We start from the raw sequence: 56,520 nt of genomic DNA on the forward strand, positions 1-56,520 counted from the left end.
CGCACCAGGTGCGCCGTATCGTCGGTGAGGGCGGCCCGGGCGCGGTCGGCAGCAAGCTGGGACTTGCTCACACCGCCCGTCCCGACCGGAGTGCCACCTGAAGGCGCCACGGAGGTGAGCACGCGGCTGCGCAGTTCCTCCGGCACCGTCTCATACATCACGGTGGCCATGATGGGGTTGAGCACACCGCAGGCGAGCCCCTCAACCGCCATCATCACCGCCAGCGGCGCGAAAGAGCCGTCAGGCCGACCTGGACGCGGCGTCCTCGGGGAATGCAGCGCTCGCGCCCTCGCCGGGGCTGGCGGACCTCGAACGGCTGGCGGCGGCGACGGCGGACGCGGGGGTACGCGTCGACGTGCTCCGCAGCGGGGAGCAGCGTCCCTTGCCTACCGACATCGACCTGTCCGCCTACCGGATCGTGCAGGAGGCACTGACCAACGTGGTCCGCCACGCGGATACCGGGCGTTGCCGGGTGGCCATCAGCCACGGGGACGAGGAACTGTCCGTGGAGGTCGTCGACGACGGGCGCGGCGCCACCGCGAACGGCTCGGCCCACGGCTTCGGCCTCGTGGGCATGCGGGAGCGGGTCGGCCGACTGCACGGCCACCTCAGCGCCGGGCCACGTCCCGAGGGCGGCTTCCGGATGGCGGCGCGGCTGCCGCTGCCCAAACTTGCCGTGATGACCGATACGCAGGGGGCGCCGGACTGGTATCGGGGCTTTCGGCGATGGGAACCCAGGAAACCCGGCAAGGACGTCATCTCCATGCGCGCGTTGCTGGCAGAGATGATCGGCGCTGGCGTCGTCGTCGCAGATTCCGACGAGGCCGAGTGGATGGGAGGCGGAGGGCATCCGGCGTGGGACGTCCGGGGCGACGAGACGCTGGTTGACGTCAAGTACGCCTGGCGTCACAAGGACGGCGTGCTCGGGATCCCGCCGCCCCGAAGAAGAAGACAGGGAAGTACGAGTACGAGCCGAGCAAAGTGCACGAGATCGCCCTGGTGGTGCTCGCCGACGTCCTCACCGAGCACGAGTACCTGCCTGATGGGACCGTTGCCTTGACACTGAGAGCTCGACCGAGCGCGGTCTATCGGGTGCCTGTCGTGACGATGAACGCGGTGATGCACCGCGATGGCCTCTCCCGCGGCCGATGTCTGGTCGACATCTCTGACATCGCCGACTTTCTTGTGCGGCAGGCGTGAATCACCGAGTCTGCAGGGTCGTCCTGTGGAGTCAGCTTGTTCCTTAACGTCGTTCGTCACGTTCGGTGATGCTCGGAGCAATGCTCAGATCCTGTGGATCGGCTCGGGAGGGGCGTACCTTCCCGAGCAGGGGCGTTGCGGTGACCTCGGCGACGATTGCCCGGAACCGGTCGACGACGGCCCGCAGAATCGAGCGGTGCGTCGAGGTGACCACGTCGACCGTTTCGTGTGCGAGCCGGTCGACGGCCTGCCCGTTCGGGGTGACGTCGTCGACCAGGGCGCGGGCGTCGTAGGACAGGGCGCCCAACTTGGCGACCGCGGCGCGGTGTCCCTCGTTGTACGCCTCGGCGACGACGTCGAACACTTCCAGCGTCACGGCCTTGCCGAGTTCGTCGACGACGGCCTGTGAGGCGCGGCGTAGCTGCTGGACGGCGGCGAGCTTCCGCACACCCCTCCCTGTGCTGCGGGCCCGAGCGGAACGGGCGACAGCGCCGTTCCGCCTGGGTCCGTGGCACACCCATGACGCCTCTCCCACGACGCCACCGCCGTCCCGGGACCCGTCCCGAGGAGGCGGGGCTAGGGTCTTCCGGTCTACGAAGCGAAGGCAGGCCAAGGAGTGCGGCGTGAATGTCGTGGTGATCGTCGGGCTGGTGGTCGGCCTGGCGCTGGTAGTGGGTTGCGTGTTGGTGGTGCGCAGCCGTCGTGCGGTGAGGTGGTCAGAGGGCGAGGCGTCGCCGCTGGGGGGCAGTGCGACGGACGGCATGCTGACCTGCCCGTCGTGCGCGCACCGGTTCAAGCGGCCCGCCATCATGATCGTTACCAAGGCCCAGGTGAAGAGATACGGCCGCGACCCCGTCCAGTGCCCGCGTTGTGATCTCATCTGGAACGCGGACGGTAGGCCCCACAGGATTCGCTGAGAAGCCAGGGTCCGTGGGCGCGTCGCCCGCCACCAGCCCTCGCTGACCTGGGATCTCGGTGAGACCCACGGCACGGTGGCGGTGCGCATGCCGTCCCACCCGGTGGCCCTCACCCTGCTGGCGGAGACCGGGCCCCTGGCGGTCTCCAGCGCCAACCTGACCGGCAAGCCGTCCCCCCAGGACTGCGATGCCGCCCAGCGCATGCTCGGCGACTCGGTCGGCGTCTACCTGGACGGCGGGCCCACCCCGGCGGCCGTCGCCTCCTCTCTCGTGGACCTCACCGGCCCGGTCCCGGTAGTGAAGCGTGCGGGTGCGATCAGCGCCGAGCGGCTGCGGCAGGTGGTGCCCGACCTGCAGGCTGCCCCGTGACCCCGCTGGCCCGCCACGGCCACGGGCGGCACGGCCAGCATGCGGAGCCACCCGTTCGGCGGACGTCATGACCGCGGCGGCGTCGTTGTGGACTGTGTGGCGGAACATGGTGATCAGCGTGCCGACAGCGGGGCGCCGGCCGCTGCGCCCATGGCCGGCGACGACGGGTCCTATCGGGCCGACCGGGTTCGGTACGCGCTGAGGCTCCAGCTGGAAACGGCCGTGGCTCGTCGTCTGGGCATGCCCGGCGACATGCCAACGCTCAGCCACGTGCCGCACCCGCGCCTGCTTGGGGGGACCCCCATACGGTCTGCAGCCGAATCTCGTCGTAGCCTGCGGCCATGACTGACGCCCCGACTCCGACTCCGTCCGAGGCCCTCGATCTGTTGCTGACCGGCAACCAGCGATTCATCGCCGGCGCGCCACAGCACCCGAACCAGGACGCCGCACGCCGCGCCCAGACCGCACCGGGCCAGCGCCCCTTCGCGGTGCTCTTCGGCTGCTCCGACTCCCGCCTGGCCGCCGAGATCATCTTCGACCGGGGCCTGGGCGACCTGTTCGTAGTCCGCACCGCGGGCCACGTGGCGGGACCGGAGGTACTGGGCAGCATCGAGTACGGCGTGAGCGTGCTGAACTGCCCGCTGGTCGTGGTGCTGGGCCACGACTCGTGCGGCGCGGTCGCCGCCACCCGCGCCGCCCTGACCGACGGCATGGCCACCACCGGCTACGTGCGCGACGTCATCGAACGCGTCACACCCAGCGTCCTGGCCGCCCACGCCGCCGGACTCACCCAGGACGACGACATCATCGCCGAACACATACGGCACACCGCCGACCTCCTCCTGGACCGCTCCCGGATCCTCGCCGACCAGGTCACCGGCGGACAGACCGCGGTGGTGGGCCTGTCCTACCGGCTGGCCGACGGCAGCGCCCGACTCGTCACCACCCGCGGTCTGCCGACGGAAGCGGCTGCCCTGGGCCCGGGCGCCTGAACGGCTCGAAAGCAGACGACAAACGCCGCAATCGGCGTGGATGGGATGACTACGGGGGCGAATGGGAGCGCGGGCTTGAGGCGCGCAAGCCCACTCGCCTCAAGGGAGTCGGCGATGGAAATCGACGATTGCAGCGCGCCATCAGAAACCCCTCCACGCATGCCTGCGGGGTCCACACACCAGCGCAGGAGAAGAGCGGCGTCGCGAAGTCGGCGGTGATCGGCGCGGGACGGTGGTTTCCGCCGGGGAGCCAAACGTGTGCCTCGGTGAGGTGACTCGTCACCGGTAGCGAAGCAGGAGCATGGCGGAGTCGTCCTGCAGAGGTCCGCTGACATGCTGGAGAAGGTCCTGCCGCAGGGTTTCCAGCGCGGCCTCCGGGTCGCGTTCCTTGAGCAGGTGGGCGCGTTCGGCGAGGGGTAGAAACGGCCTTCGGTATCCCGTGCCTAGGTGATCCCGTCCGTGTACAGCAGCAGTTGGTCGCCCGGAAGGAAGTCGGTGCGGAACGGCTCCGGTTCGGCCACGCCGTGGGCGGCGAGGCCGAGCGGCAGCGCGTACGGGGGCGGCTCGGGAAGCAGCACGGCACCGGCGGCGCGGACGAGCAGGGGCGGGGGATGGCCGAAGTTGAGGAAGGTGACCTCGTCGGCCCACACTTCGGCGAGGATCGCGGTCACGAACTTCTCGCCCTCCAGTTGCCGGTTGACGGCCCGCTCCAGCCCGCGTCCCGCCTCGGACAGGTCTGCCTCGTCCGGGGCCGCTTCCCGGAAGGCCCCCAGGACCACGGCCGCGGTCTCCACCGCTTCCAGTCCCTTGCCCTGCACGTCGCCCACGATCACCCGCACGCCGTGGGGCGAGGCGACCACCTCGTACAAATCGCCGCCGATGCGTGCCTCGGCCACAGCGGACATGTACGACACCGCTGCCCGCAGCTGCCCCGCCAGGCGCGGCACCGGCTTGAGCAGCACCCGCTGCGGCGCCTCGGCGGGGCCACCCCCATCTCGCCCTCCCTTAGGGCAAGATCCATCGTCGCAGACGGCCAGGAGCGTGCTCCCGGTCACGTCGCGACTGAAGCATCACCGTGGAGTGAAGGAACGGCTTGCGGCACCGGACGTCAACCGGTCAAGCCGTGCACCAACTGCCTGAACCGCCCCCTGAGATGGGAGCACAACGGGCCATCGGCCGGGAAGTCCGTGGACGTCTCCCGGGCCATTGCCGTGAAGAAGGCCCGGCCCTGCCGGGACTGCAGTGTGGTGCTCCACTGATGGCCGGGGTGGAGAGCAAGCAGCGAGTGCAGGGCCTCCCGGCCCAGTCCCTGCCGCTCGTCGTTGATCCAGACGTCGTGGATCCGCCCTGTACGGCATGCGGTGCACACGCGGAAACGCACCCGCCCGACCACATGCTCCCGGTGGTCGTGCAGCACGATCTCCATCGGCGGGTTCCGCGGGTTACGCTCCCGCGCACGCGCACGGCTCAACCGCACTGCCCACAAGCCCCGCGGGCCCACGCCCCACGACCAGGGCACCGCGGCCTGCCCACCCTCACCCGCCGTGACCGAGCCCCGGCAGGCACGCGCTGCTCTTCCGTACGGATGCATGGCAACATCCTGGCAGCGTCGGTCTTGTCGCATCCATAGACCTGCCTGTGGTGCACATAGGACAAGCCCTCGAACTGCAGGGACGCCAACTACGCGGCGGGGTCGGCCATGATTCTCGGCGACGGCTGAATTGATGACGGCCCGGCCGGGCATCTACCGCTTCAACATCTCAACCAGATGACGGGGGTGGGGGCTGACCTGCGGGTTCATTTCGAAGAAGCGCCGGAAGACAGGAAAGTACGCTCCGCCTGGAGGTGCCGATCGTACAACCGGCGTGGTCCTCGCTGTCGGTTGAGGACCACGCCGACTCGCGCGGAGGTGATCAGTCGTTCGCCGGTCGCGCAGTGACGCCAGCATTCGGTGATGGCGACCAGCGGGTCAGGCGTTGATCCGCGACCACCGTGCGTAGCCCGTAGCGACCGGTCACTGATCGTCCCGGGCAGACCCCGCCGCTCCGTCGTCGCGGCTGTCGGGGTGAACCGTCGCTTGCCTCCCCCCGTTGGAGGCACATCCATGACTGCCTGACGCGTCTACAGCCAGCCCTTGCCGCGGAAGGCCGGAAGAAGGTGTCGTCGTAGCGTTCCAGCTTGGGGCGCTGGTGCGCGTGTAGCGCGTCCTCGACGGCTGGGGGCACCGCCCATGCCCGTTCAGGGCTATGGGCGGAGTGCAGGGCGAAGGCGCGGGCCACGGTCTGGAGTTGGTCCTCGGTGGGGTCGTGCAGGCCGATCCAGATGAAGCTGCCGGGGGTGGTGTGGGTGGCGTGTTGACGAGAGTGCTTCCCTGCTCCTGACCAAGCCGGACACGGCTGGGACGCATCCGCAGTACCGCAGAGCGGGGAGGTATGAAGGAGGTATAAAGCCTGTATAAAGCCGGTCACCTTGTGGATCGCAACCCTGGTCTCCGCAATGCTGGCGGCCCCCGGCGCGGTCTGGGCCATGGGCCGGGGCGCCGCCCGACAGCAGGGCCGGCGCGGGTGGCTGCGGCTGCGCGGCCGGGCGTGCCTGGTGCTGCACCTGGCGGTCCTCGCGTACGTCGTCCCCCGCCTCGCGCACCTGCCCCAGGCGGCCGTCACCGGCGTCGAAGTCGCCGCGCCGGCTCCGCTGGGCCCGGCCACCGCAGTGCTGGCCGCCTCGGCCGTGCGGCAGCGCACGCACCCCTCCCAGCCGGAGGCTGCCGACCCGAACCGCAACGTCGCGCGGCAGCGCAACAGCACCTAACGGATTCCTGAAGAGGCTCGTTTACGCCGTCCCGTGCACGTCCCAGATCGCGAGCAGGCTCGTCATCGCCTCGGGCAAGAACAAGGCGAACGCCTCTCGGACGCCACCGTCTACCTGATCCTCGCCGAGACCGACGCGGCAGCCGGCACAGCCTGACCCGGGACGCACGAAAGCCGTCACGGCAGGCTGACTCCGGTGGTTCAAACGCCCAGGACGGCTTTCGCCGTCAGGAAGTAGAGGATCAGGCCGGTGGCGTCCACGAGAGTGGTGACCATCGGGGCGGAGACGACCGCCGGGTCGATCCGCAAGCGTTTGGCCAGCAGCGGCATGGTGCCGCCAATGGTCGCCGCCCACCCGCAGATGAGCACCAGAGTGATGCCGACCACCAGGGCGATCTTCGCGTCGACGAAGACCGTGCCCACCACCAGCCCAAGCAGCGCCAGCAGCGAGCCGAGGACCAGGCCGACCCGGCACTCGCGCCAGATCACCTTCATCAGGTCCGAGCCGCGGACCTCGCCCACCGCCAGAGCACGTACGCAGGCGGTGGCGGCCTGGGCACCGGCGTTGCCGCCCGCCCCAATAAGCATGGGAATGAACAGGGCGAGGGAGGCGACCTGTTCCAGAGTGGTCTCGAACGCCTGGGTCACACCCACCGTGAGGGTCGCCGCGACCAGCAGCAGGCTCAGCCACAGGGCCCGGTAGCGGGCGAGCTGCCAGACGGAGGCGGCCATGTAGTGGCCGGCCCACGGGGCGGCACCGGCCTGGCGGGCGACATCCTCGGTGTCGGCGGCCTCGATGACCTCCACAGCGTCGTCGATGGTGAACAGCCCGACGAGCCGGTCCTCGCTGTCGACGACGGGCAGGTTCAGGTCGTTGGTCTCCCGCATCAGCCGGGCGGCGCCCTCGGCGGAGTCGGTGGCGTACGCGGAGGCCGGCTCGGTGACGACCAGCTTGGAGATCATCGTGTCCGGCGGGTTGAGCACCAGCTCGCGCAGCTCCACGATGCCGGTCAGCCGCTTCCCGGAGTCCACCACGGGCAGCGTGTACACCGTCTCCGCGTCCGCCCCCTTCTCCCGTACCGTCCGCAGCGCCTGCTGGACGGTCAGATCCTGCGGCAGCGCCACGACCTCGGGGGTCATGTAGCGGCCGACCGAGCCCTCCGGGTAGCCCAGCAGCGCGGAAGTCATCCGCCGCTCGTTCGGGCTCAGCCCGGCCAGCACCCGCTTGGCGACCTTGGCCGGGGCCTCCTTCAGCATCCGGGCCCGGTCGTCGGGGTCCATGCCCTCGATCAGGTCCAGGAAGGAGCGGTCCCGCAGCCCTTCCAGGATCTGCTGCTGGTCGACCGGCTCCAGCTCCTCGAACACCGCCAGCGCCCGGTCCTTGTCCAGCAGCCGGAACGCCACCCCGGCATCGACGGCGTCCATCCGCGCCAGCTCATCGGCGATCACATGCGGCGGGTGGGTCTCCAGCCACTCCAGAGCAGCTTCCAGCCGGTGGTCCCTGACGAGGTCCTGCAGCGATTCGGCAAGTTCTGTGTCCGGCGCGGAGGGCAGGTGCGACTGCGGCATGGCAGATCCTCGAAGGCGGTGGAGATCAGGCAACGGGGTACGAAGGGCACCGCGAGCACCGCTCACTGCTCCGCTCTCACAGCAGCGGAAGGCGGTCCTACGCGGTGGTGCTATGCGGACTGGGAGGCTCGCTGCGCATCACAGCACCACCCCCGCTCTCGGATCCACTGCCGGTACCGCGCCACACACTGAAGGGACGCGACCGCAGGATACCGTGCGCCATCCATCGGGAACGGCAGTCCCCCACACGGCGACCAGGGCCTGTTCAACAGTGGCCCGGCACCTCCTCACCGCTCCTTCGCCTCACTCATCCTGGCAGGCTGTCGACTTCCCGACGACACCATCACCCTGTCCGAACGCGTCGACGGCTTCCGCCAGATGCTCGGCGACCTCCTCACCGTCAATGCCACCTCGTCTTCCAGCCCCAGAACGAGGAGATGAAGGCGCAGGCCGAGGTCGGCCAACCCAAAGTTCAGCCGCCGTCGACACAGGGCGGATCCGCCGTCCGGTCCAACGGTCCTCACTCTCCCGGGGAGATGCGCCGTCATCGCCGACGGCGCATCCATGTCGATTACCCGATGATCTCCGGACGGCTGCCACACTCGCTGCCCGAACTCTCAGAAGCGGCCGGAGAAGGGGAAGACGCTGGTGGGGAGCCGAGTGCACATCGTTGCGACAGCCCTGTCAGGGATACTGGCCGCCCAAGGATTACTGGTGCCGACTGCCCACGGCCACGGCGGTTCAGCAGGCCCAGGTCCCACCGGGACGCGGAGTACGGTGCGGATCATGCCGGATCAGTACGGCGTCGTCTTGGCAAGGACGATCGGCACCAGCCCTTTCAGCATGCTGGGGATCACTTGGGGCGACCCCTCCGCTCGACTCGCCGCCCCTGTGGAGATCCGAACAAAGGCCGTTGCGACGGGGCAGTGGTCCGCCTGGCTGAGGCTGGACGGTGACGACAGCCGGGGAGAAGAAACAGCCCGGCGGGGCGGCACGGACCCCGTCTGGGTGGGACCCTCCGACGGCGCCGAAGTACGCATCGTCGCGGACGCCGCCGCGGTCTCCGCCCTGCCCGAGGGGCTGAGACTGGACCTGATCGATCCCGGTCCGGGCGAACCCGACACCCCAGCAACCACGTGGCTTCCGCCCACCGCCGCCCATGGAGTACCGGTCGGCGGGACCGCAGCACGCCCGCCCATCACCTCGCGTGCCGGGTGGGGCGCGGACGAATCGATCAGTCCGGAGCCACCCGGCTACCTACCGGGCCAGAGGGTCAAAGCGGTAGTGGTACACCACACCGCCGAGAGCAACGACTACACCTGCGCCGACGCCCCGGCCGTCGTACGGGCGATCTACACGTACCACGTCAGACAGTTGGGCTGGAAGGACATCGGCTACAACTTCCTCGTCGACAGGTGCGGCACGGTCTACGAGGGCCGCAAGGGCGGCGTCGACCAGCCGGTCATGGGTGCCCACGCCTACGGTTTCAACACGGAGACCACCGGCATCGCGGTGCTGGGCGACTACACGAGCGTCGCGCCGAGCCAGGCAGCTCTGGCAGCGGTGTCTGAGCTCGCGGGGTGGAAACTCAGCCTGCACGGCGTGAAACCGAACGGCATCACCACCCTCACCGCGGGCGACGCAGGCCGCAACTACTTCGGCAAGACCTGGTCCAAAGGTGCCCAGTTGAGCTTCCCGACCATCCACGGCCACCGCGACGGCTACAACACCCAATGCCCCGGTGACCAGTTGTACGCCCAGCTGCCCACCATCCGTGCGCTGGCCGCCGGCGCTGCAAGGCTGTCAGAAGAGCGTGAGGAGGGGTGGCGATCTCTGCTCCGCCACCAGGCCACTGCCGTCTCCGGCCGCTGGGGCACCGTAACCATCGTCAGCGCCATCGCACTCATGGCCGGAGCCGCACTGACCGGGCGATCGGCGGCTATGTCTGAGTGAGGGGGGATCCTGTAGGCGGTTGTCGCGATCGCGTCGGAGAGGGCGTCGAGCGCTTCGCTCACTTGGGCAGCAAGGCTCGTACGGCCGCCCTTGCCGCGACCGGCGGAGGTGCTGCGAGGAGGCGGTGCGCCCGGGCGGTTTGCTGTACATCGGAGTAGTACGGCGAAGGGGCCACACCCGCGGATGGCAGGTGCGGCCCCTTCGGGCTGAGACGACGGTCAGGCGGCGATGCCGGTGCTGCCGGTCTTGCGGCGGCGGACCAGGAAGACGGCGCCGGTGCCGACGGCGACCGCGGCGCCGCCCGCGAGGGCGATGGTCGGGAGCATCGAGCCGGCGCCGGTGTTGGCGAGGTTGCCCTGCGGGTCGATCTGAGTGTTGCCGACGGGCTTGGTCGGCAGGGGCTTGCTGCCGCCCTGGGGCTTGGAGTCGTCGACATCGCCGGGGGTGGAGCCGGCCTTGAGGATGTCGAACTCGTAGTAGCTGTCGTCGCCGGAGTAGACGCAGTTGCCCTCGTCGTCGGCGTACATGCCGATGCTGATGGCGAAGCCGAGGCCGGCCGGGGCCTTCTTGTCCACAGCCAGGCGCAGGTCGATGGAGAAGGACTCCTTGGCCTTGACGTCGGTGTAGCCGAGGTAGCCGGCGCCCTCGTCGTTCTCGTCCAGGGAGATGTCGGTCCACTTCCCCGTGGCCGGGTCCTTGTACTGCAGGGTGAGGTAGCTGGTGTCGATGAAGAAGTCGTCTTCGTCGATCTGGGCGGCGAAGACTCCGAGGTCGACGCGCTGGTAGCTGTGGCTGCCGGTGTTCTTGACGTCGAGCTTGAAGCCGTGGAAGCCGCTGCCCGCGACGATCTTCGAGGGCAGGCCGGAGAGGCCGGTGTGCAGTTCGTCGTCGAACTTCATGTCCTCGCCGTCCTCGCACTCCACGGGACCCGGCGCGGGCGCCGTCGTCGCGGAGGCGGAGGGAGAGGCCGACACGGTGGCCGAGGCGCTGGGCGACGTGGAGTCGGAAGCGGCCGGGCTGGTCTCCTCCTCGGGCGGGGTCGACTCGTCCTCGGTCGGGGACGACTCGTCGGTGGTCGGCGTGGTGTCGTCCTCCGCGGGCGTGGACTCCTGCTCGGTCGGGGCCGTCTCACTGGCCGTCGGCGACGGGCTGTCGTCCGTGGCGTACGCGACCGGGGCCGCCAGAAGGACGGCCGGGGTGATGGCGGCCGTCGCGGCGGCGAGAGCCAGGGAACGGCGAATCTTCATGCAAACCTCAGAGGCAGGAGTGACCGATGTGTCCGCAGACATGACCGGCAGCGAACACAAAGGGTTGCCCAAAACCTCACAACTCCCTTACATGACGTGTGTCACAGGGTGGGTGGGGGCTGTGGCGCCGTAGCGTGTCCGTCGACGCTCCTCGTGGGCGGGCCGGGGCGTTGTGGTCCGGTGCGGGGGATGGGAGCATTCCACACTCACTGCCGCGAAACGTGGTGCCGAAAGATGAATGCTGTGGGTCCTGTGGATCCCCGGCGCAGGAGGGGCGGGGGGGCTGTGGCGGAATCTTCCTCGCGTGCGGAACTAGTCGCATATCTGGACGAGTTGGCCGTCTATGGTCGCGCGGTGGAGCGGGGCGTCATCCCGCTCTCCTACGCCGTGGATGCGCTGCTGAGGCGGCCGTTTCCCGCGCGGCTGCGGTCTCGCTCGCCGCACTGCACGGTGGCTGAGCAGGTCGCGGGTGATCTGCGGCAGTGGGAAGAGCGCATCGTCGAGTGGGGCTTTTCCGCAGAGCGTATTGACCAGGAGCGCTGGGGACGTCCTGCCGACGCATGGCTCAGGGAACACCTGCAGGGAGCATGCCGGGGCCGTGGCATGCGGGTCGATGACGACACCGACACCGGCGGGCTCCTGCGCGAGTACGTACGGCACCTGTTGGAGGGCGGTGGCCGACCGCCGACACCATGAGCGGCTTGCGAAACGGGGCATTACCGACAGCACGCCGCCTCCCGCCGGCGGCGGGGCTGGTGCGGCGACGAGACAGTGGCGGTCGCGGGTCGCTGCGGCTCGTGCCTTCCGGTCAGTCGCATCCGCCACTTTTCCTGGGGTGGCCAGTCCCGGCGTGCGCTCCAAGGAGGTTTTCGCAGATCCGTGGCTCGACTCGGAAACGTACTGATTGCAACACGTGTGGTGCAAGCCGACTCATCGGCCGGCCGGTCCGTGGATGTCGCGTCTAGGTCGGCGCGGTTTCGGCCAGGCCGCTTGAGGTAGCCGGCAGCTCATCGAGCGGTGAACCAGGTGGTGGGGTACTACGTCGTATCTATATACGCGAGTTTCAGGGAGGCGCGTGAAGAGCTGGTGTGTCGTGCAGTGGCTGGCTGGAGTGGGCGCCATGGGCGTGGTGATGGTCGGGTGCGGTGCTGCCTCCAGTGGCACGTCAGGAAGTGACTCGGGGTCGGCAGGATCGTCGGCGCCGCCCTCCGTGGTGAGCAACGATCCCATCCTCTCAGCAGCAGCGGACGAGGTGGATGCGATCGTCCGTCCCCGTTATGAGGACTGGTACGCGAGTACCGTCCTCGATCACCGTGGCGGCGTGATGACCGTCTACCGGAAGCCGGGAAGCGACCTGGACAAGGCCGTACGCTCCCGGGTGTCCGGAGTGAAGCTGGTGTTCGAGGACGCGGCCATGTCCGAGAAGACCATGCTGGCTCTGACCCAGGAGATCCTGGCCGATACCGAGTACTGGCGGGAACGGGACATCGTCATCACCGGCGGCGGACCGTTGAGCGATGGCTCGGGGGTCGGAATCACGACGCAGGCGGGAAGGGCCACGGAAGCGACGCGGCTGTCGCAGCACTACGACAGCCCCGTCGTGGTGGAGCGCGGGACGGCTGTCGGGGGCCCCGCGGAAGAGTTCACACCATCAGCGCAGAGCCCGCAGTAGGCGGGTTGCGGTTGGACATGTCAGAAGTGGACGCCGAGATTGTTGGCGGCCACAGTGACGTCCGGATACCACCAGCGCCAGGAGCAGTTGCGTCCGTTGCCGTTGGGGACGCCGGGGCAGTCAATGATCTGTGAGCCGTCGTAGGCGCTGATGATGCCGCGGGCCACGCCGGCGCCGGAGCTGGAGATGGTGTAGACGGGGCCGCCGCTGTCCCCGTTGCCGATTCCGGAGGCCCTGTTGGCGGCTTCGACCCGGACCATGTTGGTGACGGTGCCGAAGCCGCCGATGGTGATGGTCTGGTTGACTGCGGCGACCGTGTAGCCGCAGATGCTGCCGGAGTACGCGCCGCCCTGGCAGATCGAGTCGCCGACACGGCTGCTGGAGCCGCTGGTGACGGGGCGGCCGGAGTTCGTGTCGCCGTCCGCGATGGACGGACCCTCGTAGACGGCGTTGCCGATGTTCCCGAGGACGAGTTCGGCGTCGCGGCCGGGGTCCTTCCCGGACAGCACTGTGCCGATGGTGTTGCCGGTGCCCGTGCGCCACGTGGTGCCGCCGCAGTGCGCGGCCGTGAGGATGTAGCGGGCCGCGCCGTTGTTGCCCGCGACGCCGAACCCGGTAGTGCACGCTCCTGTGGCGGTCCCGGAACTGTTGTGCTGCGTGGCATAGGCGCCACCCCAGTAGGGCGGTGTGTCGGCGAGCCGACTGGCCTGGCGGGGGGCCACGCCCTGCGTGATGTCCAGGTCCACATTCTCGGTGAGGGCGGCATCGAGGCTGGCCCGGGAGCGGCTGGTCGGTTCGCCGTCGGTCTCGACGGCGACCTCGACGCCGTTGCCGTCGGGGCGGGGCCCGACGGAGGTGATCGTCGCGCCGTTGACGGAGCCCACGGCGGCTAATCGGTCGGTCTCCTGGAGGAGTTGATCGAGGGTGTACTTCGCCTCTCGTACCTCTACGGTGATTCCGGACCGCCCGATTTGCTTGACGGCCTTGGAGACCTGCTGCGGAAGGGCTCCATGCCAGTAGAGGGTGACAGTGTTGGCGGCGGTGTCTATTCGGTCACCGGCGAAGCCGGAGCCGCCGAGCGCCTCAGTGGCCGCCTGGATCCGGTCGGCCGCCTCGTTCAACCGCTCCTGGACGGCGAATCACGCCTCCTGATCGGCGGGCGTGCCTCCGATGATTTCCGCGTTGGGCGTGGCGTCGAGCAGCCTCTTTGACGCGGGGACGCCCGGATCCGTGGGCTCCGCCGCCGCGGGTACTGCCGAGGCGAGTAACGCCAGTGCCGCGCAGCTGATGGCCCAGCCGCAGAGTCTTAAACGATGTCTTGTCGAGGTGAGTGGTACGTTCGTCCTCCCGTTGGTACGGCGAGATGTAACGTTTCATCAATCGACTTGCCTGCCTCGCGCGCATCAGCATCGTTGGGGGTAACAGAAGCGTCAACAGAGCCGCACGGCCACAGCACTGCCGGTGTGCGCTTCGCGCCACTTTCTCCGCCCGGGTTTGCCTCAGGGCCGGAATCATTCCGCTTCGTCTGCCAACGGCCACTCAATTACCCCCGGACGTATTGATTCCGCCTCTTCCGATACGGTGTCAGAGCCGGGTTACCCCTCTGTGGAGCCCCCTCGGCCGGTGCCCGCAGAACAGGTTCCTGTTCAACTGCTCGCGCCACCGGTCGCGATAGGTTCGAGCCCCTTCTCCGCCGGCCAGCGCCGTGCAAAAGCCTCGGATGTCGTCGCCGAGGACGTCGTGAACCCTCTGCCCGTCCGCCGCTGCCTCTTCGAGCAGCCCCAGGGCGGCGTGGTGAAGGCCGTGTGACTGAGAGTCAGGAAGGGTTGGTAGCACGGTGTGCGTGCCGGCGCCGGCGTAGCCAGTCTCCGATCTCCCCTACCGTGACCATCAGCGCTGCGGAGGCGGCGCAGCGTAGGAGGTCCGTGGGTTGACTGGTGGTGCGGCCCAGCAGCCAGAGTATGAGTGTGAGCGTGGTCCACCAGAGGCTGACTGATCTCATCTCGCGCCGCCGGCACCGTGCCCTCGTCATGACGCGGCGCTTGCTGTGCGGTCCGAGGCGGTGGCCGCGACCGCACATCCGGTTGTGGCGACGATGCCTGCGGTGGCGGTAGCGGCCAAGGTGATCGCCGGTGAGACGCCGGCCAGACGGGGGATCGCGTTGAGAGGCGCGGCGGCGTACAGCGCGAGGATGGCCCAGCCGCGCGGTGGCGCCGGGGCGAGCCGGGGGCGCAGCCGCTTCGGCTCGTGGCCCGTGACCATCGCCAGCCCGGCTGGAAGCAGGGTGACTGAGAAGAGGGCCAGGCCGATCCAGTGCCAGGTCATGAGGGCGGAGGTCTCCTGGAGGTGAGGGGGCGGGTCAGCTGCGACGGGTGGCGGCGATCATGACGAGTCCTGTGATGAGCGCGGCGAGGCCGATGGCAAGGACGGGAAGGCCGGGTCCGGGCAGGACGTACATCGCTGCCCCGGCCAGGGTCAGCGGCGCCCCGGCGGCGGCAAGGACCACTCCTGTGCGTCGTTCGGACATGCTGCTCCAGATGCTCGCTGGTGGTCATGGGCGGGGTGTGCGGCGGTGGGCCAGGTGGTCGGGGAGCGCTCCGATCGACAGGGCCCCGGCAGCCGTGGTCGCGATGGGAGTGGAAGCTACTGCTGCGGCTTCGGTGGCCGGACCTGCGGTTGGCCGTGAAAACCACTGCCGGCGGATCCTGCCCGGCTGACGGAGTTCGCTGTCCTGATCACCAGGACCCCACTCAGGGCGCGCTGCTACCTTGCTGTTGACCAGCCGTGCGCTGACTCACCGCGATCACGACAATGCCAGTCACCATGAGCACGCTGCCGGTCAGGGTTCCCCACTGCCGGGCGTCGAGGTCGTTGGTCATCAGCCCGAAGACCGCCTGACAGCAAAGGGCGACGGCAATGACCAACTGCCCCCAGCCGTAGAGCTGCGGACGGCGGACGGGTTTCCGGTTCGTAGGAAGCACCCATCCGCGGGTAATCGCCGCCACACTCGAGGCGGCGATGAGCAACGCCAGCAGAACGACCGGTATGCCGAGGTAAAGCCTCATGTTCCCTCCCTGCGAGCCGGACCCGCGCCGGACACCCGCGTGATCATGACACCCCCTGTGTCGCACGTCCATGAGCTTCCTCCCGGGTGGCGATAACCGGGGCAAGCACCGACGGGTACGCCGTCAGACCGTTTGCACCGACAGCCGAGCGTGCCGTCCTATGCTCCGCTGTTGCTGCCGTTGCACGACCCACCGGACCAGCGGCAGCAGCCCCAGCCACACCACCAGCATGACCGGCACGCTCGTGAAGTCGCCCACGACCAGGGCCGGAAGCGCACACAGCGCCGCTCCGGCCGCTTCCTTGCCGCGCGTCACGAGTGTGGCGGGCAGGCCCCTCACAGCGTGGTGCCGGGCCCGGACAGCACTGTGCCTCCCGCGTACAGGCCGTACGCGCCGCTGCAGATCACCGCCAGGGCGAGTGCGCACACGAAGACCGGCTCGCCCTCCGGGGTTTCGGCGGTCTCCTGGGAGACCTTGCCCTGCCGTACCGCGGTCGAGTAGTCCCGCCACAGGGTGACCCTCACCTTGTCACCGGGGCGCAGGCGCTTGAGCAGCGGGTCCGCGTCGCCGATGTCGATGCTGCGGGGCACCTGTGTCGGGCCGTTCAGGTACAGCGTGTACTCCGATGACTTTCTGCTCCTTGATCACCGTGCGGGTCACGGTCGCGTCGAGCGAGCGTAGACAGTCGTCGTGGGGAGAGGGCAGGGCGGTGCACGTGTCGCGGCGCCGAACGCCTTCTCGTCCTCGATCAGGTCGGGTACGTCGGCCAGCCCCGCAGCGCCGAGGAGGAGCATCGTGATGCCGAGCGGAGCCGCGCACAGCCCCCATACCCGGTGCCGGACGGTACGCCGCCGCACGGCACCCGGCTCGGGCGGCGGGCTGAGGCGGTGGCCAACGAGCGGATCAGCGTGCCGCTTCATGGCGGCGTCCCCTTCCACGCCCCACCAGCGTGAGCACGGCCACGGAGACGGTCGCCGCGGCCCCCGTGGACAGCGCGTCCACGACGTACCGGCCCAGCTCCGGCCGCAGGACGTCGACAAGGGCGAACAGCACGACAGCCCCCACAAGGCCCGCCGCGACCGCTGCCGGCCAGGAGCGGTCGCGGGCCCAGAACCACTGCACAAGCCCCAGCCCGATGAGGGGAGCCACAGACAGCTGTGGCTCGTCGAGGGCGGCGAGCACCCCGTATCCCAGGCCGCTGACCGCCCAACAGCCCGCGGCCACGAGCGTCGCCTCGCTCCAGGAGGTGGCCCGGTCCACTACTGCCGCCGCTCATTCACGGCCCGGGTCCGACGGCGTCCCCGCCACCGGGCGACGAGGGCAGCCAGGATCGAGCCGACCACGAGGGGCCCGGCGATCCAGCGGCTCACATCCGCCACCCGGCCCGGCTCCCCGCCTGCCATCAGGTTCACCGTCTCGACGACCAGCGAGATCCCTAGCAGCACAAAGCCGAGCCCCCAGGTGCGGACCACCCATACGGGGCCCTGGATCGGCTCCGGTGGCCGGCGCGGCCGGAGCAAGGCCCAGCATCCCGCCCACACGCAGCACAGCCCCCCGGCCACGATGAGCACGTCCACGGTCCTGCCGAACACCTCGGTCACGGCCCCGAGCATCCGCGCCTCCCTCTTCTGCTCTTCGCGGACCTCAGAACGCCAAGACCGCCGCCGACTCGTCATGATGACCGCCCAGACGCTCCCCCTCATCCACCGGGTACGGCAGACGGCCTGCGCGACTGTTTTCCGGTACCCGGCAATGTGGGTGGCGACGGCCCTGGCCTCGTGCACTTCAAGCAGCCTTGGCCTCCCGGTTTGGGCAGCACCTGGTGATCTTGCTGCTCATGGAAGTTCACGAAAGACGTCGGTGCCGGACGGATGGCGGCTGCCAGGAGGTAGCTTGATCGAAGGCTGGCTCATCAGCTGCCATACCCTCCTGTCGTGGCGAACTGGCGGCGGTCCCTTGTTGATGCCTTCTGGGTTTGGGACCGTGCCCTGCGTGGGCAGCGGCGTCCGACCCGGATTCAGATCTGGGTGGCTGTTCCCGTGACGCTCTTCTGTTTGATGCTGTCGCGCGAGGAGGAACCCTACGATCCCCTGTTCGCCGCATTCGCAGGGTTGGCCATGGGACTCGTCTTCGGCCTCACAGCCGTTCCGGAGCGGCTGCGGCAGCGCAGGCTCAAGTGCCTGGGGATATGGGACGGATCCTGAGCAGGGCCTGGAGCGGCCTGTTCGGAAACGTGCGAGGGCAGAGGGAGGAAGGGAATGCCGCGACGCCCGAGGGGCGAGTTCTTTGATAGCCCGGGTTGGATGTGCTTCAGCACCTGTTCTACGGGTGGATAGCAGCCAGTAGCGGCACCGAGCCCTGGCTGAGGGTTGTTGCGGCGCTGGGGCTGGCGGTCTGGGTGGCGTTGCTGGCGAGGCACCTTTTGCGACGCGCCCGCGCCCGCACGTCTTCTGAGCCCCCAGGAGGGCCGCGGGAACAGCGGCCACCGCGCAGGTGATGATGTCGGCGGTGACCAGCTCCGCACCCGCATGACGGAACCGGAGCAACTCGCCCGCCCAACGGACCTGTCAAGTCCTTCCCCTCAAGAGGGGACTGCCCACCACGGGGCGCGACCGGCCGCAGTAACCGGCCGAAGAATGACTACAGACCGTCGGGGCGCACCGTGGCCCAACGGACAGGTCCGTCTGTTCGGCGGCACTCTGACATCCGGCACCGTGCCGTCCGGAAGGGCTACTCGTCGTCCTGCTAGCCGGGCTCGGGCGGCTGGTCGTAGGCGCTCAGGAACCCTTCGATGCGCTGGTTGTTGATGGACTGCCGGTCGTACAGGCATTTCGCGTACCGGGACAGCAGGACCTCGACGCTGTTGCCGGCCCGCTGGGCGACCTCGGCCGGGTCCGCGCCCGCGCACAGCCAGGTGGACAGGGCTGAGTGTCGCAGGTCGTACGGGCGCTTCGCGAGCGGGGTGCTGGTGAGCACGGGCGGCAGCGCCAGTTCGCGAGTCTCGTGCCAGACCCGGTGGTAGGTGGTGTAGGTGATGATCCGGCCCTGTTCGGTGAAGAACAGCCGGCCGTCGTCGGCCGTGCCGAAGGTGGTGACGTGCTCGCGCCACAGGGCCACCAGATGCGGCGGCAGCGGCACCACTCGCGTTTCTCCCGGCGGGCGGTTCTTCAGCCCGCGCTCGTCGTGGTATTGGCCGGTGTCGGTCCACCGTTTGCCCGCCTGCGGCCGAGTGCGGTGCAGGATCAACCGCCCCCAACCGGTCCGGGGGCAGGCGGCAGTCCGGCAACGCCACCGCGACCGCCTCCTCCGGACGCAAACCCGCGTAGTACATGCCGGCGAAGAACCCGACCAGCCGACGGCCACGAGCCCTGCGGTAGCCGCCCACATAGGAGACGGCATCCAGAAGATCCCGCGCCTGATACGGGTTGGCCACCACCCGCGGATCCACCGCCACCGCCGGCTTGGGCCACCCGCCAGCGGATCTTCGCGGAAGAACCAGTCGTCCGCACCGAACCGGGCGATGTCCAGGTCGTAGGCGAAGGGCCCGAGAACGATCAGTTGCCCCAGCCAGACCACGCCGAGGGCTCGGCTGCCCCAGCCCGCGTGCCATACCAGCGGCGCCGGGGCAGGGGAGAGCCGAGCAGCCAGCGCTTCCTGACGCTGGTGCCGGTGCTCTCGTGCCTGCCGTCGGCGTGCTCTGCGGCTACTTGAGGTAGACAAGGCCGTCGGTGGTGATGGCGGGGCGGCCGGACGTTCCGGCTACGACGATCTTGACGGTGTGCTTGGCGCTTGTGGTCCAGGTCTTGGTCCAGATCGCGTCGCGGTACTTGGTAGTGGCCGACTTCAGATCGACGGTGGCTGTCTTGACACCGTCTACGTAGATGTGGGCCTGGCCGGAGGTGGCGGCCCGGGAGACCACCCAGGCGGCGGACTTGCCCGTGAAGGTCCAGGCAAGAGAGGCATTCTTGGAGGAGCTGGCGGAGGACTTGCCGCCGAGGTAACTGGTGGACGACTTCGTCGTCCAGGTTCCGGACTTGGTGGCCGCGGTCTCCTGAAGGATCACCGGGGTGCCGGAGACCGACGCGGATGCGGTGTTGCCCGCGTGGTCGTACACGGTCATGCTCCAGGCTGTCGCGGTGCCGGACTTCGCGGTGTGCGCGGCGCTTGTGGTGGTGGGCCCGTAGGTCTTGGCGACCGGGGCGGTGAGCCGTACGTCCTTCAGGGCGGCGTTGTCGGTTGTCTTCCAGGCCAGGACCACGGGTACGGCCGTGGTGTTCACGGTGCCGGTGCGAAGGGCCAGGTTCGGCTTGGTGGTGAAGGTGGGTGCGGTGGTCTCGGCGACCACGGCCGCCGCCGTGCTGGTGACCTGCTTGCCGGACTGGTGGGTGGCACGCACCGTCACGCTGTGGCTGCCCCGCACGAGGGTGGCTTTGGCGGAGGTGGCGGTGCCTGCCGTGGTGGCCACCGGCTTGCCGTCGACCAGCAGCTCGTACTGCTCGATCAGCGAACTGGGTGTGGTGAAAGCCCAGTTCACGGTGACGGCTTCCTTGGTGTAGTACGTCGAGCCGGACATCCCCGCGCCTGTGACGGACTTGATGGCCAGTCCGGTGACGGGCCCGGCGGCCCAGGAGCGGACGGTCGACAGCTGCCCGTAGAAGGTGTTGCCGGGGCACTGGGTGTTGTAACCGTCGCGATGGCCGTGGATGGCGGGGAACGGCAGCTGGGCGCCCTTGGTCCAGGTCTTGCCGAAGTAGTTGCGGCCGCTGTCGCCGGCCGTCAGGGTGACGGTACCGGTCGGGTTCACCCCGTACTGGCCGAGCTTCCACGCCGCGATCCGGGCGACCGACACCATCGCCGCCTGCGAAGGCGCCACATCGGTGTAGGTGCCGAGCACCGAGATGCCGGTGGTCTCCGCGTTGAAGCCGTAGGCATGGGCGCCCATCACCGGCCGGTCCACTCCGCCCTTGCGGCCCTCGTAGACAGTGCCGCACTTGTCGACGAGGAAGTTGTAACCGACGTCCTTCCAGCCCAGCTGCTTGACGTGGTACGCGTAGATGCCCCGCACCACAGCCGGGGCCTCGGCGCACGTATAGGCGTTGGACTCGGCGGTGTGGTGCACCACCACCGCCTTGACCTGGCCGCCGGGAAGGTAGCCGGGCTCCTCAGGGCTGATCGACTCATCGGCACCCCAGCCCGCCCGGGATGTGATGGGCGGGCGCGGTGCGGTGGACGGCGGCGCGGTGGGGCCGTTCACGGTCGGACTAGGAACCTGAGCCTGGCTCTGCGAGGCAGAAGCCGACCCGGACGGTGTAACGCTCGGCGTCAAGGACGCACTCGGCGGTTCACTCACCGACGGCTCGGCAGGCGGCTCCTGGCTGGTGGATGGCTCCGGTTGCATCGTGGCGCTCTGTCCGGGCTCGGCGGGAGCGGAGTCCGAGGGAGACGGCTCCGTCGTCTCATCCGCGCTGAACGCCGCAGGGTTCATGTCCGTGACGCTGGCCTTGCCGGGATCGATCATGTCCAGGCGCAGTCCGGCGGGTAGTTTGGCGGAGGTCTTCCCGCGCGAACTCACCCGTACCTCGACGCCGTTGGACGGCCCGACCCATGCGGGCTCGGTCCCGCCGCGTTCGGCTCCGCTCTCCCCCTGGCCGCTGTCGCCGTCCAGCCGCAGCCAACCGGACCACTGCCCGGACGCGGCTGCCCGGGTGCGGACTTCCACGGTGCCGGCCACACGCGCAGCCGGATCAGTCCAGGTCAGGCCCAGCATGCTGAACGGTTCCACGTCACGCCGTCCCAATGACGCGTCGCTTCCGCCGTCACCGACGTGGAGCTTCGAGGTACGCGACTGCGCCTTCACCGGCCCAGGCTTCCCGTCCACGTCAGAGCCGGCGTCCGCGCTACCTTTCATTCCCTGGAAGACCAGCACGCCGGTCAGCCCCGCCGCCACGGTCGCAGCCGTGCCCCATGTCCGACGCCGCATCACGCAGCCCCCACCCCGCTTCTGCCGAATCAACTACAGGCAATGCATCCGCCTGACACGCGCCGAGGCGCGACCCCTGCGGAAACATACAGCTCCGCCACGGCTGGTGGGGCGTGACAGATTGACAGCTCCCGAGGCAATGTCAGGGGCTTGTCCCCGTCCGAGCCCTGGATTCTGCGGCCGATGAGACGCATTGCGGGACCCTTACCGATGCGGAGAGTGGCGCACATCACTTCACTTTCGTGAACTCCATGACGTCACCCTTATCTCAACTTGCCGTATTTATCGCCGGTTTCCTCCTCGATACATTCACATCTGCATCACAGAAGTGATACTGACGAAACGTGAGAGACCGAGGGACGATGACGGTTCACATACCCGCGCCAGAGGAGCGCGGGCGGCATTGGTCCGGGGGGAGTCTGCGCTACCTCGCGGGCAGCCTCACCTTGGCCCTTGCCGTCGGGCTGATCGACGGCACTGCCGCGATCGCCGCGACGCCCCAAGCGCCGGCGGCTCAGAAGAAACCCACAGTCACGCAGGCTGCGGATATCCCCTCCGCGCGCGTGGCCGCGCGACTCTCCGGCAAGCGCGTCGAGGCCCTGTCAGAGCGCACGGAGACCTCCACCACATGGGCGAACAAGGACGGTTCCCTCACCACGGAGCTGTCGGCCGGACCTATCCGGTTCGAGGACGAGTCCACCGGTGACTGGCGCGATGTCGACCTGGACCTCGTCAGTGGCTCCGGTGGCGGAGTTGAGCCGAAGGCCCATCCCCGAGGTCTGAAGCTCGCGGGCAAGAGCGGCTCCCCGGCAAAGTCGCTGCGCGCCGCGCAGGCCGCCAAGGCCACCGACCTGGTGACGCTCGGCGAGGGCGACGAGCAGATCACGCTGCAGTGGAAGGGCGGCCTGCCCGCACCGAAGCTGGACGGCACTCGCGCGGAGTACGCCAACGCCGTGCCAGGCGCCGACGTCGTGGTCGAGGCGACCCGTACCGGTTTCGAGCAGTTCGTCGAGATCAAGCAGAAGCCTGCCGCCGACGGATACACGTACACCCTGCCGCTCAAGGCCAAGGGCCTGAAGGCCAAGCAGCAGGCCGACGGCAGTGTGCTGTTCACGGACAAGAAGAACAAGACGCAGGCCGTCATGCCCGCACCGGTGATGTGGGACGCCACCGTCGACCCGGTCTCCGGCGAGCACACCCGCCGGGTTCCGGTGGCGATGAAGCTGGTGACCAAGGGCTCCTCCATCGACCTGGTCATCACCCCGGACGCGGAATTCCTCGCCGACCCGAAGACCAAGTACCCGGTGACGGTGGACCCGTCCACCTCGGCTCTGTCCAACGTCTTCGACACCTACGTCCAGCAGGGCGAGACCCGCGACTGGTCCACCGACACCGAGCTCGACCTCGGCAACCCGGGCACCACCAACGCCGACGGCACGCCACGCACGGCGCGTTCCTTCATCTCCTGGAACACCTCTCCGATCCAGGACGCGCTGATCCTGGACGCGAAGCTGTCGCTGTGGAATTTCCACTCCGGCAACAACGTGGACTGCAAGGCGTATCCGTGGGAGGTGTGGTCCACCGGCGCCGCCTCGACCTCGTCGCGCTGGACCGCGCAGCCGGCGTGGACGGCGAAGAAGGCCACCTCCACCGAGACCAAGGGCAATCCGTCCTGCACCGCGGCCCCCGACGGGTGGGTCAACGCCGATGTGTCCACCCTGGTGCAGGAGTGGGCCTCCGCCAAGGCAACCCGCGGTCACATGGGGCTGCGCGCCACCAGCGAGACGGTGACCGCGCAGTGGAAGCGGGTCAACTCCGCCAACGCGGCCGCCAACCCGCCGAAGCTGGTGGTGAACTACAACTACCGGCCGCGCACCGGCACCAAGCAGGAGGCCGGCCCGCCATATTTCTCCTACAGTGGCGCCTACACCGTCAACACCCTTACGCCGACGCTGCGCGACACGTTCGTCGACGCCGACGGTGACAAGGTCAACGGCACCTTCCAGATCTTCGACAACGCCACCAACACCCAGGTCGGCGACGTCATCGTCTCGAAGTACGTGCCCTCCGGCCAAGTCGCCTCGGTAACCCTTCCGGCAGGTATGCTCACGGACGGCAAGACGTACAAGTTCCGCACCTCGCCCTATGACGGCAGCCACTACAACGTGGGCTGGTCGGCGTGGAAGACGTTCACGGTCGACACGAAGGCCCCGTCCGCCCCGACCAAGATCGTCTCGACGGACTACCCGTCGGACAAGTGGGTCAAGGGCACCGGGCAGGCCGGCACCTTCACCGTCACGCCTCCCACCGGCAGCGATCACAACTGGCTCGAATGGTCCCTCGACGGTGTGACCTGGACCAAGGTCACCACCGGCGGCTCCAGTGCCGACAAGGGCATCAGCATCGCCCCGCCGAAGGACGGCACCCACACCGTTCAGGTACGGGCCGTCGACAAGGCCGACAACAAGTCCGAGGCCATCGACTACACCTTCCACGCGGGCCCCGGCGGATTCATCCAGCCCGGCGAGGGCGAGCGCACCGCACGCAGGCTGCCTCTGGTCGCCGAGGCCGACGCCGGCAAGTACAACTCGGTGTCCTTCTCCTGGCGCCGCTCAGAGGCAGACCCGTGGGTGAAGATCCCCGCCGCCGACGTCACCTCCGGCGGCACACCACTGACCGCCTGGCCGATCCCCATGACCAACGGCAAGAACGCCACCCTGGTCTGGAACGCGACCAGCACCGTCAACCCCGACGGCAGTGTGCAGATCAAGGCCGACTTCACCGGACCCAGCTCCGCCTCGGGCAGCACCGAGCCACTGACCGTCGTCGTGGACCGCAACGCCTCTGGGGCCTCCTCGGAGAACGTCGGTCCCGGATCTGTGAACCTGCTGACCGGTGACTACACCCTCTCTGCCACCGACGCCTCCGCGTTCGACCTCTCAGTGTCTCGTACGGCGTCCTCGCGGACCCCGGACAAGGGCGCGGTTCAGGAGGGCCAGGCACCGATCTTCGGCAAGGAGTGGGTGACCGGCACCGTCGCTGAGATGACGGATTCGGACTTCTCCCACGTCCGGAAGGTCTCCGACACGGCCGTGGCCGTCGTGGACGCCGAGGGCGAGGAGACCCACTTCGCCGCCAACGCGGGCAAGACCAGCTGGATCCCCGAGCCCGGCTCGGAGGATCTGACCCTCAAGGGCAGTGTGACCGGCTCCTTCACGCTCACCGACACCGAAGGCACGGTGACCGAGTTCACCAAGCCCGACGCGGCCGCCACCACCTGGCAAGTCTCCAGCACCCTGCTGGAAGGACTGTCCAATTCCACCACCACCGTGATCTCCGAGACGGTCACCGTGGACGGCAAGAAGCTGGCCCGCCCCAAGCGGATCATCGGGGCCACTTCGGCCACGACCGCGGCCGCCTGCACCGCCGATGCGGCGACCAAGGGCTGCCGCGTGATGGAACTCGTGTACGCCGCCTCCACCACCGCCACCGACTCCGCGTTCGGGGACTACAGCGGCCAAGTCAAGGAGATCCGCCTGTGGGCCACCGCCCCGGGCGCGGCCGCAGCAACCTCCAAGTCCGTGCAGACGTACCTGTACGACAGCTCGGGCCGTCTGCGCCAGGCGTGGAACCCACAGATCAGTCCCGCACAGAAGTCCGAGTACGCCTACGACAGTGCCGGACGGGTCACCAAGTTCACCCCGCCCGGCGAGCTGCCCTGGACGTTCACCTACGGCAAGGCCGGCAACGCCGCCACCGCCGGTGAGGGCATGCTGCTGAAGGCATCCCGGCCCGGCCTGAAGCAGGGCACCACCGACACCATCGAGGGCGAGGCCGCCTCCAGCGTCGTCTACGACGTGCCGCTGACCGGCACCGCGGCCCCGTACAAGATGGGCACCTCAGACGTGCGGGCATGGGGCCAGCTGGACACCCCCACCGATGCTGCAGCCGTCTTCCCTGCCGACGCCGTACCGGCGTCCCACTCCGGCAACTCGCTCGCCGCCGGTGACTACAAGCGGGCCGACGTGCACTATCTGGACGTGTCCGGTCGCGAGATCAACTCCGCCACCCCCGGCGGACACATCTCCACCAGCGAGTACGACCAGTTCGGCAACACCGTCCGCGAGCTGTCGGCCGCCAACCGCGCTGTCGCTCTCGGGCTCACCGCGGACGACAGAGCCGTCCAGGCCGACCTGGGCATCGCCCAGCTCACCGCGGCCGAACGCGCCGACCTGCTGGCCACCTACTCTGTCTACAACGCGACCGGCACCCGGGAGCTGGAGGAGTTCGGGCCGCTGCGCCGGATCGACCTCACGACGGACCTGAGATCGGGTACCACCACCCTGGTTCCGGCAGGCACCTCGGTCACCGCCCGAGCCTGGACGGTCAACGAGTATGACGCCGGACGTCCGACCGACGGTACAGCCAAGGTCAAGGACCAGGTCACCAAGGTCACCACCGGCGCGCAAGTGCGTGAGCACCCCGGCGTGCAGGGTGAGACCCGCATGTCCCAGACGGTCTACGACTGGTCCAAGGGCCTTCCTACGCAGACCGTTCAGGACCCGGCCGGACTGGCGATCACCACCAAGACCGAGTACGACGCCCAGGGCCGCACGGTCAAGCAGCTCCTGCCCGGAGCGAGCGGTACGGACGCCGCCACGCGGGTGACCACGTACTGGTCCGCCACCGGAACCGGCACCTGTGCCGGCCGACCGGAGTGGGCCGACCTCGTCTGTTCCACGGGCCCCGCCGGTGCGATCACCGGCGGCGGCAGCAACCCGACCGGACTGCCGACCACCACCACCGAGTACGACTGGTGGGGCAACCCGGCCAAGGCCACCGAGACCGCCAACGGCGTCACCCGTACCACTACCACGACGTACGACGGTGCGGGCCGCCAGACCAAGGTGGCCATCACCGGCGGCGTCGGACAAGCGGTGCCGGAGTCCACCACCGAGTACGACCCGACCACAGGCCAGGCCGTAAAGACCATCTCGCCCACCGGCGGAACGATCACCAAGGCGTACGACAAGCTCGGCCGCCAGATCTCCTACACCGACGCCGACGGCGGTACCACCACCACCGAGTACGACCTGCTCGGACGGCCGGTCAAGGCCACCGACAACGTGCCGTCCACCGTCACCTTCACCTACGACACCGCCATCGAGCCGCGCGGCCTGGCCACGAAGACCACCGACTCCATCGCCGGCACCTTCCAGGCCACCTACGACGCCGACGGTTCCGTGTCGAGTGAGAAGCTGCCCGGTGGCTACACCCTCAAGCAGACCGAGGACACCACCGGCGCGGCCATCGACCGCGTCTACACCCGCGACAGCGACGGCACGATCGTCTACTCCGACACCGTGACCGAGTCTGTCCACGGCCAGGTCGCGTCCCACGCAGGCTGGTCCGACCAGACCTACCGCTACGACAGCACCGGCCGACTCACCACGGTCGACGACACCTGGAGCACCGAGTGCACCCGCCGCAGCTACACCTTCGACGCGCGCACCAACCGTAAGTCCCTCACCTCCGCGAAGGGCGCCCCCGGCGCCGACTGCCCCACGACGGGAGGCACGACCACCAGCCACACCTACGACAGCGCCGACCGCATCGTCGACACCGGCTACACCTACGACGCGTTCGGCCGCACCACCACGGTCCCGGGCAACGGCACGATCGGCTACTACGCCAACGACCTCGCCCACCAGCAGACCGCCGGCGGCAAGCGCCAGACGTGGCAGCTCGACGCCAACCTGCGCTTCCGCTCCTGGAAGGTGGAGGCCGGCAGCGGAACGACCTGGACACAGGAACAGTCCAAGATCAACCACTACGACGGTGACGGCGACAACCCCCGCTGGATCACCGAGGACACCACCAGCGGAGCCCTGACCCGCAACGTCGACTCCGCCTCCGGAGACCTCGCCGCCACCACCAGCAAGACCGGCAACACCGTTCTCCAACTAACCACCATCCACGGTGATGTCGCCCTCCAGCTCCCGCTGGACACCACCAAGGCGCCCGTCGCCCTGGACGGCGACGAATACGGCAACCCACGCACCGACCAGGCAGCCACCCGCTACAACTGGCTCGGCGGCAAGCAGCGTTCCAGTGAGACACTCACCGGTCTGACCCTCATGGGTGTGCGCATCTACAACCCCGCCACCGGACGGTTCCTGTCCATGGACCCGGTCTACGGCGGCGGAGCCAACGCGTATGAGTACGTCAACGCCGACCCACTCAACCGCTACGACCTCGACGGCAAGTGGTGGAGCTGGAAGAAGGTCAAGCGCGGGTTCAACAAGGCGCGCCGCCACGTCCGCAGGAACTGGCGGACCTACGCCGGTTACGGCGCCACCGCCGCCTGCATCGTCGCCTCCGCCGGAGCCTGCGCGGTCGCCAGCGTCGCCGTGTTCGCCGCGACGTCGTACGCGGACGTCAGAAGGCACGGCTGGCGGAAGTCGCGACGATCCATTGCCAGGAACGCGGCATGGACCGCGTTCGGAGTCGGCGCGGGACGATTCGCTGCCGGTTCGTGGTGGAAGTCGAGCCGAGGCTACTCCAGAGGTGGCAGGCATGCCGCTGGACGGCGCCCTCACGCGAAGCGCACCTCCTACCGACGGACCGCTCACGGCTACGCCGCCAACGCCTATACCGGAACGATCACCTGCGGTATGAGTTGGAAGATGCGGTACTGCTAGACAGTCATCTGACATAGGGGGTGCCGCGCAGCCCGCGCGGCACCCCCACAGCACAGGAGGTATGGGTGCGCTACAGAAACAGGATGGTATTCCTTGCGTCAATTGCGGGTACCGCTGCGCAACCTGCGATTGTGGCGTATCTAGTACTGATTGACGACGTGGCCTCTGATGAACTGGTGGACCTGGTCGCCCTGCTGTCGATGGCCTCACTGTTCGCTTGGTGCTGCATACGGGCGGGCATCCAGCCGCTGATCGAGTGCGAAGGAGGCACAATTGTCGTGCACAACCCCTTCCTCTCCTACCGGGCACCTCTTTCGCAGGTTCAGTTCCTCGCCAGAGGCGGGAGATTCGCCCTTCTGATCGACGGCATCGGCAATGTGCAGCCCTGGGTGCTCTCCCGGTCTGTCTTCGACGGCGCTCAAGCTCGATCGGCCAGGCGTGCGATCAGAGAACAGATCCAGGCTGCCCGTGATGCTCAGGCTGAAGAAAAAGTCGGCGCCCGACGATGGATCCGCATAGGCGTGCCGGACGTCCTACTGCTGCTTCCCTTTGCGTTTATTGTCTGGAATATCATCGACGTAGCGTCGGGCAATTAGTACACTACTCAAACATGAAACCCGTCCCAACTGAAGATTGGAAATTTGATACAGTATTAGATTCACCTCCTAGATGCGTCTACCCCTTCCCTTCTCTTTGAATATTTATCCGTCGGCCTCAGCAACTCCAGCACATCTCGCCAGGAAAGGGGTTCAGGAGGTCACCCTTCCTCGCGTTCTCCGCGTTGAGCAGCGCAACATAGCCCGGGATCGCCGGTTGGCCAAACCGGCGATCACTGGGTTAACGCGGCGAAGGCCGTGTCCACCGCTTCCGGTGTCTCGCTCCCGCAGGGCCGCTGACGCGTTTGGCCTGTCGGGAGGTTCGGGTGTCTGTCTCGGTTGGCGGGCGTCGATGTTGGGCCGCCCAGTTCGTCCCTGTGGGTGACGGTGCCCCGACTCACGAAACTGGCCTGGACTGCCCGGCGGCATCGGGGGTATCCGAGCCGGGATCCGTAAGTGCTCAGGACGAGGGTGGCCGGTTCCCGAGGTTGCGGCCACGCCGAACTCAGCGCCTTCTGAACAGTCCGCCAGCCCACCCGGTACTTGCGCTCCAGCGCCCGGTTCGACATGCCCTCGCGAGCGTCACGCCGCAGCGCGGCGTACAACTCGACCTTCGACTGACCAGGCGGCATCGGCGGTGCTCCTTCACTGAGCACATTCACCTTGCCACCGCAACCCCGCGAGTGACACTACTTCTCACGAACAACTTCCCAGCTAACCAGCCGGTGACATCCACTCAGACGGACAACTGACAACCCACAAACACCGTCAGAGCCATCCTTGCGAAAACCATTGGTGCCCGGCTTGCTCCGCTGATGGACTGACGTCCTACCGTGAGTCTGCCGCGTGACGGAGGTAGTGGTTGTGACAGGTTATGACGTGCTTGCCGAGGTGTACGAATGGCTCATCTCGGATGCAAAGTTGCCTCCAGCCGAGTTCGCTGCGTCGTTCGACGACGTCCTCAATCTCCTGCCGTCGAACGCTCACGTCCTCGACTGTTCGTGCGGAACCGGACAGTTGGCGGTTGGCCTCGCCGGTCGTGGCATGCAGGTTGTCGCAACTGACGCCAGCGAGGCGATGGTTCGCCGGACTGCAGAGTTGTCTGAGGAGTTCGGGGCATCCGTCCGGGCCGTACGGGCGAACTGGGAAGAGTTGCCCGACCATTTCCAGGACAACACGTTCGACATGGTGTTCTGCGTTGGCAACTCGCTTCACCATGCCACGGGCGCGACAGGCAGGGGTGCTGCTCTGGAGTCGATGTCACGGCTTCTGCGCCCCGGCGGGCGCTTGGTACTCACATCCCGCACTTGGGAACTCGTGAGGGCCAGAGGTTCCCGGCTGGAGATCAGTGACCGACTCGTCCGCCGGAACGGTCGCGATGCCGTCGTGGTCTACCGCTGGGAGATTGCGCCGCATTGGGAGGAGGAGCACCACATCGAGATTGCGATCGCGCAAGTTGATGCGACCGGGTTGGTTCTTGTCCGCTCGGAACTGCTGTCCTGCTGGCCCTACCGGTACGAGGAACTCGAAGTCGAGCTGCACCGGGTCGGACTCCAGACGGAACTGAGCACGTTCGATCTTGAGGCCGAGAACTACATGGTGGTCGCGAGCAAGGTATAAACACCGGACTCTCAGTCCCTGGCCGGACCGCGCGGTTGCTCGCAGGACGCTTGCGCCCTCTCATCGGTGCGGGTTCAAGTGGTCAACGCAACGCCTCGGACGAGGAGTGCTCGTCGATCAGACGGCGGTAGATCCGGGGTGACGGTGTGGCGCTGTTTCCTGGTCGCGTCCAGATCAATGAGCAGGATCTCGTCGATCAGCAGCGTGAACGGATCCAGCTTCGACGGCCGCGCCGAAGCGGTTGTCGTGCGTGGCTGCGGCCAAGCCGAGGTCAGGGCCTTGTTGACCGTGCTCCAGGTGACGCCGTACTTGCACTGCAACGCCCGGTTCGACATGCCATCGCGGGAGTCGCGCCGCAGCGCGGCGTACAACTCGACCTTCGACTGACCAGGCGGCATCGGGGGTGCTCCTTTACTGAGCACATCCAGCTTGACACCGCAACCCCGATGGTGACGTCAGAATTCGCGAACATCTTTCTGGGCCATCACCTGGTGCCGTCAGCTTTCACGAACAACTGACGTCACCAACTACCGACAGAACCACCAGCCCTGACATCAGCGCCGGGCCAGGGGGACGACGCCCTGGGCGTCGTCCCCCTGCCCTTGATCCGGGAACGAGGCGACCGTACTCAGCTCGCGGCGGAGCCGCTGGACCTCGTCGTCCTTGGCCGCCAGGACGGACAGCAGAAGCCGGTGACGCTCCTTGAGCTGCGTGAGCTCGGTGTGGGTGCGGGCGAGTTTGCCGGTGAGCCGCTGGTTGAGATCACGCAGCCGGGCGATGCGGGCCCTCGCGCGGGTCAGGCTGCTGACCGGCTGCCCAGACGGCTGCCCGCCGCTTCTCGAACTCGTCCTTGAGGTGGCCCCAGGTCCGGTAGAGGGATGCGCGGGAGATGCCCGCCTCGCGGGCGAGCGTCTTGACGTCGCAGGCGCCGCCGGGTGGGATCTGCCCGGCCAGCAGCCGGTCGATGGCCGCGCGGATGCGCCGCTCGATCTGGTCGCGCTGCTGAAGGCTAGTGCCATGTCATCCGGCCTTTCCGGCTGCCGTGTCGATCTCTTCGAGAACCCGCATGGACCGCTCGTGCTCGGCTCGCAGCCGGTCCTTCTCCGCGGGCGGGATGCGAGGGCTGGCCAGCAGGACGGCGCCGTTGTCCGCCGCGTTCTGCCAGACGGAGCGGTGAGCGATGTGGTGGGTGGCCTGCGGGCAGCGGGCGCTGTCACACAACCCGGTCAGCGGTGCGCTCGCGGACTTGGCGCCGGCGAGCTTGAGGCAGAGGGCCTTCGCAGGGTCCTCGAACCAGCAATAGTTCGCGGCGGACAGATGCAGGGCCGCGGCCTTCTTCTTCAGCAAGAGCTCGACCTGTCGGTCGGTGACCACCTTCGCCGGTCCTGGATCGTGGCCCTCCAACTCCTCCTCGACGGTGCGGAAGGTGGCCATCAGGGCGTCGGCTCCGGGGCCGGCGGGCAGCTGTCCTTGCTGGAACTGGCGGAACGCCTCGACTGTCCGGGCCAGCTTCTCCTTGGCTTCGGCCTGCTTCCATTCCTGGTGGAACCCGGCTTGCGCGCCGCCGGGCCGGGCCGCATATCCCTCGCTGGTGGCCACGGACAGGTGCTTGAAGTGGACCTTGGTGGCGAACAACCCGCCGGGCCGGGCTCCCATCTCGACCGCGAGTGTCCGCCGCAGGCGGCGGGGGTGGATCGGCTCGTCGGGGATCGGAGCCAGGCCCAGCCGCTGACCGGCGGGTGAGGCGACCCATTGTCGAAGCCAGTCCATGGCGCCGTTGCTGTTGAAGCCCTGGAATGGACCGAACAGCAGCTGCCCCGTGGTGGCGTCGGTGAGCTGCTCGGCCAGCGCAATGGCGCGTACGACTTCCTCGACGACGACCCATTCGTCGACCTCGCCGCCCCAGCGGCGGGCCTTGATGACCTTGCTCACCAAGCGGTGGCGGACCAGGCCGGTGCCGTCGTCTGTGCTGGCCCGATGACAGCCGACAGTCAGCTCCATCAGCTCGCTGGCCCGCATTCCGGTCAGCGCCGACGTCGCGACGATGCAGGCATGGCCGGCGGCTCTCACCAGGCTGTCCGCCCGAACGGAGGGCATGGGAAGAGACCAAGGGACCATCTCGCCCGTGTCCGCGCGGGGAACAGGGTCCGCGCTGCGGCACCACACGTACTCGACACCGACGCGGGTGGCAGCCTCCTCCAGCATCGGGCGAGCCTGTCTGAACAAGGCCGGCGCGATGTCCCGGTGTCCCGTCGGCCGCAGCAGATGAACGAAGTTGACCTCCAGCAGCGGATCCTCTGGATCCCAGCCGCGGGCTTTGCGCATGGCGATCTGGCGTGGATCGAGTCTCGGCAGCGGGCTGCCTGCCTGCAGGTGTCCGTCGACGAGGGCGGTGAGGCGATCCTTATCGAACAGGCGCCGGACCAGCTGGGCGTCTTTGGCCTGTTGGTCGGCCCGGCGGAGGCGTCGCAGGTCAGCGACATGGGGGCCGAGTTCATCGATCATGTGCAAGCAGGCCGTCAACAGCGGAGCGAGGACATCGTCGCTCAGCGGCGAGGTCTTGATCACGACTTGCGGCCGGGAGGGCGCCCCGGTGATCACCCTGGGCGACGTCTCGCCCCAGGGCCTGAACCCGGTGCGATGGCGGTCTGCGGACAGCAGCTCGCCGTAGTCGGCGATCTCCTGCATGGCCGACACGACCGTCCGCAGCGTGCTGCCGGACTTGGGCCGGACCACCTGGCCCGACCGGTCGCGGACCACCCCGTAGTCGCGCAGGAACGCGTCGCAGTGGTCCTGGGTGACGGCGGCAAGAGAGGGGACATGCCGCTCGTGCAGCCAGTTCAGCCAGAAGGTGAGGTGGTAGATCCGTGCCTGGATGGTGCGGGGATGCCGCGGGACGCGGCGGGCCCGGGGCAGGGCCAGCACCCGTGAGTCGCCGGCTGCAAGCCAGGCCAGCGCGACCTCCTTCGCAACCACCCGCCAGGCAGGCTGGCGAATGCGGTCGAACCGCCAGGTCTTCTCCGCCAAGGACATCTGGACCGGGGCATCGGCCCACCCTGTGAAGGACCACACCTCGTCCTCGAACCGCGGCCGCGGATAGCCCTCCCGCCAGGCAAGCAGAGCGGTCGCCGCGATGTCAGCGCCGGCGAAGACGGATCATGAGGGACGTTCCGAGGTGACGGCGGCGGTGGTCATGGAGTCATCTCCTCGGCTCGAAGCGGCAATTCCTCGTCCCGATCGACGACCAGGTCCTGAGCGGCGGCGATGGCTCCGTCAGGGAAGCGCGGCAGGATCTGAGAGGACAGGCGGCGGGCGTAAGGGGCAAAGGTGGCTGCGAAGTGTTCGCGCGGCATGGCCCGGAACTGCCGGGCGAAGTAAGCCTTCAGCCGCAGCAGGTTGGGCAGGTGCCGCGGGGCGAACAGCGCGAGCGGACACAGCAGGCAGACCCAGGGGCGGGCCGGACACGGCTTTCCCTTCGGGCCGTGGAGCCCGGCGAGCTGGTCGGCGCAGGCCGCAGTGAACACATCCCGTTCGCCGGACAGCAGCTCCGTCAACGGTCCCTGGCCCAGGCCGAGCCGCTGTACTTCTTCCGGAAGCCGGGCCGCGGCCGTGGCGTCATCGACGACCAGTGGCGCACTCGCCCGCCGCAGCAGATCACCTTGCGCGTCGGAGATGATCTCTTCGACGACGGCCCGCTGGGCCGGTGTCGCCGCAGACAGGTAGTGATCACCTTCGACCTGCGGCGAGTGATTGGGGTCGATCGTCGCCCGCAGGGACCATCCGCGCTGGCCTCGCTGGGCGATGTAGGTGGTCCGCAGCCGGCGCCGGTCGATCCAGAGCCGACCCCCGCCGTCGGCCGTGAGCTCTCGCTGCTTGGCCCAGCTCCGCAGCGCGTAGTCCGCGAAGGTGGCGGCTGTCGGCTCGCAATGTGTGGACACCAGCCAGACCCGGCCTGCCAACGGAGCGGGGGCGTGCTTGCGCAGCAGCGAACTGTGCTCGATCCACTGCTCAAGCACCCGCGAGGTCCTCGCCGACAGGACCAGGCTCTCCTGGGCGGTGCGGCCCTTGGTGTAGGACAGCAGCATCGCCTGCCTGCCACTCCAGCGGACGTCGTCCGTCCTCAGTCCGCTCAGACCGTCCGGGACGATTCCGGTCCAAGCCGTCAGCAGCACCAGGTAGGGGATGCTGTGCATGTGGGTGGGAAACAGCGCTTCCCTGATCCTCGCGATGCTTCCGATCCGCCCGGTGAAGGCCGGGAGCGTCATGGCCATGTGCTGGGCGACCGGCACTCGGCTGACCGGCCCCATGCGCGTCAGCAGCCACGCAGCGTTCGCCTCACTCCAGCCGCCAACCGCCGGGTCCTGACCGCCCTCGGCGAGAGCAACGACCCGGCGGTGGTTGTCCCAGATCTCGCGTACCTCCGCGCGGCAGAGATCGATCAGCCGGTTCCACTCGCCGGGCGTGTAAGGCTCGAGCGGCCCGTTGATCACCGGGCGTTTGTAGTTGGTGCCGAACACCATCTGCCTCACCGGCTCGGCCAACCTCTGGCGGCTCTGGTCGAAAGCCCGCAGCATGGTGCGGGTGCGGTATTCGACCAGGTAATGCGACCGCAGCCAGAACTGTCCGAGCACCGGCCGCGTCAGCTCAGCCGCACTCCCCGTGAACCCGGCCAGGGCCAGTTCCCGGACCATGCGTCGAAGAGTGGAAACGAAAGCCCTGACGGTGCTGGGCTTGCCGATCGGCCCGTGCGGATGAACGGCAGCCGCCAGCCCCTCGGCGAGGTCGGACGCCAGCAACGGGTTTGCCAGAACACCGAGTTCGACGACATACGGATCCAGGCCCGGCAGGGACAACCGCAATGCCAGGGGTTCGCGGATCACTTCCGCAGGCATCAGAACTCCTCCTCGGCGAACTCGGCATCGGCCTCCGCGAGCGCAGCCGCATCAGGGGCCGTGCCGACGCTCTCCCAGGCGGCGCGATAGATGCGGTGCACGTCCAGCCGTTTGAGGTAGACCTCGGTCGTCGTCACGCTGGAGTGCCCCAGTAGGTCCCGCAGGATCAGCAGCGGATCAGCCTTCAGCAGGTAGAGGGCAAGCCCGGCCGCGTCTCCCGTCGCGGCGGCGAGCTGGGCGGCCTGCCGGTAGTGGCCCTCCACCAGCTTCGCTGGCGTGGCCATGGCGAACGTGTGCCTGAGCCGGTGCGGAGCGACCTCGGGGAAGCGCGGCTCGAACCGTTCACGGATGCGGCTGCCCGTGCGACGGAACAGCGTTCCCCAGTCGACGAACGGCCGACCGTCGTAGCTGAGCGCCAGCAGCAGCGAACCGCCCTCCGGTCCGACCAGCCGCAGCCGTTCGGCCGGCCCCAGCTGAGACCAGGCCGTCCGCCGGCCATTGACCCGGCCGCCATGGAAGTCGGCCTCCTCCACCACCAGCGGCTTTCGTGGCCTCCACGGCCCGCGGCTCAGTTCACGCTCCAGGGCGATGTAGGAGTGAATTGCTGTCAGCGACCCGTAGTCGATCCAGGTCGTGCGGAACTTCCTGCCCTTGGCCGCCAGCTCCGGCACCGCCCAGGGGATGGGCACTTCGGTCGGTTCGGCGGGCAGCGGCGGCACCTCATGAACCAGCAGGTGGCTGAACTCCCGGCGCCGCATCCCCGTGCCCAGCACGAGACCGCCCATCGCCGCGTTCCGCCCGGGGAACCGGCCTCGGAAGCCTTCGTCCTCCAGCCCGCCCGGACCCAGACCGGCCAGGCCGTGGCAGAACAGTTCGGCGAAGTCGCCCTCCAGATACTGGATCTTCACGTGCGGCTTCGGCCGCCTCAGCCTCGCCAGGTTCCGCTCGCCAGACGCGCCAGGCGAAGCTGAGGCCGACGGTGCTGATCGTCGATCTGAGCGGTAACGACCTGCCGGATCTCCGGTGCTGGCCGGAGGTGTTCGGTGCCCTGTGGGAACCCGGCGACGAGTTCCTCGCCGTCGGCGGCATGAGAGTCAGTACCCGCAGTCGGGAGCCCGAACTGCGGTTCTCGCTGAACCCGTTCATAGACCGACAGATGCTGGAGCGCGTCACCGCACTGGTTTCGGGGTGTGGGGTGTTCACGGACATGGCCGAGCGGTTGAAGGGCGGACAGCGGCGCGCTGGATGATCCTCGACGGACGCTGCAGGCCGCAGCGACTCACGTACCGCGCCGGGTCCCCGATCCCGCGGCCAAGGCACCCGCCAGCAGGGATACCCCGGCGAGCAGGACGAAGAGATGCGGGTAGCCGCCCAACTCGTGCGCCAGGGCCGCGCCGGCGAAGGGAGCCAGCGCCCCCGCGATGGTGGCGGGGGCGGCGAGGATCCCGGAGAGGCGGCCGTAGTCGGCCGTTCCCCAGCGGTCGGCCACGGCGGTGGCATGAAGGAGAGTGAGGTTGCCGCGCACCATGCCCGCGGTGATGGCCAGGAGGAGCAGCAGCGAGTAAGGGCCTGGGACGACGGCGAGGGCTGAAGTGGTCGCGCCGCCCAAGACGATCAATGCGACGGTGCGGGTGGTGACGCCGGTACGGCGGGCGAGCACGGTGTAAAGCGTACGGCCCAGGGTCTGGCCCGCTCCGCCGAGGCCGAGAGCCCAGGCCGCCGCGGTGGGGCTCGCGCCGCGTTCGGTTCAGGAGCGGGACGAGGGCGATGACGACGGCGTACATCGCGAAGCCGTTGAGGGTGAGGGCGGCGGCAAGCAGGATGAAGGGTCGGCTTCGGGCAACTGACCCATTGCCGCCCACCGGTTGAGTCGGGGGTGCCGACGCGGGTGGCCAGGGAGCGCGCAGGGCGAGGGCGTGGGCGGGGATGGTGACGGTCGCCAGGATCACGGCCAGGACCGTGTACGTCGTGCGCCAGCTCAGGTGTTCGGCGAGGGCGGCCGTCAGGGGTGCGAAGGCGGTGGAGGCAAGCAGTCGACGGCACGTTCGCCCTCGGCCTCGAAGACGGCGGCAGCCTGTCCGCGCGGGCCGTGGTCGCGGCGTCCGGCACTTTCGGCCGTCCCCATCGTCCGGCGCTTCCGGGACTGGAAGGCTTCACCGGTTCAGTGCTGCACGCTGGCGAGTATCGCGCCCCCGAGCCGTTCGCCGGGCAGCGGGTCGTGATCCTCGGGGCGGGGAATTCCGCCGTGCAGATCGCCGCCGAGCTGGCCGCGCACGCCCGCGTCACCCTGGCGGCACGGCATCCCGTCCGCTTCGCCCGTCAGCACACGCTGGGCCGGGACCTGCACTGGTGGCTGACCCGCACCGGAGTGGACACGCTTCCCGTCGGCCGATTCCTGCGCACCCCGCCCACGCAACTGGTCATCGACGACGGCCGCTACCGATCCGCGGTCGCGGCCGGCGTTCCGGACTGGCGTCCGGTGTTCACCGGCGCTGACGGCACCAAGGTCACGTGGGAGGACGGCAGCACCGAAGAGGTCGACACGATCCTGCTGGCCACCGGCTACCGTCCGGACCTGAACTATCTCGCCTCGCTCGGCGCTCTCGACGAGCACGGACACCCACGCCACCGCGAAGGACTGTCGCTGACCCACCCGGGGCTGGCGTACGTCGGGCTGGAATGGCAGCGCAGCCTGTCCTCGAACTCCCTTCGCGGGGTCGGGCGGGACGCGGCCCGCGTCGCCCGCCGCCTGGCCGCCCGCGTGAGCCGACAGTGATCAGTCCTCCGCGCCTGCCGCTTTAGTTCGACGTGTGTCAACATAGACGTATGTCGAACGTCAAGGCGCTGCCGCTGCTGGAACCCGAGGCCCCCGAGGCCGTGGTGCCGTGCTGCCCGCCGCTGACCGAGCGCCCCTTCACCGCCGAGGAGGCCGAGCGGACGGCCCGGATGTTCAAGGCACTCGGTGACCCGGTACGCCTGAGGCTGTTCTCGGCGGTCGCCTCGCACGCGGGCGGCGAGGCGTGCGTCTGCGACATCTCCGACGTCGGCGTCTCCCAGCCGACCGTCTCCCACCACCTGAAGAAGCTCAAGGAGGCCGGACTGCTCACCTCCGAGCGGCGCGGCACCTGGGTCTACTACCGGGTCGAGCCGTCCGTGGTCGCCGCGATGGGGCAGATACTCGGCGGTCTCGGCTAGTCAGGCGAGACCGGCAGTACGGCCGCCGGGCATCAACTCGGCGGCCGTACAGGGGCGTTCACATCCCGGTGGCGTCCACCACCGCGCCGAGGTCGACGAACTTGAAGCCGGTCGCCGTGTGCGTGCCGCCCTCTCCGTCCGGCACCTCGGGGCTCTCCTGGCCGTCCTGGACGACGAGCAGGCCGCGCGGGCAGCGGGTGCCGAGCGGGGCGTTCAGAATGGCGGCGCCGTCGCTCTCCTCCACGCTGTCGAGGGTGTCCGTCGCGGTGCCGATCCGGAAGCCGCCCTCGTACTCGTTGCCCTCGCTCACCTCGCGGTCGTACAGGGCGAAGGTGTTGTCGCCCTGGCTGGAGGCGAGCAGGTAGCCGTCGCCGTCCCGCTCCTGGAAGAGGGGCAGGCCCTCGACGTCGGCCGACAGTCGCGTGCCGCCGTAGCCGGGGTCGGCGCCGGGCGTGCACTCCTCGGTCGCCTCGTCGAAGGTGCCCGGGACGCCGTACTCCCTGTCGATGAGCACCGGCTTGTCGGTGAGGTCGGCGCGCAGCCGCCAGATGCCGACGTCCTCCTGGCCGGCGTAGAGCGTGCCGGTGGCCGGGTCGACGACCATGCCCTCGATCTGCGGGAGCTCGCCGGGCTCCAGGCAGGGGGTCCAGGAGGTGCCGTTCGGCAGGTGCGTTCACGCTGGCTCGCCAGCGCGTAGGTGCGGCCCGTGGACTTGTCCTTCCAGGTGGCGAGGCCGTACGCGGTGCGCTGGTCGTTGATTTCGGCCTGGTCGGCGGAGAAGACCGGGGCGGCGGCCGGGTCGGTGATGTCCGTCAGCGGGCCGCCCGGCTGCGACGGGTCGATGCGGTAGATCCGCAGGCGGTCGTTGCCGCGGTCGCTCACCACCGCCACGTCGGCCCGGCCTGTCGACGTGCGCAGGCCGGAAACGAGGTCGACGTTGTTGTAACGGCCGGGGGCGTCGTCCTCGGCCGGAGGCTTCGGGGCGGCCGGCGACTGCACCAGGCGGGCGTCCAGGTCGTAGACGCGCAGGCCGCCCTCCTTGGCGGTCGCGACGACGAGACTTCGGGCCGGGTCGGCGGCGTTCCGCCAGATCGCCGGGTCGTCGGCGTCGGAGTTGCCGCCGGCCTCGTCGTCGTAGAGGGCGGCGCTCTCGCCGGTGGCGGTCACCACCGGCAGAGCGGACGTGCCCGCCCCTGCGGGGGACGTTGCAAGGAGGGTGACGAGGGCGGTGCCCGAAGCGAGAAGTACGGCTCTTCGGGCAGTGCGGGGCGTTCTCACCTCGCTTCCTTACCGTCGCGGGTGTCGAGGACATGCCGATGGTGAGAGGGAAAGCTTGCCGCCAGGAGGCCGCGATCTGTCGGATCGTCACAGGGCGTACGGCAATACGTCAGTTGAATGTCGCCTCAGCGTGGCCCGCCTCCTCGCCGAGCATCTGTGTTCTGTTTGCGGTTGACGTGAGGGGGCGGCGGTGCAGGGCCGGTGTGGGGTTCGAAAGGGCCGACTGGGCGCTTCGGTCGTCGCGGCCGAGCCAGCTCGTTGAGCTGACCCAATCAACCTTCAACAGCCATGAGTTCGGCGGTTTCACGCGCCGCGTCGCGGGCCGGGCGGCCTGCCCCGATCAGGGTGGCGGAGGCCGGACCGGTCCAGTCGCCGTAGCCGAGCAGGTGCAGGCGCGGTTCGCCCACGACCCGTGTTCCGGCGGTGGCGATGTGGCCGCGCGAGCCGCGAAGTCCCAGGGGTACCAGGTGGGAGAGGGCTGGGCGGAAGCCGGTGCACCAGATGACCGCGTCCGCCGGGGCCCGGGAGCCGTCGGCCCAGACGATCCCGTCACGGTCGAGGCGCACGAACATCGGCGACGCCTTCAGTAGCCCGTCGTCACGAGCTTCCCGCACGGGCGGTACGGCGACGATGTCACCCAGCGACGCCACGCCGCCCGTGTCGCTGTGGCCTTCGTCCAGGGCGCGGCGGCGGGCGGTGGCCGCGTCGAACAGGGCGCGGCCGTCGATGTCGTCGGCGAGGAAGCGGGGCGGGCGCTGGGTGACCCAGGTCAGTTCGGTGTCGTGGGCGAGGTCGGCGGCGATCTGGGCGCCGGAGTTGCCGCCGCCGACCACCACGACCCGCTGTCCGGCGAAGTCTCGCGGACTGCGGTACTCGACGGTGTGCAGCTGCCGTCCACGGAAGTCCGACCGGCCGGGGACGGCGGGCAAGAACGGGCGCCACCACGTGCCAGTGGCGCTGATGACGGCCTGGGCATGCCACGTGCCGGAGTCGGTCTCCACGCGCAGCAGCCCGCCACCGTCCCGGTGCACGCCGGCGACCCGTACGGGCCGGTGCACCGGAAGGCCGTACCGGCGCTCGTACTCCGTGAGGTAGCCGACCACATGACCCGCGTCCGGATACGGCTCCCCCGCCTGGACCGGCATCGGCCGCCCGGGCAGTGACGAGTACGCGGCCGGGGAGAACAAGTGCAGGGAGTCCCAGGCGTATTGCCAGGCGCCGCCCGGCTCGGCCTGGGCGTCGAGGATGACGAAGTCCAGGCCGAGGCGGCGCAGGTGGTAGCCGGCGGCGAGCCCGGACTGGCCGCCGCCGATCACCACCACCTGCGTGTGCCGGGAGCCTGTCACGGCGTCGGCACGGTGTTCGCGGACCGCGGGCAGCACTCGGCGTAGGCCGAGTGGGCCCGTGTGCATGCCGTGCACAGCAGCCGTCGTACGGGCTGCTCCACGGTCACCGTCCGGGAGATGGGCTTGGTACAGGTCAGGAACTGTTCGGTCAGCTTGCCGTGCTGACCGCATACCGCGGCTCCGCACTTCCGGCACACCCCGAGTGCCGGGGTCTGGTGTCCGCCGCTGTAACAGTCCAGGCAGATCACCGTCAGGCACCCACCCGCACAGTCTCGTCAGCTGTGAACTTCCTGCGCCAGGCCAGCGAGACGTAGACGAGCGCGACCAGGACCGGGACCTCGATCAGCGGGCCGACAACACCCGACAGGGCCTGGCCGGAGGTGACGCCGAAGGTGGCGATGGCGACCGCGATGGCCAGCTCGAAGTTGTTGCCGGCAGCGGTGAAGGCGAGCGTGGCGGTGCGGTCGTAGGCCAGGCCGATGACCTTGCCGAGGGCGAAGGTGCCGAACCACATCACGGCGAAGTACACCAGCAGCGGGAGCGCGATGCGGGCCACGTCCAGCGGTTGCGAGGTGATCGTCTTCCCCTGCAGGGCGAAGAGGATGACGATCGTGAAGAGCAGGCCGTACAGGGCCCAGGGGCCGATCTTCGGAAGGAAGTTGGACTCGTACTTCTCGCGGCCCAGCTTCTGCTCCCCGATGCGGCGGGTGAGGAAGCCGGCCAGCAGCGGGACGCCAAGGAAGATGACCACGTTCAGGGCGATCTTCCACATGGAGATGTCCAGGTGCTCACCGTCTCCCAGACCCAGCCAGCCGGGCAGAAGGTCGAGGTAGAGCCAGCCCAGCAGGCCGAACGCCAGCACCTGGAAGACCGAGTTCAGGGCCACGAGTACGGCAGCCGCCTCGCGGTCGCCGCAGGCGAGGTCGTTCCAGATGATGACCATCGCGATGCAGCGGGCCAGGCCGACGATGATCAGGCCGGTGCGGTACTCGGGCAGATCCGGCAGGAAGATCCAGGCCAGCGCGAACATCACGGCCGGGCCGATGATCCAGTTGATGACCAGCGACGAGACCATGAGCTTCTTGTCGCCGGTGACGGCGTCGAGCTTGTCGTAGCGGACCTTGGCCAGCACCGGGTACATCATGATCAGCAGGCCGACGGCGATCGGCAGCGAGATGCCGCCGATCTCGACCTTCGCCAGGGCGTCGTTCAGGCCCGGGATGGCTCGGCCGAGGCCGAGGCCGAGGGCCATGGCGAGAAGGATCCAGACGGCGAGGAAGCGGTCGAGCGTCGACAGCTTCGCGACGACCGAGGACTCCTCGGCGGTCACGGCTGTTTCAGTGGGGGTCACGGGCAGGCCCTCTTGTTGTCGGCGGCATTGCGAGCGGACTCGGCCAGGTCGGCGAACTGGCCGGCGAGCGAGGCGATGACGTCCGGGCGCAGCTTGTAGTACGTGTACCGGCCGCACGGTTCCGTCTCGACCACCCCGGCCTCGCGCAGCACTCTCAGGTGGTTGGAGACGTTGGTCTGCTTCGCACCGGTCTCTTCGATCAGGTGCGTGGAGCAGAGCGTCTCCTTGGCGAGGAGGGTGACGATCTGGAGGCGGAGCGGGTCGGCGAGGACTCGCATCAGATCAGTGTCGACTGACGTCATCATGGACTGATACTCTCACATCAGTGGTGGCTGACACCACCGGGTGCTGATTTCACTTGCACCTGATGTCGTCGTGAGACAAGAGAGACCTCCTGATGTCCGACAAGCCCTCCGTGCTCTTCGTCTGTGTCCACAACGCCGGCCGTTCCCAGATGGCCGCCGCGTGGCTGACCCACCTGGCCGGGGACCGCGTCGAGGTCCGCTCCGCGGGTTCCAACCCGGGCAAGGCCGTGAACCCGGCCGCCGTCGAGGCCATGCGCGAGGTCGGTATCGACATCTCCGCCGAGACGCCGAAGATCCTGACCGTGGACGCGGTCAAGGAGTCGGACGTCTGCATCACCATGGGCTGCGGCGACACCTGCCCGGTCTTCCCCGGCAAGCGGTACCTGGACTGGCAGTTGGAGGACCCGGCGGGCCAGGGCGTCGAGGCCGTACGGCCCATCCGTGACGAGATCAAGGTGCTGATCGAGGGCCTGATCAAGGAGATCGCGCCGGAGCCCCAGGCATGAGCACGAGCACGGACATACGCGAGGTCATCGTCATCGGCTCGGGCCCCGCGGGCTACACCGCAGCGCTCTACACCGCCCGCGCGGAGCTCAAGCCGCTGGTCTTCGGCGGCGCGATCTTCGTCGGCGGTGCGCTGACGACGACCACCGAGGTCGAGAACTTCCCCGGCTTCCCTGAGGGCATCGACGGGCCGGTCCTCATGGAGAACATGCGGGCCCAGGCCGTACGGTTCGGCGCCGAGATGATCGACGACGACATCGTCGAGGTCGACCTGAGCGGCGGCATCAAGACCGTCACCGACACCGCCGGCGCCGTTCACCGCGCGAAGGCCGTGATCGTCGCGACCGGCTCCGGCTACCGCAAGCTCGGCCTGCCGCGCGAGGACGAACTGTCCGGCCGCGGCGTGTCCTGGTGCGCGACCTGCGACGGATTCTTCTTCCGCGACCGCGACATCGTCGTGGTCGGCGGCGGCGACACCGCCATGGAGGAAGCCACCTTCCTCACCCGCTTCGCCCGCTCGGTCACCGTCGTCCACCGCCGCTCCACCCTGCGCGCCTCCCAGGTCATGCAGAACCGCGCCTTCGCCGACGACAAGATCTCCTTCGCCTTCGACAGCGAGATCGCGGAGATCAAGGAAGCGGACGGCAAGCTCACCGGAGTCGCGCTGCGTGATGTCTTCACCGGCAAGACCCGCGACCTCGACGTGACGGGCCTGTTCATCGCGATCGGCCACGACCCGCGCACCGAACTCTTCAAGGGTCAGCTGGAGTTGGACTCCGAGGGCTACCTGAAGGTCGCCTCGCCCTCGACGCGCACGAACATCCCGGGCGTCTTCGGCGCCGGTGACGTCGTGGACCACACCTACCGCCAGGCCGTCACCGCCGCCGCCAGCGGCTGTGCGGCAGCCCTTGACGCCGAGCGGCACCTCACGGCCCTCGCCGACGCCGAGAAGACCGCCGAGCCGGACAAGACCGCGGTCGCGGTCTGAACCGACCCGGCCTACCCGCAGGAATCCGTAGGAGAAGCTCCCCATGGCCCTCAAGAACGTCACCGACGACTCCTTCGAACAGGACGTCCTCAAGAGCGACAAGCCCGTGCTCGTCGACTTCTGGGCGGCCTGGTGCGGCCCGTGCCGTCAGCTCGCCCCCTCCCTGGAGGCGATCGCCGCCGAGCACGGCGAGCGGATCGAGATCGTCAAGCTCAACATCGACGAGAACCCGGCCACCGCCGCGAAGTACGGCGTGATGTCCATCCCGACGATGAACGTCTACGCCGGCGGCGATGTCGCCCAGACCATCGTCGGCGCCAAGCCGAAGGCCGCGCTGGAGCGCGACCTCAAGCACTTCCTCGGCTGAGGATCCGTCCTCCCGCTGCCCGGTACGGACCGCTCCTGCGACGGCGTACCGGGCAGTTCCGTGTTGCCCGCCTGTGCCCGGCCCCGGTTAGGACGGTGACGGTCTCCTTGCCGGCGTTGATCAGATCGGGGTCCACCTCGGCTTCGGTCGGGTAGGGCCCCGTGCCGAGGATGCCGTTCTCGGAGTGGAGCACGACGTGCACGCCGGGAGGCAGATGGTCGGGGATCAACGTGGGAAGGCCGATGCCGAGGTTGACGTAGGAGCCGTCGGTGAGTTCGGCTGCGGCGCGGGCGGCCATCTGGTCGCGGGTCCAGCTCATGCTCGTACGGTCCCTCGTGTCGAAGACGCGGAAATAAGCAGGTGCTCGATGGGCTTGTCAGTGGCCTGGGCCGGAGTGAGGACCACGATCCGCTGGACGAAGATGCCCGGCAGGTGGACCTCGTCCGGGCTCAGCGCACCCGGCTCGACGAGTTCCTCCACCTCGGCGACGGTGATACGCCCGGCCATCGCGGCCGGCGGGTTGAAGTTGGCGGCTGACCGGCGGAAGACCAGGTTTCCGTGGCGGTCGCCGCGCCAGGCCCGTACGAGGGCGAAGTCGGTGGTGATGCCGTGCTCCAGGACGTACGTACGGCCGGCGAAGTCGCGCGTTTCCTTGGGCGGGGAAGCCACGGCGACCGTGCCGTCGGCCGCGTACCGCCAGGGCAGTCCACCGCGGGCGACCTGGGTGCCCACCCCCGCCGGGGTGTAGAAGGCGGGATGCCCGCTCCCCCGGCGCGCAGCCGCTCGGCCAGCGTGCCCTGCGGAACCAGTTCCACCTCCAGCTCGCCCGACCGGTATTGGCGGGCGAACTCCTTGTTCTCGCCCACGTAACTGCCCGTGACGCGGGCGATCCGGCCGTCGGCCAGCAGGACCCCGAGTCCGCGACCGTCCACGCCACAGTTGTTCGACATGACCTTCAGGCCGGTGGCGCCCTGGTTGTGGAGTGCCTGGATGAGCACGTCGGGGATGCCGCTGAGGCCGAAGCCGCCGACGGCCAGCGACGCGCCGTCAGGGAGCGACCGCTTCCGCGGCGCTCGTGCGGACCTTGTCCATGGAGGGAGGCCTTTCTGTCGTGCTTATTGCTGGTTCAGGCGCCTGGGCGCAGGGCGTCCGAGATCGGCTTGGCGCCGCCGTGCGCGGTGAGGCCGCCGTCGACCGGGATCTCGGCTCCGGTGACGAAGGACGCGTCGTCGGAGAGGAGGAAGGTGACGAGCGGGGTGATCTCGTCGACGGTTCCGGCGCGGCCGAGCGGTGTCTCGCGGACGTTCGCCTCGCGGAACGCGGGCGCTGCGGAGGCGGTCATCTCCGTCTCGATGAAGCCAGGGTGGATGATGTTCACACGGATGCCACGGGGCCCCAGTTCCATGGCGGCGGTCCTCGACAGGCCGCGCAGCGCCCACTTGCTGGCCGTGTACGCCACCGGATAGTGGGCGGTCAGCGCCGCCGACGAACCGACGTTCACGATCGAAGCCCCCGGGCACATCAACGGCACCAGGTGCTGCATGCCCAGGAGCGGCCCGGAGACATTGACCGCGTGGACCCGGGCCATGTCCTCGGGACGTACCTCGTCGATGCGGGCGCGCCAGGTGACGCCCGCGTTGTTGACCAGGCCGTGCACCTGCCCGTACGCCACGCGCAGGTCGGCGGCGAGCTCCGCCCAGTCCTTCTCGCTGGTGACGTCGAGGCGGCGGCAGCCGGGTGCCTCCGTGACGTCGGTGGCGATCACCCGGGCGCCCTCACGGGTCAGCGCCTCGGCCTCCGCGGCGCCTTGCCCGCCGGCCGCGCCCGTGACCACGACGACCTTGCCGAGAAGCCGCTTGGGACGGAGGTCGGTGGTCACGGCCGCTCCCTGGGGCGGCGCCGGGCGACCGGGACCGGTACGGGGTCGGGGCCGGTCACCACGGTGTTGGTCACGGTGCCGATGCCTTCCACGGTGAGCGTGACCGTGTCGCCTGGCTTCAACGGTGCCGGGTCCTGCCGGCCTCGTACACCCCACAGCTCCGCCAGGCAGCCGCCGTTGCCGCAGGTGCCGGAGCCGAGGACATCGCCCGGACGCACCCAGGTCCCGCGCGAGGCATAGGCGACCATCTCCTCGAAGGTCCAGCTCATGTTGGACAGCAGGTCCTTGCCGACCACCTCGCCGTTGATCGCGGCGGTCAGTGCCAGGCGCAGGAAGCCGTCCTCGTCGCGGTACTTCTCCAACTCGTCGGCGGTGACCAGGTACGGGCCCAGCGTGGTCGCGGTGTCCTTGCCCTTGCAGGGGCCGAGGCCGACCTTCATCTCGGCGGACTGCAGGTCGCGAGCCGACCAGTCGTTGAACACGGTGTAGCCGACGATGTGGTCGCGGGCCTGTTCGGGGGTGAGGTCGCGGCCCTCCTTGCCGATCACGGCGGCCACCTCCAGCTCGAAGTCGAGCACGCTCGACCCCGGCGGCATGGGGATGTCGTCGTGCGGGCCGTACACCGCGTAGGGGTTGCCGAAGTAGAACGTCGGGGCCGCGTACCACCGCTCCGGTACCCCGGCGGTGCCGTCCACGGACCGTCGTACGCCCCCGACGTGTTCCTCGAAGGTGACGAAATCCCGCACGGTGGGCGGCTGCAGCGGCGGCAGCAGTCGTACCTCCGAGACCTGCGGGCCGGCCGGGACGTCGAGCATCGCGGAGGCCGCGTCGAGCAGTTCGGGCAGGCCGCCTCCCTCGGCGAGCAGGCCGGTCAGTGAGCTGACGCCGGGGAGATGGTAGAGCGTGCCGTCCTCTTCGACGACGGCCACCCGACGTCGGTTGCGGTACTCGTACGCGGCGAAACGCATGGAGGGTCCTGTCAGAGGGAAGAGCGAGTGGGACGCGGCGGGGAGTCAGGGCATGACAGGGCTGCCGCACCCCGGCGAACGGGGGCCTGGCCGGTCAGACCGGCGGGGCCACGAAGCAGCCGTGGTCGGGGTCGTTGAAGGACTCCTTGGCGACCAGTTCGTTCATGGGGTTAGCCGTGCCCCACTGGTCGGTGACCTCGGGCTGGGAGAAGTCGTAGACGTGGGGGTGCCAGGTATCCTCGTCGAGTTCCTCCAACTCCGTTGTGTACTCGACGGTGTTGCCGTGCGGGTCGAGGAAGTACGTGAAGGTGTTGTCGCCCGCCATGTGCCGGCCCGGCCCCCAGACCTTCTGGAAGCCGGCCCGCATCACGCGGCCGGAGCCGCGCATGTACTCGTCGATGCCGCGCATCTCGAAGGAGACGTGGTGCAGGGCGGTGTGCGGGCCCTTGGCGATGGCCATGGAGTGGTGCTGGTTGCTGATCCGCATGAAGTGCATGACCTCGCCCATGTGCGGCGAGCTGAGGGTGTCCGAGAGGCGGAAGCCGAGGTGGCGCTCGTACCACTCGCGGGTCTTGTCGAGGTTCGGCGAGTTGAGGACGACGTGCGACAGCTTGACCGGGATCGACTCCTTCTCCTCGATCTTGCGGTGCTGCCTGACCTCGACGTCGGCGGAGACCTCGATGGTGCGGCCGTCGACGTCGAAGAAGCGGAAGCCGTAGCCGCCGCCGGGGGTGTCGACCTTGCCCGGCTGGGAGATCAATTGCACGCTCCCGGACAGGAGTTGTTCGGCCAGCGTGTCGACGTCGGCCGTGCTCCCGGCACCGTAGGAGACCAGGTCGAGGCGCTTCTCGTCGGCCCTGCGCAACCGTATGACGTACTGCTCGGGGCTGCCCTCGGCGGCCAGGAAGGAGATACCGGAGTCCTCGGCGACTTTGGTCAGGCCCCAGACACCGGCGTAGAAGCCGAGTTGCTTGTCGTAGTCGGGCACGGCGAGGTCGACGTGCCGCAGATGGGTGAGCAGGCGCATGATGGTCAGTCCTTCCGGAGGAGGGCGGCGGCGTTGCCGCCTCGAACGGCGTGGAAGCCGGCGTCGGGCAGATCCGCAGCGCGCAGCGCGCCGAGCGGGTCGTCCGTGCCCATGTCGAAGGGGAAGTCGGAGCCGAGCAGGACCCGTTCCGGGCCCGCGGCGCGCAGCAATTCCCGCAGTACGTGGGGGTCGTGGACGAGGGAGTCGAAGTACAGCTGCTTCAGATAGCTGCTCGGCTTCCGTGCGCAGCTCCGGGCGTCGGGGCGGACTCGCCAGGCGTGGTCGGAGCGGCCGATATGGGTGGGCAGGTAACCGCCGCCGTGCGCCGCGATCAGCTTCAGGTCCGGATGTCGGTCCAGGATGCCGGAGAAAATCAGGTGGGAGAGGGCGACCGCGTTCTCGGTGGGCTGACCGACAGTGTTGGACAGGTACCACTGGTCCAGGCGCTCGTCGAACGTGCAGCCGAACGGGTGCAAGAAGAGGAGAGCGCCCGTCTCCTCCGCGCGGGACCAGAAGGGTTCGTACGCGGGATCCGACAGCTCGTGGCCGGGCGCGTGCGAGGAGATCTCCACACCCCTCAGCCCCTGATCCAGTGCGTGGTCGAGCAGCGCCACCGCGAGACCGGGATGCTGGAGCGGGACCAGGCCCAGGCCATACAGCCGGTCGGGAGCCTTCGCACAGTGTGCCGCGGTACCCTCGTTGGCCAACCGGCAGACGGTCTCGGCCAGTTGGGGCTCGGCCCAGTAGTGGTAGTGCGACGGGGACGGGCTGACCAGCTGGATGTCCACGCCCTGCTCGTCCATGGCCGCCAGGCGCACCGCGGCGTCCGTCAGCTTCGGCACACGCGCGCCGACCATCGGACCGTTCACGGTCAGGGCCGCCGGTCCGTTGCGGCGGGCGTCGAGGCCCTGGGCCGCTGCGAGGCCCGGGTGGCCGGCGACGGCCTCCTCGACCTCCGGCAGTAGGAGGTGGGCGTGGACGTCGATCGTCGGTGCCGCCACGGAATCGGTCACGGGCTCGGGCTCGGTCACGGGAGTTCCTTCAGCGCATTCATGGTGCGGCCCATCAGTCCGGGTACGTCCGCGTCGCGCACCCCGTCGAGCAGCCACTGGCCGATCTGGACGGAGGCATCGACGACCATACGTACGCGGGGCAGCCGCCGGGCGTGGTAGTCGGTGAGGAGCCGGTCGTCCCACTCGCTCCGGCCGGTCAGCAGTTCGGCGAGGACCTGGACGTCCTCCAGGGACATCGCGGCGCCCTGGGCGAGGGTGGGCGGGCAGGCGTGGGCAGCGTCGCCGACGAGCACGACCCGGCCGCGGTGCCACAGGCCCTCCACCAACAGCCGGTCGAAACCGGTGTAGTTGACGGCCTTCGGGTCGGTGAACGCTGTGCGGATCTCCTCCCAGGCGCCGCCGTAGCCCGCGCTGAGCGCCCGCATCTCGTCGGCGTACGTGTCCGGGTTCAGCGAGGACCGGTCGCGGCGCCGCTCGACCAGGTAGGCGTAGACCGTGTCCTGGCTGATCGGGCAGTACCCGGCGATGAGACAGCCGGCGCCGTAGATCATCTCGGTGCGGCGGACACCGGTCGGACGGGGCGCGGCGGCGCGCCAGATGCCCATGCCGGTGGGCTCGGGCCTGTCGGTGATGCCGATCATCTCGCGGGTGGCGGAGTGCAGCCCGTCGGCGCCGACCACCAGGTCGTAGCGGCGGCTCGTGCCGTCCGAGAAGGTCACGTCCACGCCCTCGCCGTCCTGCTGGAAGGCGGTGGCCGTGGTGCCGAGGCGGACGTCGGCGCCCGAGGCGCGCACCTGGTCGATGAGGAGCTGCTGGAGCCTGGGGCGCTGCATACCCATGTGGGCAGGCAGGTCGTCGCCGCCGGTGCGGAGTTCCTCGTGGGCGTGCAGCACGGTGCCGTCGGGGGCGAGGATGGCGACGCCCTCGGCGGCGTATCCGTCCTTCTCGATGCCGTCGAGGACGCCGACCTCGCGCAGCACGCGCAGGGCGTTGCCCTGCAGGGTGATGCCGGAGCCGCCGACAGCCTTCCAGTCGGGGCTCGCCTCGACGAGCTCGACGGCGATTCCTGCCCGGCGCAACAGCACGGTCAGGGCGTTTCCGGAGGTGCCTCCGCCGATGACGAGGACGATAGGGGTCCCCCCGCTCGATCGAAGTCGAGAGTGGGGGAGGGTAGGGCTGTCAGCCATGTCGGGGACCTCCCGAGGTTGGGCCGCGCGGCTTCGGGCGGCGGGGGTGCGGCTCGCCCGCTGGGAGCGCGGGCCAGGGGCGGGGACGGGGTGCCGGGCCGGATGCGCCGCTGATGTCCGGGGAAGGGCGTATCCGGCGGCTGAACGGGTTACTTGACGGCGATGGGGTTGACCGGGGAGCCGACGGCTCCGGTGATGGGCAGCGGCGCGGCGGTGAGCCAGAACTCGTACACGCCGTCGTCGGCGCAGTCCGCGGCGAGCGCGTCGAGGTCCCACATCTCGCCGATCAGCAGCCCCATGTTGGGGATGACGACCTGGTGCAGGGGCTGGAAGGCATTGTCGAACTCGTTGGGCCGCACCTCGAAGCCCCAGGTGTCGGTGGCGATCGCGGCGATCTCGGTACCGTGCAGCCACCCGGCGGTGGTGAACGACAGCCCGGGCGCGGGCCCGCCCGCGTAGTCGCCCCAGCCGTCCCGCCGGGCGCGCGCGAGCCGTCCGGTGCGGACGAGGACGATGTCGCCGCGGCCGACGGTCACGCCATGTGCCTCGGCGGCCTGCTCGAGGTGCTCCTCGGTGATGGGGAACCCGTCGGGCAGCTCGCCGTCCCTACCGACGACCAGTCCCACGTCGAGCAGCACGCCGCGCCCCGCGACGTACGGCGCCATGTGTTCGATGCCGGTGACGAGGTCACCGTCGGAGGTGACGACCTTCTCCGAGTCCCGTCCGTTCCACGCCTTGCCGTGGTCGAAGATGTGCCCGAGCCCGTCCCACTGGGTGGAGCACTGCAACGGCATCGCGATCACGTCGTCCGCGCCGCCGAGGCCGTGCGGGAAGCCCTGGTTGCCGAGGGCGGCGTCGGTGCCGGTGTCGAGCATGGTGTGCACCGGATTGGTGCGCCGGCGCCAGCCCTTCTGCGGGCCGTTCATGTCGAAGGACTGCGAGAGCGAGAAACTGACGCCGCGGCGGACCAGGGCTGCTGCCTCGCGGCGCTTGGCCTCGTCGAGGAAGTTCAGGGTGCCGAGCACGTCGTCCTCGCCCCAGCGCCCCCAGTTGGAGTACGCCTTGGCCGCCTCGGCGATCGCGCCCTCCGGGTCGTGGCGGTCCAGGCTCATGCCGGCCCCTCCGCCACACATCGGGTGCGCTGCACGCCCAGACCGGTGACGGAACCCTCCATCACGTCACCGTCGCGCAGCAGCCGTCCCCAGTGGATGCCGTTGCCGGCCGGGCTGCCGGTCAACACCAGGTCGCCGGGGAGGAGTTGAGACGCCTGGGAGATGTACGACACCAGCCGTGCCACGCCGAAGAGCATGTCCTTGGTGGACTCGTCCTGCATCGTCTCGCCGTTCAGCGCGAGGGTGACCCGCAGGTCGCCGGGGTCCGCGATCGACTCGGCCGGGACGAGCCACGGGCCGAGCGGGGTGAAACCGGGGGCGTTCTTGCAGCGCAGCCAGTCGGTGCCGATGGCCTGCATGTCCCGGCGGAAGACGGTGGCGCGGTCGGTGAGGTCGTTGGCGATCGTGTACCCGGCGACGTACTCCAGGGCCTCCTCTACGGACACCCGGTGGGCCGGCTTGGCGATGACGGCCGCCAACTCCAGCTCCCAGTCCGGCTTTTCGGCCCATGCGGGCAGCGTGACGTCGTCGTACGGCCCCGTGATCGCGCTGGGCAGGCCGATGAACACGTACGGCAGGTCCTCGGCAGCCCGGCGGTCCATGACCGCGGCGATCTCCGCGCGTGCCTCCTCGACGGTGCGCGGATCGTCGGAGGAGCGGTGGGCGACCTCCAAGTCGATCACGTGCTGCCGGTAGTTGGCGCCGGACTGGAAGATCTGCCGCGGCTCAACGGGGGCGTGCACCCGCAGGCCCTCCAGCGGCCGCCAGCCGAGGGTGTCGTCGTCCGCCAGGGCGTACAGGAGGGGGAGGGTCTCCTGCCACCGCTCCACCACGGCACGCACACCGGACGGTGCCCAGGCCAGGGCTCTGCGCAGATCGAGTACCCGGTCCTTGGCCAAGAGGCCGGGAAACGGCTCCCCGTCCTGAGCGGAGAACGTGCCGAGCGCGAACGGGCCGGCAGGTTGCGCGAGCGTTGCCATCAGATTTCCTCCTGCTGGGTTGCGGTCTACTCTGGCTGCGATCAGCCAATCACGGAAATCAATCCTGTGGATGTGCCGAATCCATGGCATGGATGACTCTCGCTTGCTAGGTGGTTGCCCGGTGAACCTGTCCCGACTGGACCTCAATCTGGTCCTCGCCCTGCGCGCGCTGCTGGAGGAGCGCAACGTCACCCGGGCCGGCGAGCGCATCGGCCTCAGTCAGCCCGCCATGAGCGCGGCGCTGTCCCGGCTGCGCCGCCATTTCGACGACGAATTGCTCGCCCGGACCGGCAACTCCTACGAGCTGACCCCGCTCGGCACCGCCCTGCGCGATCGCAGCGCCACCGCGTGCGACCTGCTGGAGCGGGTCTTCGCCAGCCAGGCCGACTTCGATCCGGCCGCGGAGACCCGCGAGTTCACCCTGCTCGCCTCCGACTACGGGGCGGCCGTGTTCGGTGCCGCACTCGCCCGCTCCCTGCACGAGGAGGCGCCCGGCATCCGGCTCACCTTCCAGCACCCGGCACCGTCCGTCGTGGAGAACACCGCCACCGTGCTGGGCACCGTCGACGGACTGCTGATGCCGCACGGCGTCATCGACGGCTTCCCCGCCGTCGACCTCCACCAGGACCGCTGGCTGTGCCTGGTCGCCGACAACCACCCCGAGATCGGGGACGAACTCACCCTGGACCAGCTGGGGCGTCTGCCCTGGGCCGTCTACCAACGCCCATACGACGCCCCGGCCGCCCGCCAGCTCAGCATGATAGGGATCAGCCCCCGGGTGGAAGTGTCCGTGCAGACCTTCCAGCTGCTGCCCCACATGGTCGAGGGCACCCGCCGGGTCGCGATGATCCAGGAACGCCTGGCGCGCAAGGCGGTCCGCTCTGCCGCGGTGCGCGTCCTGCCCTGCCCCTTCGAGGCGGTACCGGTGCGGGAGGCGATGTGGTGGCACCCGTTGCACGCCCAGGACGCGGCCCATATCTGGCTGCGGCAGAAGGCCGCGGAGGTGGGCGCGACGCTGACGGGCAACGGCCACGGCAGCGGCAGCGGCAGCGGCAGCGGCAGCGGCAGCGGCAACGGCAGCGGCAACGGCAGCGGCAGCGGCAGCGGCAGCGGCAGCGGCAACAGCCACGGCAATGGCCCGGGAAAGGCCGTCTCCGCCGAACAGAGCGCCGGGCTGCCGCAGGTCCGGCTCTGATCCGGTTTGGCGGCAGCCCGTGAACGACGCGCCCTTGGCGGTCGACCTGTGCGCCCTCAGGCCAACTGCTCCGGCAACGGCTGGGGATCGGCAGCCCCCGCGCGGCGGCGAGCCGCCCACAGCCCCGCCGCGACGATGGTGGCGGCCAGCCCCAGCACGCCCACCGCACCCGCGAGACTGCCGACCACCGACTCCCCGGCGAGCAGCACCAGCGGGCAGACGAACTCTCCGCCGAAGAAGGCCGCCATCCACAGCCCCGTGCCGCGGCCGCGGTCCTCGAACGCCAGGCGGGACATGGCACTGGTGAGAAGGGCGGGCAGCAGCATGCCGGTGCCCACGCAGTTGACCACCGCCCCGATGACCAGCAGCGGTGCGCTCTCCGCGAGGAACATCACCCCGAAGCCGACCGCGCAGACCGCGAGAACGGCGGGCAGCATCGGGTCGGGAGAACGCTTCAGCCGGGCGAAGGTGACCGCTCCGCCCACGGTGGCGGCACTGGCGATCGCGGTGGCCAGACCGATCACGCCGGAGCTCTCCACCCCGAGGTCGTCGAGCAGGTACGACATCTCCACCGGGACGGTGTAGAAGACCATCGCCCCGAAGAAGGTGAGGGCACAGATACCCGCCAACGGCCGCCAGGGGAACGGGCGGTGGGCCTCCGCCTCGGCCGGGGCCTCGTCGCCGGCCATGCGGGCCGCCACGTCGGGCAGGGCGCTGGCCATCAGTGGGGCGAGGGCCAGGCTCACGGCGTAGACCCAGAAGGGCACGCGCCAGCCCGCCGATCCGGCGGCGCCGCCGAGCACGAAGAAGACGGTGGCCGAGGCGGAGGCGCACATGGTCTGCAGGGCGAGGTACTTCACCCGCTGGTGACCGGAGTAGTAGTCGCCGATGAGGGTGGTGCAGCAAATCATGATCGCGGCCTCGGTGACACCGACCAGGGCGCGGCTGGCGATGATGCCGCCCAGCGAGTCCAGCCAGAGCGGGGCCGTGCCGAACACGGCGTACAGGACGGTCGCCACGATCAGCAGGCGCTTGCGGCCCAGCCGGTCCACGATCACCCCGGCGAACGGGGCCAGCAGCGCCAGCGCCAGCGCCGGAATGGTCAGCGCGAGGGGCACCAGCGCCTTGGCGCCCGGGACCGACGCGAAGTGGTCCTGCATCTTCGGCAGCACCGGGGCGATCAGCACCGCCCCCAGGATCGGCAGGCAGCTGCCCGCCATCAGCAGGGTCACCCGCATCCGATGGGCCGGGCCCGACACGGCGACGGGTGACGGAGTGGTGGCATCGACCGCTGCGGGAGGCGGCGGGGGCACGGAACCGGGCATGACGACTCCAGGGGACGGTGTAAGGGAGTGGGCATGCCTCACGGGCGCCGACAGCGCACGGCATGCTGGGGAAACTCGCACGCCGGCGACATCCGGACAGCGGCGTGCGGGTAGCGACGACTATGCGGGCGCCAAGGCGCCGGTGCCATCCTCTGCGCAATCCGAATCCCGTATCCGGGGTATCCACGCTGTGGATGGGATGGGCAACCCTCACGCAAACGGAAGACGTGCACGGCCGTCCCTGCGCGCGACACGGCGGAGTCCCGGAACCCTGTCGTCCCAGAAGCCGGGACACCGCCCGCAGCGCCCGAGCCCGCAGCCGACACGGTCTCGCCCGACAGGGGACGTCAGCGGACAGGCAGCGGCAGGACGCGCCGGTAGGCGACGCCGGCGACGGCCGCGACCACCACGTGCATCACCATCAGCGCAGCGACGGCCAGCGGGCCACTGCCGGGCGTGCCGCCACCGAGCAGGGACAGGTCGGGCACGAACGACACGACCACGAGCACGGGCACCAGCCACCGCAGCAACCCCGCCGGGTTCTTGGCGACGCGACGGACCACCGCCCAGCCGATTGCGCCGAGGACAACGCCGAACACGGTCAGCGGCGCATACGCGGAGAGGTGCAGCGGATCGAAGTCGTCCGACGCCCCCGCCGCACGGGCGAGCAACGCGACCACCGCGTTTCCGAGGACGGCCACGACTGACCTTCCCCTCGTCGCGTAGAGACCGTGACTGCAGGGGAAGTTGGGAGTCATGGCGGGCAAGAGACGGAAGTTCGACGCGGAGTTCCGTGCGGGGGCTGTGCGGATCGTGACCGAGACCGGTAAGCCGCTCACGCAGGTGGCGAAGGACATCGGGATCAACGAGACCACGCTGGCCAGTTGGGTGTCCCGGGCCCGCAGGTGGGCGGGGCCGAG

51 protein-coding genes and 10 pseudogenes (1 of these 61 only partly in view) are annotated in these 56,520 nt (G+C 69.2%); 21 read left to right on the top strand and 40 right to left on the bottom strand.

What is annotated here, in order from left to right; translation table 11 throughout:
• A pseudogene (locus tag ABT063_RS34015) lies at window positions 1–215 on the bottom strand (hypothetical protein); the annotation flags it as partial.
• A 167-nt stretch (window positions 216–382) separates the two neighbouring features.
• Here ABT063_RS34015 and ABT063_RS34020 point away from each other — a divergent pair.
• Complete coding sequence (locus tag ABT063_RS34020; protein WP_351063801.1) at window positions 383–1,060, top strand: sensor histidine kinase; 678 nt, start codon at window positions 383–385, stop codon at window positions 1,058–1,060.
• Between the two features lie 183 nt (window positions 1,061–1,243).
• On the opposite strand, the gene ABT063_RS34025 is transcribed toward ABT063_RS34020, so the two are convergent.
• Window positions 1,244–1,648 carry a hypothetical protein gene (locus ABT063_RS34025; RefSeq protein ID WP_351063803.1) on the bottom strand — a complete coding sequence of 135 codons (405 nt, stop codon included), beginning with the start codon at window positions 1,646–1,648 and terminating at the stop codon, window positions 1,244–1,246.
• A 175-nt stretch (window positions 1,649–1,823) separates the two neighbouring features.
• Here ABT063_RS34025 and ABT063_RS34030 point away from each other — a divergent pair, with 175 nt between their 5' ends.
• The 3 genes and pseudogenes from ABT063_RS34030 to ABT063_RS34040 all read left to right on the top strand — a co-directional run bounded on the left by ABT063_RS34030 (window position 1,824) and on the right by ABT063_RS34040 (window position 3,478).
• Window positions 1,824–2,117: a hypothetical protein gene (locus tag ABT063_RS34030; RefSeq protein ID WP_351063805.1), complete on the top strand. Its 294-nt coding sequence runs from the start codon at window positions 1,824–1,826 to the stop codon at window positions 2,115–2,117.
• Between the two features lie 21 nt (window positions 2,118–2,138).
• Window positions 2,139–2,486 (top strand): annotated as a pseudogene (locus ABT063_RS34035) (L-threonylcarbamoyladenylate synthase); the annotation flags it as partial.
• A gap of 341 nt (window positions 2,487–2,827) precedes the next feature.
• Entirely contained in the window at window positions 2,828–3,478 is a 651-nt protein-coding gene (locus tag ABT063_RS34040) for a carbonic anhydrase (protein ID WP_351063807.1), read from the top strand.
• A 279-nt stretch (window positions 3,479–3,757) separates the two neighbouring features.
• Here the strand turns inward: ABT063_RS34040 and ABT063_RS34045 are convergent.
• From ABT063_RS34045 to ABT063_RS34055, 3 genes and pseudogenes are all read right to left on the bottom strand, one after another.
• Window positions 3,758–4,458, bottom strand: a pseudogene (locus ABT063_RS34045) (PP2C family protein-serine/threonine phosphatase); the annotation flags it as partial.
• Between the two features lie 128 nt (window positions 4,459–4,586).
• Window positions 4,587–4,904 carry an N-acetyltransferase gene (locus tag ABT063_RS34050; RefSeq protein WP_351063808.1) on the bottom strand — a complete coding sequence of 106 codons (318 nt, stop codon included), beginning with the start codon at window positions 4,902–4,904 and terminating at the stop codon, window positions 4,587–4,589.
• Window positions 4,905–5,628: 724 nt separating this feature from the next.
• Window positions 5,629–5,811: pseudogene (locus ABT063_RS34055) on the bottom strand (hypothetical protein); the annotation flags it as partial.
• 136 nt (window positions 5,812–5,947) lie between these two features.
• Here ABT063_RS34055 and ABT063_RS34060 point away from each other — a divergent pair.
• Window positions 5,948–6,286: a hypothetical protein gene (locus ABT063_RS34060; RefSeq protein WP_351063809.1), complete on the top strand. Its 339-nt coding sequence runs from the start codon at window positions 5,948–5,950 to the stop codon at window positions 6,284–6,286.
• Window positions 6,287–6,486: 200 nt separating this feature from the next.
• Here ABT063_RS34060 and mgtE read toward each other — a convergent pair whose 3' ends face one another.
• Window positions 6,487–7,854, bottom strand: a complete 1,368-nt coding sequence (gene mgtE, locus ABT063_RS34065) for a magnesium transporter (RefSeq protein ID WP_351063810.1) — start codon at window positions 7,852–7,854, stop codon at window positions 6,487–6,489.
• A 786-nt stretch (window positions 7,855–8,640) separates the two neighbouring features.
• Here mgtE and ABT063_RS34070 point away from each other — a divergent pair.
• Window positions 8,641–9,807, top strand: a complete 1,167-nt coding sequence (locus ABT063_RS34070) for a peptidoglycan recognition protein family protein (RefSeq protein ID WP_351063812.1) — start codon at window positions 8,641–8,643, stop codon at window positions 9,805–9,807.
• Window positions 9,808–10,025: 218 nt separating this feature from the next.
• Here the strand turns inward: ABT063_RS34070 and ABT063_RS34075 are convergent, their stop codons facing one another.
• Window positions 10,026–11,054, bottom strand: coding sequence for an LPXTG cell wall anchor domain-containing protein (locus ABT063_RS34075; RefSeq protein WP_351063814.1), 1,029 nt, complete (start codon window positions 11,052–11,054; stop codon window positions 10,026–10,028).
• A 354-nt stretch (window positions 11,055–11,408) separates the two neighbouring features.
• On the opposite strand from ABT063_RS34075, the gene ABT063_RS34080 reads away from it, so the two are divergent.
• Both ABT063_RS34080 and ABT063_RS34085 read left to right on the top strand, forming a co-directional pair.
• Window positions 11,409–11,750 (top strand): hypothetical protein, encoded by a 342-nt coding sequence (locus ABT063_RS34080; protein ID WP_351063816.1) that lies wholly within the window; start codon window positions 11,409–11,411, stop codon window positions 11,748–11,750.
• A gap of 517 nt (window positions 11,751–12,267) precedes the next feature.
• The gene (locus ABT063_RS34085) at window positions 12,268–12,726 is read left to right on the top strand and encodes a hypothetical protein (protein WP_351063818.1); all 459 of its coding nucleotides are present in this window, start codon (window positions 12,268–12,270) and stop codon (window positions 12,724–12,726) included.
• A gap of 20 nt (window positions 12,727–12,746) precedes the next feature.
• Here the strand turns inward: ABT063_RS34085 and ABT063_RS34090 are convergent, their stop codons facing one another.
• From ABT063_RS34090 to ABT063_RS34135, 10 genes and pseudogenes are all read right to left on the bottom strand, one after another.
• Window positions 12,747–13,847, bottom strand: a complete 1,101-nt coding sequence (locus ABT063_RS34090) for a chymotrypsin family serine protease (protein WP_351063820.1) — start codon at window positions 13,845–13,847, stop codon at window positions 12,747–12,749.
• 463 nt (window positions 13,848–14,310) lie between these two features.
• Window positions 14,311–14,517 (bottom strand): annotated as a pseudogene (locus tag ABT063_RS34095) (DUF1048 domain-containing protein); the annotation flags it as partial.
• A gap of 237 nt (window positions 14,518–14,754) precedes the next feature.
• On the bottom strand, window positions 14,755–15,051 hold the full coding sequence (locus ABT063_RS34100; protein ID WP_351063822.1) for a hypothetical protein: 297 nt from the start codon (window positions 15,049–15,051) through the stop codon (window positions 14,755–14,757).
• A 34-nt stretch (window positions 15,052–15,085) separates the two neighbouring features.
• The gene (locus ABT063_RS34105; protein ID WP_351063824.1) at window positions 15,086–15,253 is read right to left on the bottom strand and encodes a hypothetical protein; all 168 of its coding nucleotides are present in this window, start codon (window positions 15,251–15,253) and stop codon (window positions 15,086–15,088) included.
• Between the two features lie 223 nt (window positions 15,254–15,476).
• On the bottom strand, window positions 15,477–15,791 hold the full coding sequence (locus ABT063_RS34110; RefSeq protein WP_351063825.1) for a hypothetical protein: 315 nt from the start codon (window positions 15,789–15,791) through the stop codon (window positions 15,477–15,479).
• Window positions 15,792–15,914: 123 nt separating this feature from the next.
• Window positions 15,915–16,106 carry a hypothetical protein gene (locus ABT063_RS34115; protein WP_351063827.1) on the bottom strand — a complete coding sequence of 64 codons (192 nt, stop codon included), beginning with the start codon at window positions 16,104–16,106 and terminating at the stop codon, window positions 15,915–15,917.
• Window positions 16,107–16,126: 20 nt separating this feature from the next.
• Window positions 16,127–16,381, bottom strand: coding sequence for a hypothetical protein (locus ABT063_RS34120; RefSeq protein ID WP_351063829.1), 255 nt, complete (start codon window positions 16,379–16,381; stop codon window positions 16,127–16,129).
• 66 nt (window positions 16,382–16,447) lie between these two features.
• Window positions 16,448–16,711 carry a hypothetical protein gene (locus ABT063_RS34125; protein ID WP_351063831.1) on the bottom strand — a complete coding sequence of 88 codons (264 nt, stop codon included), beginning with the start codon at window positions 16,709–16,711 and terminating at the stop codon, window positions 16,448–16,450.
• A complete protein-coding gene (locus ABT063_RS34130) occupies window positions 16,695–17,051 on the bottom strand; it encodes a hypothetical protein (RefSeq protein ID WP_351063833.1) in 357 nt (118 codons plus the stop codon). Before ABT063_RS34130 ends, ABT063_RS34125 begins: the two co-directional genes overlap by 17 nt.
• On the bottom strand, window positions 17,051–17,404 hold the full coding sequence (locus ABT063_RS34135) for a hypothetical protein (RefSeq protein ID WP_351063835.1): 354 nt from the start codon (window positions 17,402–17,404) through the stop codon (window positions 17,051–17,053). Before ABT063_RS34135 ends, ABT063_RS34130 begins: the two co-directional genes overlap by 1 nt.
• Window positions 17,405–17,725: 321 nt before the next feature.
• Here ABT063_RS34135 and ABT063_RS34140 point away from each other — a divergent pair, with 321 nt between their 5' ends.
• The gene (locus ABT063_RS34140) at window positions 17,726–17,995 is read left to right on the top strand and encodes a hypothetical protein (RefSeq protein WP_351063837.1); all 270 of its coding nucleotides are present in this window, start codon (window positions 17,726–17,728) and stop codon (window positions 17,993–17,995) included.
• A 541-nt stretch (window positions 17,996–18,536) separates the two neighbouring features.
• Here ABT063_RS34140 and ABT063_RS52400 read toward each other — a convergent pair.
• Window positions 18,537–18,929 carry a hypothetical protein gene (locus tag ABT063_RS52400; protein ID WP_502990934.1) on the bottom strand — a complete coding sequence of 131 codons (393 nt, stop codon included), beginning with the start codon at window positions 18,927–18,929 and terminating at the stop codon, window positions 18,537–18,539.
• Between the two features lie 565 nt (window positions 18,930–19,494).
• Window positions 19,495–21,771 carry an N-acetylmuramoyl-L-alanine amidase gene (locus tag ABT063_RS34150; RefSeq protein ID WP_351063839.1) on the bottom strand — a complete coding sequence of 759 codons (2,277 nt, stop codon included), beginning with the start codon at window positions 21,769–21,771 and terminating at the stop codon, window positions 19,495–19,497.
• Between the two features lie 362 nt (window positions 21,772–22,133).
• On the opposite strand from ABT063_RS34150, the gene ABT063_RS34155 reads away from it, so the two are divergent.
• The 3 genes from ABT063_RS34155 (at window position 22,134) to ABT063_RS34165 (ending at window position 30,688) form a co-directional block, all read left to right on the top strand.
• Window positions 22,134–28,472 carry an RHS repeat-associated core domain-containing protein gene (locus ABT063_RS34155; protein WP_351063841.1) on the top strand — a complete coding sequence of 2,113 codons (6,339 nt, stop codon included), beginning with the start codon at window positions 22,134–22,136 and terminating at the stop codon, window positions 28,470–28,472.
• Window positions 28,473–28,537: 65 nt separating this feature from the next.
• On the top strand, window positions 28,538–29,068 hold the full coding sequence (locus tag ABT063_RS34160) for a hypothetical protein (protein ID WP_351063843.1): 531 nt from the start codon (window positions 28,538–28,540) through the stop codon (window positions 29,066–29,068).
• An 864-nt stretch (window positions 29,069–29,932) separates the two neighbouring features.
• Window positions 29,933–30,688 carry a class I SAM-dependent methyltransferase gene (locus ABT063_RS34165; protein WP_055628205.1) on the top strand — a complete coding sequence of 252 codons (756 nt, stop codon included), beginning with the start codon at window positions 29,933–29,935 and terminating at the stop codon, window positions 30,686–30,688.
• A gap of 74 nt (window positions 30,689–30,762) precedes the next feature.
• Here ABT063_RS34165 and ABT063_RS34170 read toward each other — a convergent pair whose 3' ends face one another.
• From ABT063_RS34170 to ABT063_RS34185, 4 genes are all read right to left on the bottom strand, one after another.
• A complete protein-coding gene (locus ABT063_RS34170; protein WP_095749789.1) occupies window positions 30,763–31,086 on the bottom strand; it encodes a hypothetical protein in 324 nt (107 codons plus the stop codon).
• A gap of 622 nt (window positions 31,087–31,708) precedes the next feature.
• Complete coding sequence (locus tag ABT063_RS34175; RefSeq protein ID WP_351063845.1) at window positions 31,709–33,721, bottom strand: site-specific integrase; 2,013 nt, start codon at window positions 33,719–33,721, stop codon at window positions 31,709–31,711.
• Window positions 33,722–33,879: 158 nt separating this feature from the next.
• Window positions 33,880–35,580: a hypothetical protein gene (locus ABT063_RS34180; RefSeq protein WP_351063847.1), complete on the bottom strand. Its 1,701-nt coding sequence runs from the start codon at window positions 35,578–35,580 to the stop codon at window positions 33,880–33,882.
• A complete protein-coding gene (locus tag ABT063_RS34185) occupies window positions 35,580–36,488 on the bottom strand; it encodes a site-specific integrase (RefSeq protein ID WP_351063849.1) in 909 nt (302 codons plus the stop codon). The genes ABT063_RS34180 and ABT063_RS34185 overlap by 1 nt, the downstream gene beginning before the upstream one ends.
• A 71-nt stretch (window positions 36,489–36,559) precedes the next feature.
• Between ABT063_RS34185 and ABT063_RS34190 the strand changes: the two genes are divergently transcribed.
• On the top strand, window positions 36,560–36,829 hold the full coding sequence (locus ABT063_RS34190) for a hypothetical protein (RefSeq protein ID WP_351063851.1): 270 nt from the start codon (window positions 36,560–36,562) through the stop codon (window positions 36,827–36,829).
• A gap of 30 nt (window positions 36,830–36,859) precedes the next feature.
• On the opposite strand, the pseudogene ABT063_RS34195 reads toward ABT063_RS34190, so the two are convergent.
• Window positions 36,860–37,610: pseudogene (locus ABT063_RS34195) on the bottom strand (MFS transporter); the annotation flags it as partial.
• On the opposite strand from ABT063_RS34195, the gene ABT063_RS34200 reads away from it, so the two are divergent.
• Window positions 37,589–38,356, top strand: a complete 768-nt coding sequence (locus ABT063_RS34200; RefSeq protein WP_502990935.1) for a flavin-containing monooxygenase — start codon at window positions 37,589–37,591, stop codon at window positions 38,354–38,356. The pseudogene ABT063_RS34195 and the gene ABT063_RS34200 sit on opposite strands and share 22 nt — an antisense overlap.
• A 50-nt stretch (window positions 38,357–38,406) precedes the next feature.
• Entirely contained in the window at window positions 38,407–38,775 is a 369-nt protein-coding gene (locus ABT063_RS34205; protein ID WP_351063854.1) for an ArsR/SmtB family transcription factor, read from the top strand.
• A 58-nt stretch (window positions 38,776–38,833) separates the two neighbouring features.
• Here ABT063_RS34205 and ABT063_RS34210 read toward each other — a convergent pair.
• The 5 genes and pseudogenes from ABT063_RS34210 to ABT063_RS34230 all read right to left on the bottom strand — a co-directional run bounded on the left by ABT063_RS34210 (window position 38,834) and on the right by ABT063_RS34230 (window position 43,055).
• A pseudogene (locus ABT063_RS34210) lies at window positions 38,834–40,053 on the bottom strand (phytase).
• A gap of 272 nt (window positions 40,054–40,325) precedes the next feature.
• A complete protein-coding gene (locus ABT063_RS34215) occupies window positions 40,326–41,465 on the bottom strand; it encodes an ArsO family NAD(P)H-dependent flavin-containing monooxygenase (protein WP_351063855.1) in 1,140 nt (379 codons plus the stop codon).
• Complete coding sequence (locus tag ABT063_RS34220) at window positions 41,396–41,647, bottom strand: DUF2180 family protein (RefSeq protein ID WP_351063858.1); 252 nt, start codon at window positions 41,645–41,647, stop codon at window positions 41,396–41,398. Before ABT063_RS34220 ends, ABT063_RS34215 begins: the two co-directional genes overlap by 70 nt.
• Window positions 41,648–41,649: 2 nt before the next feature.
• Entirely contained in the window at window positions 41,650–42,750 is a 1,101-nt protein-coding gene (gene arsB / locus ABT063_RS34225) for an ACR3 family arsenite efflux transporter (RefSeq protein WP_351063860.1), read from the bottom strand.
• Window positions 42,747–43,055, bottom strand: a complete 309-nt coding sequence (locus ABT063_RS34230) for an ArsR/SmtB family transcription factor (RefSeq protein ID WP_351063862.1) — start codon at window positions 43,053–43,055, stop codon at window positions 42,747–42,749. The genes arsB and ABT063_RS34230 overlap by 4 nt, the downstream gene beginning before the upstream one ends.
• 92 nt (window positions 43,056–43,147) lie before the next feature.
• Here ABT063_RS34230 and ABT063_RS34235 point away from each other — a divergent pair, with 92 nt between their 5' ends.
• From ABT063_RS34235 to trxA, 3 genes are read left to right on the top strand one after another with little or no spacing between them, the layout of a single operon-like run.
• Window positions 43,148–43,561: an arsenate reductase ArsC gene (locus tag ABT063_RS34235; protein ID WP_351063864.1), complete on the top strand. Its 414-nt coding sequence runs from the start codon at window positions 43,148–43,150 to the stop codon at window positions 43,559–43,561.
• Window positions 43,558–44,547 carry a thioredoxin-disulfide reductase gene (trxB, locus tag ABT063_RS34240; protein ID WP_351063866.1) on the top strand — a complete coding sequence of 330 codons (990 nt, stop codon included), beginning with the start codon at window positions 43,558–43,560 and terminating at the stop codon, window positions 44,545–44,547. The genes ABT063_RS34235 and trxB overlap by 4 nt, the downstream gene beginning before the upstream one ends.
• A gap of 43 nt (window positions 44,548–44,590) precedes the next feature.
• Window positions 44,591–44,914: a thioredoxin gene (gene trxA / locus ABT063_RS34245; protein WP_351063868.1), complete on the top strand. Its 324-nt coding sequence runs from the start codon at window positions 44,591–44,593 to the stop codon at window positions 44,912–44,914.
• Window positions 44,915–44,993: 79 nt separating this feature from the next.
• On the opposite strand, the pseudogene ABT063_RS34250 reads toward trxA, so the two are convergent.
• From ABT063_RS34250 to ABT063_RS34290, 9 genes and pseudogenes are all read right to left on the bottom strand, one after another.
• A pseudogene (locus ABT063_RS34250) lies at window positions 44,994–45,233 on the bottom strand (CoA-transferase); the annotation flags it as partial.
• A pseudogene (locus ABT063_RS34255) lies at window positions 45,230–46,006 on the bottom strand (CoA transferase subunit A). The pseudogenes ABT063_RS34250 and ABT063_RS34255, both read right to left, overlap by 4 nt.
• A gap of 34 nt (window positions 46,007–46,040) precedes the next feature.
• Window positions 46,041–46,793, bottom strand: coding sequence for an SDR family NAD(P)-dependent oxidoreductase (locus ABT063_RS34260; protein WP_351063870.1), 753 nt, complete (start codon window positions 46,791–46,793; stop codon window positions 46,041–46,043).
• Window positions 46,790–47,761: a fumarylacetoacetate hydrolase family protein gene (locus tag ABT063_RS34265; protein WP_351063872.1), complete on the bottom strand. Its 972-nt coding sequence runs from the start codon at window positions 47,759–47,761 to the stop codon at window positions 46,790–46,792. The genes ABT063_RS34260 and ABT063_RS34265 overlap by 4 nt, the downstream gene beginning before the upstream one ends.
• Before the next feature lie 94 nt (window positions 47,762–47,855).
• A complete protein-coding gene (locus tag ABT063_RS34270; protein WP_351063874.1) occupies window positions 47,856–48,788 on the bottom strand; it encodes a VOC family protein in 933 nt (310 codons plus the stop codon).
• A 5-nt stretch (window positions 48,789–48,793) separates the two neighbouring features.
• Window positions 48,794–49,819 carry an amidohydrolase family protein gene (locus tag ABT063_RS34275; RefSeq protein WP_351063876.1) on the bottom strand — a complete coding sequence of 342 codons (1,026 nt, stop codon included), beginning with the start codon at window positions 49,817–49,819 and terminating at the stop codon, window positions 48,794–48,796.
• Window positions 49,816–50,988: an FAD-dependent oxidoreductase gene (locus tag ABT063_RS34280; RefSeq protein ID WP_351063878.1), complete on the bottom strand. Its 1,173-nt coding sequence runs from the start codon at window positions 50,986–50,988 to the stop codon at window positions 49,816–49,818. The genes ABT063_RS34275 and ABT063_RS34280 overlap by 4 nt, the downstream gene beginning before the upstream one ends.
• A gap of 149 nt (window positions 50,989–51,137) precedes the next feature.
• A complete protein-coding gene (locus tag ABT063_RS34285) occupies window positions 51,138–52,100 on the bottom strand; it encodes a cyclase family protein (protein WP_351063879.1) in 963 nt (320 codons plus the stop codon).
• Entirely contained in the window at window positions 52,097–53,080 is a 984-nt protein-coding gene (locus tag ABT063_RS34290) for a fumarylacetoacetate hydrolase family protein (RefSeq protein WP_351063881.1), read from the bottom strand. The genes ABT063_RS34285 and ABT063_RS34290 overlap by 4 nt, the downstream gene beginning before the upstream one ends.
• A gap of 121 nt (window positions 53,081–53,201) precedes the next feature.
• Between ABT063_RS34290 and ABT063_RS34295 the strand changes: the two genes are divergently transcribed.
• The gene (locus ABT063_RS34295) at window positions 53,202–54,275 is read left to right on the top strand and encodes a LysR family transcriptional regulator (protein ID WP_351063883.1); all 1,074 of its coding nucleotides are present in this window, start codon (window positions 53,202–53,204) and stop codon (window positions 54,273–54,275) included.
• Between the two features lie 56 nt (window positions 54,276–54,331).
• Here ABT063_RS34295 and ABT063_RS34300 read toward each other — a convergent pair whose 3' ends face one another.
• Window positions 54,332–55,600: an MFS transporter gene (locus ABT063_RS34300; RefSeq protein ID WP_351063885.1), complete on the bottom strand. Its 1,269-nt coding sequence runs from the start codon at window positions 55,598–55,600 to the stop codon at window positions 54,332–54,334.
• A 347-nt stretch (window positions 55,601–55,947) separates the two neighbouring features.
• Entirely contained in the window at window positions 55,948–56,301 is a 354-nt protein-coding gene (locus tag ABT063_RS34305) for a DUF6069 family protein (protein WP_351063887.1), read from the bottom strand.
• 55 nt (window positions 56,302–56,356) lie between these two features.
• On the opposite strand from ABT063_RS34305, the pseudogene ABT063_RS34310 reads away from it, so the two are divergent.
• Window positions 56,357–56,443: pseudogene (locus ABT063_RS34310) on the top strand (transposase); the annotation flags it as partial.
• A 41-nt stretch (window positions 56,444–56,484) separates the two neighbouring features.
• Window positions 56,485–56,520, top strand: the beginning of a protein-coding gene (locus tag ABT063_RS34315) for a hypothetical protein (protein WP_351063964.1). The gene runs 126 nt beyond the window's last position; only the first 36 of its 162 coding nucleotides appear in the window; it begins with the start codon at window positions 56,485–56,487; its stop codon lies beyond the right edge, outside the window.

This window comes from Streptomyces sp. NPDC002838 (genome assembly GCF_040295365.1).
GTDB lineage: Bacteria > Actinomycetota > Actinomycetes > Streptomycetales > Streptomycetaceae > Streptomyces.

Coding starts and splice junctions, on each gene's coding strand:
- ABT063_RS34300 (WP_351063885.1), bottom strand. CDS start 55,600: ATGCCCGGTTCCGTGCCCCCGCCGCCTCCCGCAGCGGTCGATGCCACC.
- ABT063_RS34135 (WP_351063835.1), bottom strand. CDS start 17,404: ATGCTCGGGGCCGTGACCGAGGTGTTCGGCAGGACCGTGGACGTGCTC.
- ABT063_RS34205 (WP_351063854.1), top strand. CDS start 38,407: ATGTCGAACGTCAAGGCGCTGCCGCTGCTGGAACCCGAGGCCCCCGAG.
- ABT063_RS34270 (WP_351063874.1), bottom strand. CDS start 48,788: ATGCGCCTGCTCACCCATCTGCGGCACGTCGACCTCGCCGTGCCCGAC.
- ABT063_RS34110 (WP_351063825.1), bottom strand. CDS start 15,791: ATGAGGCTTTACCTCGGCATACCGGTCGTTCTGCTGGCGTTGCTCATC.
- ABT063_RS34070 (WP_351063812.1), top strand. CDS start 8,641: ATGCCGGATCAGTACGGCGTCGTCTTGGCAAGGACGATCGGCACCAGC.
- ABT063_RS34215 (WP_351063855.1), bottom strand. CDS start 41,465: ATGCACACGGGCCCACTCGGCCTACGCCGAGTGCTGCCCGCGGTCCGC.
- ABT063_RS34050 (WP_351063808.1), bottom strand. CDS start 4,904: ATGGAGATCGTGCTGCACGACCACCGGGAGCATGTGGTCGGGCGGGTG.
- mgtE (WP_351063810.1), bottom strand. CDS start 7,854: ATGCCGCAGTCGCACCTGCCCTCCGCGCCGGACACAGAACTTGCCGAA.
- ABT063_RS34175 (WP_351063845.1), bottom strand. CDS start 33,721: ATGTCCTTGGCGGAGAAGACCTGGCGGTTCGACCGCATTCGCCAGCCT.
- ABT063_RS34155 (WP_351063841.1), top strand. CDS start 22,134: ATGACGGTTCACATACCCGCGCCAGAGGAGCGCGGGCGGCATTGGTCC.
- ABT063_RS34235 (WP_351063864.1), top strand. CDS start 43,148: ATGTCCGACAAGCCCTCCGTGCTCTTCGTCTGTGTCCACAACGCCGGC.
- ABT063_RS34100 (WP_351063822.1), bottom strand. CDS start 15,051: ATGACCTGGCACTGGATCGGCCTGGCCCTCTTCTCAGTCACCCTGCTT.
- ABT063_RS34285 (WP_351063879.1), bottom strand. CDS start 52,100: ATGAGCCTGGACCGCCACGACCCGGAGGGCGCGATCGCCGAGGCGGCC.
- ABT063_RS34290 (WP_351063881.1), bottom strand. CDS start 53,080: ATGGCAACGCTCGCGCAACCTGCCGGCCCGTTCGCGCTCGGCACGTTC.
- ABT063_RS34170 (WP_095749789.1), bottom strand. CDS start 31,086: ATGCCGCCTGGTCAGTCGAAGGTCGAGTTGTACGCCGCGCTGCGGCGC.
- ABT063_RS34180 (WP_351063847.1), bottom strand. CDS start 35,580: ATGCCTGCGGAAGTGATCCGCGAACCCCTGGCATTGCGGTTGTCCCTG.
- trxB (WP_351063866.1), top strand. CDS start 43,558: ATGAGCACGAGCACGGACATACGCGAGGTCATCGTCATCGGCTCGGGC.
- ABT063_RS34230 (WP_351063862.1), bottom strand. CDS start 43,055: ATGATGACGTCAGTCGACACTGATCTGATGCGAGTCCTCGCCGACCCG.
- ABT063_RS34125 (WP_351063831.1), bottom strand. CDS start 16,711: ATGAAGCGGCACGCTGATCCGCTCGTTGGCCACCGCCTCAGCCCGCCG.
- ABT063_RS34040 (WP_351063807.1), top strand. CDS start 2,828: ATGACTGACGCCCCGACTCCGACTCCGTCCGAGGCCCTCGATCTGTTG.
- ABT063_RS34075 (WP_351063814.1), bottom strand. CDS start 11,054: ATGAAGATTCGCCGTTCCCTGGCTCTCGCCGCCGCGACGGCCGCCATC.
- trxA (WP_351063868.1), top strand. CDS start 44,591: ATGGCCCTCAAGAACGTCACCGACGACTCCTTCGAACAGGACGTCCTC.
- ABT063_RS34150 (WP_351063839.1), bottom strand. CDS start 21,771: ATGCGGCGTCGGACATGGGGCACGGCTGCGACCGTGGCGGCGGGGCTG.
- ABT063_RS34280 (WP_351063878.1), bottom strand. CDS start 50,988: ATGGCTGACAGCCCTACCCTCCCCCACTCTCGACTTCGATCGAGCGGG.
- ABT063_RS34105 (WP_351063824.1), bottom strand. CDS start 15,253: ATGTCCGAACGACGCACAGGAGTGGTCCTTGCCGCCGCCGGGGCGCCG.
- ABT063_RS34265 (WP_351063872.1), bottom strand. CDS start 47,761: ATGCGTTTCGCCGCGTACGAGTACCGCAACCGACGTCGGGTGGCCGTC.